The 54,590-nt window shown below is 67.9% G+C and carries 57 protein-coding genes, 2 tRNA genes and 1 other RNA gene (2 of these 60 running past the window's edge); 40 read left to right on the top strand and 20 right to left on the bottom strand.

Annotation, left to right across the window (positions count from 1 at the left end; all coding sequences use genetic code 11):
* On the bottom strand, positions 1–291 hold the start of the coding sequence (locus G4G00_RS02885; RefSeq protein WP_108752326.1) for a glycosyltransferase family 9 protein. The gene continues 756 nt to the left of window position 1, outside the view; 291 of the gene's 1,047 nt are visible here — the first part of the coding sequence; it begins with the start codon at positions 289–291; the stop codon falls past the left edge of the window.
* A gap of 20 nt (positions 292–311) precedes the next feature.
* On the opposite strand from G4G00_RS02885, the gene G4G00_RS02890 reads away from it, so the two are divergent.
* The 3 genes from G4G00_RS02890 to G4G00_RS02900 are packed head-to-tail and all read left to right on the top strand — an operon-like array spanning position 312 to position 2,214.
* Positions 312–1,061 (top strand): 3-deoxy-D-manno-octulosonic acid kinase, encoded by a 750-nt coding sequence (locus tag G4G00_RS02890; RefSeq protein WP_108748728.1) that lies wholly within the window; start codon positions 312–314, stop codon positions 1,059–1,061.
* Entirely contained in the window at positions 1,061–1,828 is a 768-nt protein-coding gene (locus G4G00_RS02895) for an MBL fold metallo-hydrolase (RefSeq protein ID WP_164271062.1), read from the top strand. The genes G4G00_RS02890 and G4G00_RS02895 overlap by 1 nt, the downstream gene beginning before the upstream one ends.
* A complete protein-coding gene (locus G4G00_RS02900; protein ID WP_108752328.1) occupies positions 1,825–2,214 on the top strand; it encodes a nuclear transport factor 2 family protein in 390 nt (129 codons plus the stop codon). The genes G4G00_RS02895 and G4G00_RS02900 overlap by 4 nt, the downstream gene beginning before the upstream one ends.
* Before the next feature lie 113 nt (positions 2,215–2,327).
* Here the strand turns inward: G4G00_RS02900 and ffs are convergent.
* Positions 2,328–2,424, bottom strand: an RNA gene (gene ffs / locus G4G00_RS02905) — signal recognition particle sRNA small type.
* A gap of 300 nt (positions 2,425–2,724) precedes the next feature.
* Between ffs and G4G00_RS02910 the strand changes: the two genes are divergently transcribed.
* Both G4G00_RS02910 and G4G00_RS02915 read left to right on the top strand, forming a co-directional pair.
* A complete protein-coding gene (locus G4G00_RS02910; RefSeq protein WP_164271065.1) occupies positions 2,725–3,042 on the top strand; it encodes a multidrug efflux SMR transporter in 318 nt (105 codons plus the stop codon).
* Between the two features lie 67 nt (positions 3,043–3,109).
* Positions 3,110–3,520: a DUF3592 domain-containing protein gene (locus G4G00_RS02915; RefSeq protein ID WP_108755537.1), complete on the top strand. Its 411-nt coding sequence runs from the start codon at positions 3,110–3,112 to the stop codon at positions 3,518–3,520.
* Between the two features lie 26 nt (positions 3,521–3,546).
* Here G4G00_RS02915 and G4G00_RS02920 read toward each other — a convergent pair whose 3' ends face one another.
* Positions 3,547–3,993 carry a hypothetical protein gene (locus G4G00_RS02920; RefSeq protein WP_164271067.1) on the bottom strand — a complete coding sequence of 149 codons (447 nt, stop codon included), beginning with the start codon at positions 3,991–3,993 and terminating at the stop codon, positions 3,547–3,549.
* 144 nt (positions 3,994–4,137) lie between these two features.
* Here G4G00_RS02920 and G4G00_RS02925 point away from each other — a divergent pair, with 144 nt between their 5' ends.
* A complete protein-coding gene (locus G4G00_RS02925; RefSeq protein ID WP_164271070.1) occupies positions 4,138–4,950 on the top strand; it encodes an isocitrate lyase/phosphoenolpyruvate mutase family protein in 813 nt (270 codons plus the stop codon).
* 49 nt (positions 4,951–4,999) lie between these two features.
* Here the strand turns inward: G4G00_RS02925 and G4G00_RS02930 are convergent, their stop codons facing one another.
* Together G4G00_RS02930 and G4G00_RS02935 are read right to left on the bottom strand one after the other, a co-directional pair.
* Positions 5,000–5,332: a hypothetical protein gene (locus G4G00_RS02930; protein WP_240336070.1), complete on the bottom strand. Its 333-nt coding sequence runs from the start codon at positions 5,330–5,332 to the stop codon at positions 5,000–5,002.
* A 618-nt stretch (positions 5,333–5,950) separates the two neighbouring features.
* Positions 5,951–6,043, bottom strand: a tRNA-Ser gene (locus tag G4G00_RS02935).
* 141 nt (positions 6,044–6,184) lie between these two features.
* Between G4G00_RS02935 and dnaX the strand changes: the two genes are divergently transcribed.
* The 4 genes from dnaX to G4G00_RS02955 all read left to right on the top strand — a co-directional run bounded on the left by dnaX (position 6,185) and on the right by G4G00_RS02955 (position 9,707).
* Entirely contained in the window at positions 6,185–8,215 is a 2,031-nt protein-coding gene (gene dnaX, locus G4G00_RS02940) for a DNA polymerase III subunit gamma/tau (protein ID WP_205515518.1), read from the top strand.
* Between the two features lie 6 nt (positions 8,216–8,221).
* Positions 8,222–8,542, top strand: a complete 321-nt coding sequence (locus tag G4G00_RS02945; RefSeq protein ID WP_019659509.1) for a YbaB/EbfC family nucleoid-associated protein — start codon at positions 8,222–8,224, stop codon at positions 8,540–8,542.
* A 139-nt stretch (positions 8,543–8,681) separates the two neighbouring features.
* Positions 8,682–9,281, top strand: a complete 600-nt coding sequence (gene recR / locus G4G00_RS02950) for a recombination mediator RecR (RefSeq protein ID WP_108752335.1) — start codon at positions 8,682–8,684, stop codon at positions 9,279–9,281.
* A gap of 66 nt (positions 9,282–9,347) precedes the next feature.
* Positions 9,348–9,707 (top strand): histidine triad nucleotide-binding protein, encoded by a 360-nt coding sequence (locus tag G4G00_RS02955; protein ID WP_108748739.1) that lies wholly within the window; start codon positions 9,348–9,350, stop codon positions 9,705–9,707.
* Positions 9,708–9,780: 73 nt separating this feature from the next.
* Here the strand turns inward: G4G00_RS02955 and G4G00_RS02960 are convergent, their stop codons facing one another.
* The 4 genes from G4G00_RS02960 to G4G00_RS02975 are packed head-to-tail and all read right to left on the bottom strand — an operon-like array spanning position 9,781 to position 14,144.
* Positions 9,781–10,305 carry a Slp family lipoprotein gene (locus G4G00_RS02960; protein ID WP_108748740.1) on the bottom strand — a complete coding sequence of 175 codons (525 nt, stop codon included), beginning with the start codon at positions 10,303–10,305 and terminating at the stop codon, positions 9,781–9,783.
* On the bottom strand, positions 10,302–12,251 hold the full coding sequence (locus tag G4G00_RS02965) for a DUF3488 and transglutaminase-like domain-containing protein (RefSeq protein ID WP_164271072.1): 1,950 nt from the start codon (positions 12,249–12,251) through the stop codon (positions 10,302–10,304). The genes G4G00_RS02960 and G4G00_RS02965 overlap by 4 nt, the downstream gene beginning before the upstream one ends.
* Positions 12,244–13,194 (bottom strand): DUF58 domain-containing protein, encoded by a 951-nt coding sequence (locus tag G4G00_RS02970; RefSeq protein WP_205515517.1) that lies wholly within the window; start codon positions 13,192–13,194, stop codon positions 12,244–12,246. Before G4G00_RS02970 ends, G4G00_RS02965 begins: the two co-directional genes overlap by 8 nt.
* Positions 13,191–14,144 carry a MoxR family ATPase gene (locus G4G00_RS02975; protein WP_164271075.1) on the bottom strand — a complete coding sequence of 318 codons (954 nt, stop codon included), beginning with the start codon at positions 14,142–14,144 and terminating at the stop codon, positions 13,191–13,193. Before G4G00_RS02975 ends, G4G00_RS02970 begins: the two co-directional genes overlap by 4 nt.
* Positions 14,145–14,188: 44 nt before the next feature.
* On the opposite strand from G4G00_RS02975, the gene G4G00_RS02980 reads away from it, so the two are divergent.
* Positions 14,189–16,027, top strand: a complete 1,839-nt coding sequence (locus tag G4G00_RS02980) for a glycosyltransferase family 39 protein (protein ID WP_164271078.1) — start codon at positions 14,189–14,191, stop codon at positions 16,025–16,027.
* A gap of 160 nt (positions 16,028–16,187) precedes the next feature.
* On the opposite strand, the gene G4G00_RS02985 is transcribed toward G4G00_RS02980, so the two are convergent.
* Complete coding sequence (locus G4G00_RS02985; RefSeq protein ID WP_108752338.1) at positions 16,188–16,760, bottom strand: Maf family nucleotide pyrophosphatase; 573 nt, start codon at positions 16,758–16,760, stop codon at positions 16,188–16,190.
* A gap of 114 nt (positions 16,761–16,874) precedes the next feature.
* Between G4G00_RS02985 and G4G00_RS02990 the strand changes: the two genes are divergently transcribed.
* The 15 genes from G4G00_RS02990 (at position 16,875) to G4G00_RS03060 (ending at position 28,915) form a co-directional block, all read left to right on the top strand.
* Complete coding sequence (locus tag G4G00_RS02990) at positions 16,875–17,384, top strand: YceD family protein (RefSeq protein ID WP_108748745.1); 510 nt, start codon at positions 16,875–16,877, stop codon at positions 17,382–17,384.
* 117 nt (positions 17,385–17,501) lie between these two features.
* A complete protein-coding gene (rpmF, locus tag G4G00_RS02995) occupies positions 17,502–17,696 on the top strand; it encodes a 50S ribosomal protein L32 (RefSeq protein ID WP_004154640.1) in 195 nt (64 codons plus the stop codon).
* A gap of 91 nt (positions 17,697–17,787) precedes the next feature.
* Positions 17,788–18,765 (top strand): beta-ketoacyl-ACP synthase III, encoded by a 978-nt coding sequence (locus tag G4G00_RS03000; protein ID WP_108748746.1) that lies wholly within the window; start codon positions 17,788–17,790, stop codon positions 18,763–18,765.
* 73 nt (positions 18,766–18,838) lie between these two features.
* The gene (locus tag G4G00_RS03005) at positions 18,839–19,621 is read left to right on the top strand and encodes a serine/threonine protein phosphatase (protein WP_108771220.1); all 783 of its coding nucleotides are present in this window, start codon (positions 18,839–18,841) and stop codon (positions 19,619–19,621) included.
* Between the two features lie 148 nt (positions 19,622–19,769).
* Positions 19,770–20,714: an ACP S-malonyltransferase gene (fabD, locus tag G4G00_RS03010; protein WP_164271080.1), complete on the top strand. Its 945-nt coding sequence runs from the start codon at positions 19,770–19,772 to the stop codon at positions 20,712–20,714.
* Between the two features lie 81 nt (positions 20,715–20,795).
* Positions 20,796–21,539, top strand: a complete 744-nt coding sequence (gene fabG / locus G4G00_RS03015; RefSeq protein WP_107230029.1) for a 3-oxoacyl-ACP reductase FabG — start codon at positions 20,796–20,798, stop codon at positions 21,537–21,539.
* 152 nt (positions 21,540–21,691) lie between these two features.
* Complete coding sequence (acpP, locus tag G4G00_RS03020) at positions 21,692–21,931, top strand: acyl carrier protein (RefSeq protein WP_108748749.1); 240 nt, start codon at positions 21,692–21,694, stop codon at positions 21,929–21,931.
* 143 nt (positions 21,932–22,074) lie between these two features.
* On the top strand, positions 22,075–23,337 hold the full coding sequence (gene fabF / locus G4G00_RS03025) for a beta-ketoacyl-ACP synthase II (protein WP_108755549.1): 1,263 nt from the start codon (positions 22,075–22,077) through the stop codon (positions 23,335–23,337).
* Between the two features lie 193 nt (positions 23,338–23,530).
* A complete protein-coding gene (locus G4G00_RS03030; RefSeq protein ID WP_164271083.1) occupies positions 23,531–24,895 on the top strand; it encodes an aminodeoxychorismate synthase component I in 1,365 nt (454 codons plus the stop codon).
* Positions 24,896–25,044: 149 nt separating this feature from the next.
* Positions 25,045–26,106 carry an endolytic transglycosylase MltG gene (gene mltG / locus G4G00_RS03035; RefSeq protein ID WP_164271086.1) on the top strand — a complete coding sequence of 354 codons (1,062 nt, stop codon included), beginning with the start codon at positions 25,045–25,047 and terminating at the stop codon, positions 26,104–26,106.
* Entirely contained in the window at positions 26,103–26,768 is a 666-nt protein-coding gene (gene tmk / locus G4G00_RS03040; protein WP_108752343.1) for a dTMP kinase, read from the top strand. Before mltG ends, tmk begins: the two co-directional genes overlap by 4 nt.
* Positions 26,765–27,721, top strand: a complete 957-nt coding sequence (locus G4G00_RS03045) for a DNA polymerase III subunit delta' (protein ID WP_164271089.1) — start codon at positions 26,765–26,767, stop codon at positions 27,719–27,721. Before tmk ends, G4G00_RS03045 begins: the two co-directional genes overlap by 4 nt.
* Complete coding sequence (locus G4G00_RS03050) at positions 27,718–28,071, top strand: PilZ domain-containing protein (protein WP_108748755.1); 354 nt, start codon at positions 27,718–27,720, stop codon at positions 28,069–28,071. Before G4G00_RS03045 ends, G4G00_RS03050 begins: the two co-directional genes overlap by 4 nt.
* 195 nt (positions 28,072–28,266) lie before the next feature.
* A tRNA-Val gene (locus G4G00_RS03055) sits at positions 28,267–28,341 on the top strand.
* A 280-nt stretch (positions 28,342–28,621) separates the two neighbouring features.
* Positions 28,622–28,915, top strand: coding sequence for a DUF6393 family protein (locus G4G00_RS03060; RefSeq protein ID WP_164271157.1), 294 nt, complete (start codon positions 28,622–28,624; stop codon positions 28,913–28,915).
* Between the two features lie 153 nt (positions 28,916–29,068).
* Here the strand turns inward: G4G00_RS03060 and G4G00_RS03065 are convergent, their stop codons facing one another.
* Complete coding sequence (locus tag G4G00_RS03065) at positions 29,069–29,968, bottom strand: DUF6216 family protein (protein ID WP_164271092.1); 900 nt, start codon at positions 29,966–29,968, stop codon at positions 29,069–29,071.
* Positions 29,969–30,048: 80 nt separating this feature from the next.
* On the bottom strand, positions 30,049–30,474 hold the full coding sequence (locus G4G00_RS03070) for a hypothetical protein (protein ID WP_164271095.1): 426 nt from the start codon (positions 30,472–30,474) through the stop codon (positions 30,049–30,051).
* Between the two features lie 549 nt (positions 30,475–31,023).
* Between G4G00_RS03070 and G4G00_RS03075 the strand changes: the two genes are divergently transcribed.
* The 7 genes from G4G00_RS03075 (at position 31,024) to G4G00_RS03105 (ending at position 39,931) form a co-directional block, all read left to right on the top strand.
* Complete coding sequence (locus G4G00_RS03075; protein ID WP_108755555.1) at positions 31,024–31,755, top strand: class I SAM-dependent methyltransferase; 732 nt, start codon at positions 31,024–31,026, stop codon at positions 31,753–31,755.
* Between the two features lie 121 nt (positions 31,756–31,876).
* Entirely contained in the window at positions 31,877–32,317 is a 441-nt protein-coding gene (locus tag G4G00_RS03080; protein ID WP_164271098.1) for a hypothetical protein, read from the top strand.
* Positions 32,318–32,450: 133 nt separating this feature from the next.
* The gene (locus G4G00_RS03085) at positions 32,451–33,788 is read left to right on the top strand and encodes an SWIM zinc finger family protein (RefSeq protein WP_164271101.1); all 1,338 of its coding nucleotides are present in this window, start codon (positions 32,451–32,453) and stop codon (positions 33,786–33,788) included.
* The gene (locus G4G00_RS03090; RefSeq protein ID WP_164271104.1) at positions 33,785–35,311 is read left to right on the top strand and encodes a DUF5691 domain-containing protein; all 1,527 of its coding nucleotides are present in this window, start codon (positions 33,785–33,787) and stop codon (positions 35,309–35,311) included. Before G4G00_RS03085 ends, G4G00_RS03090 begins: the two co-directional genes overlap by 4 nt.
* A 35-nt stretch (positions 35,312–35,346) precedes the next feature.
* A complete protein-coding gene (locus G4G00_RS03095; protein WP_108752350.1) occupies positions 35,347–36,429 on the top strand; it encodes an AAA family ATPase in 1,083 nt (360 codons plus the stop codon).
* A 14-nt stretch (positions 36,430–36,443) separates the two neighbouring features.
* Positions 36,444–38,744: a DUF5682 family protein gene (locus tag G4G00_RS03100; RefSeq protein WP_164271107.1), complete on the top strand. Its 2,301-nt coding sequence runs from the start codon at positions 36,444–36,446 to the stop codon at positions 38,742–38,744.
* Positions 38,741–39,931: a VWA domain-containing protein gene (locus G4G00_RS03105; protein WP_108755560.1), complete on the top strand. Its 1,191-nt coding sequence runs from the start codon at positions 38,741–38,743 to the stop codon at positions 39,929–39,931. Before G4G00_RS03100 ends, G4G00_RS03105 begins: the two co-directional genes overlap by 4 nt.
* A gap of 3 nt (positions 39,932–39,934) precedes the next feature.
* Here the strand turns inward: G4G00_RS03105 and G4G00_RS03110 are convergent, their stop codons facing one another.
* Both G4G00_RS03110 and G4G00_RS03115 read right to left on the bottom strand, forming a co-directional pair.
* Positions 39,935–41,065 carry an MFS transporter gene (locus G4G00_RS03110; RefSeq protein ID WP_164271110.1) on the bottom strand — a complete coding sequence of 377 codons (1,131 nt, stop codon included), beginning with the start codon at positions 41,063–41,065 and terminating at the stop codon, positions 39,935–39,937.
* Positions 41,066–41,085: 20 nt separating this feature from the next.
* Positions 41,086–41,859: a DeoR/GlpR family DNA-binding transcription regulator gene (locus G4G00_RS03115; RefSeq protein ID WP_164271113.1), complete on the bottom strand. Its 774-nt coding sequence runs from the start codon at positions 41,857–41,859 to the stop codon at positions 41,086–41,088.
* A 202-nt stretch (positions 41,860–42,061) separates the two neighbouring features.
* On the opposite strand from G4G00_RS03115, the gene G4G00_RS03120 reads away from it, so the two are divergent.
* Both G4G00_RS03120 and G4G00_RS03125 read left to right on the top strand, forming a co-directional pair.
* A complete protein-coding gene (locus G4G00_RS03120; RefSeq protein WP_240336071.1) occupies positions 42,062–42,898 on the top strand; it encodes an SDR family oxidoreductase in 837 nt (278 codons plus the stop codon).
* 38 nt (positions 42,899–42,936) lie between these two features.
* A complete protein-coding gene (locus G4G00_RS03125) occupies positions 42,937–43,824 on the top strand; it encodes a LysR family transcriptional regulator (RefSeq protein WP_164271118.1) in 888 nt (295 codons plus the stop codon).
* Positions 43,825–44,305: 481 nt separating this feature from the next.
* On the opposite strand, the gene G4G00_RS03130 is transcribed toward G4G00_RS03125, so the two are convergent.
* Together G4G00_RS03130 and G4G00_RS03135 are read right to left on the bottom strand one after the other, a co-directional pair.
* Complete coding sequence (locus tag G4G00_RS03130) at positions 44,306–45,100, bottom strand: hypothetical protein (protein WP_164271121.1); 795 nt, start codon at positions 45,098–45,100, stop codon at positions 44,306–44,308.
* Between the two features lie 311 nt (positions 45,101–45,411).
* Complete coding sequence (locus G4G00_RS03135; RefSeq protein WP_164271124.1) at positions 45,412–45,831, bottom strand: GFA family protein; 420 nt, start codon at positions 45,829–45,831, stop codon at positions 45,412–45,414.
* Positions 45,832–45,983: 152 nt separating this feature from the next.
* Here G4G00_RS03135 and G4G00_RS03140 point away from each other — a divergent pair, with 152 nt between their 5' ends.
* Together G4G00_RS03140 and G4G00_RS03145 are read left to right on the top strand one after the other, a co-directional pair.
* On the top strand, positions 45,984–46,961 hold the full coding sequence (locus G4G00_RS03140) for a DUF4105 domain-containing protein (protein ID WP_164271127.1): 978 nt from the start codon (positions 45,984–45,986) through the stop codon (positions 46,959–46,961).
* Positions 46,958–48,976, top strand: a complete 2,019-nt coding sequence (locus tag G4G00_RS03145; RefSeq protein ID WP_164271130.1) for an alpha/beta hydrolase — start codon at positions 46,958–46,960, stop codon at positions 48,974–48,976. The genes G4G00_RS03140 and G4G00_RS03145 overlap by 4 nt, the downstream gene beginning before the upstream one ends.
* 93 nt (positions 48,977–49,069) lie before the next feature.
* Here G4G00_RS03145 and G4G00_RS03150 read toward each other — a convergent pair whose 3' ends face one another.
* Positions 49,070–50,440, bottom strand: a complete 1,371-nt coding sequence (locus G4G00_RS03150) for an MFS transporter (RefSeq protein WP_164271133.1) — start codon at positions 50,438–50,440, stop codon at positions 49,070–49,072.
* 82 nt (positions 50,441–50,522) lie between these two features.
* Here G4G00_RS03150 and soxR point away from each other — a divergent pair, with 82 nt between their 5' ends.
* Entirely contained in the window at positions 50,523–50,957 is a 435-nt protein-coding gene (gene soxR, locus G4G00_RS03155) for a redox-sensitive transcriptional activator SoxR (protein ID WP_108748775.1), read from the top strand.
* 17 nt (positions 50,958–50,974) lie between these two features.
* Here the strand turns inward: soxR and G4G00_RS03160 are convergent, their stop codons facing one another.
* On the bottom strand, positions 50,975–51,577 hold the full coding sequence (locus tag G4G00_RS03160; RefSeq protein WP_108752362.1) for a short chain dehydrogenase: 603 nt from the start codon (positions 51,575–51,577) through the stop codon (positions 50,975–50,977).
* Between the two features lie 100 nt (positions 51,578–51,677).
* Between G4G00_RS03160 and G4G00_RS03165 the strand changes: the two genes are divergently transcribed.
* Complete coding sequence (locus tag G4G00_RS03165) at positions 51,678–52,550, top strand: LysR family transcriptional regulator (RefSeq protein WP_164271136.1); 873 nt, start codon at positions 51,678–51,680, stop codon at positions 52,548–52,550.
* A 95-nt stretch (positions 52,551–52,645) separates the two neighbouring features.
* Here G4G00_RS03165 and proC read toward each other — a convergent pair whose 3' ends face one another.
* Together proC and G4G00_RS03175 are read right to left on the bottom strand one after the other, a co-directional pair.
* Complete coding sequence (gene proC, locus G4G00_RS03170) at positions 52,646–53,467, bottom strand: pyrroline-5-carboxylate reductase (protein WP_164271139.1); 822 nt, start codon at positions 53,465–53,467, stop codon at positions 52,646–52,648.
* 20 nt (positions 53,468–53,487) lie between these two features.
* Positions 53,488–54,165 carry a YggS family pyridoxal phosphate-dependent enzyme gene (locus tag G4G00_RS03175; protein WP_108752365.1) on the bottom strand — a complete coding sequence of 226 codons (678 nt, stop codon included), beginning with the start codon at positions 54,163–54,165 and terminating at the stop codon, positions 53,488–53,490.
* 87 nt (positions 54,166–54,252) lie between these two features.
* On the opposite strand from G4G00_RS03175, the gene G4G00_RS03180 reads away from it, so the two are divergent.
* Positions 54,253–54,590, top strand: the 5' portion of a protein-coding gene (locus tag G4G00_RS03180) for a type IV pilus twitching motility protein PilT (protein ID WP_108748780.1). The gene runs 700 nt beyond the window's last position; the window shows 338 of its 1,038 coding nt (coding positions 1–338); its start codon is at positions 54,253–54,255; its stop codon lies off the right edge, out of view.

The raw sequence follows: 54,590 nt of genomic DNA on the forward strand, positions 1-54,590 counted from the left end.
CAGCAGGTTCGCGCGGAAGGCCACCTGCATCTGCAGCAGCGCCTCGAAGCGCCCGGGCGGCAACTGATGGCGCAGTGCCTTCACCCCGGCCATGCCGGTCTTCTTGTCATAGGCATGGAAGACCACGCCGGGCAGGCCGTCCAGCAGCTTGTGGCCGACCTTGTCGATGATCCAGTGGATCGGCGTATCCGGGCGCGCGGCCTGCAGGGTACGCACCAGCGGCACGACATGGGTGACATCGCCCAGGGCAGACAGGCGAAGGAGGCACAAGGATGAGGACGCTGATGCCATGTGTTGTTAGACTCAAAGGAATGGTCGCATTTGACGCCAATGAAGCGCTGACGCCATGCCGCGAGGGTCGCGGCATCGGGGCCATTCTGTTCGACCGCGAGCGGCTGCGGCAAGCCGAGGCGGGTCTGTTCTCGCCCCAGTACTGGGGAAACAAGGCCCGGCCGGTGGGCGAGGGCGGCCGCGGCAGCGCCTGGTTCGTCGATGCTTCCTTCGGCCCCGGGGTGCTGCGCCACTACCTGCGCGGCGGCCTGGCAGCCAAGCTCAGCCACGACCAGTACATCTGGCGCGGCTCGGACCGGACCCGCAGCTTTGCCGAATTCCGGCTGATGCGCGCGCTGCGTGCGCAGAAGCTGCCGGTGCCCCGGCCGATCGCCGCGTTCTACATGCGCGAGGGCCTGCGCTACCGCGCGGCCATCCTGATGGAGCGCATCGAGGGCGTGCGCTCGCTGGCCGACCGTGCACTGGTGGCCGGCCGCGGTGCCCCCTGGGAAGAGGCCGGCCGTCTGATCGCGCGCTTCCACCGCGCCGGGCTGGACCATGCCGACCTCAACGCACACAACATCCTGTTCGATGGCAACGGCCATGGCTGGCTGATCGATTTCGACCGTGGGGTCATCCGTATTCCTGCCACTGCCTGGCGCGAGCGCAACCTGAAGCGCCTGCTGCGTTCGCTGCTGAAGCTGCGCGGCGAGCGCAGCGTGGAAGACGTGCAGAAGGATTACGCGCGGCTGCGCCGTGCCTACGACATGGCCTGGAACCGGGGCACCTGATGGACTGGTCGTTGCGTTTCCTCGGCGTCGGCAATGCGTCGGCGGTCGAGCTGGGTTCGCCCATGTCGGTGATCGAATGCGATGGCCGTCCGTGGCTGACCATCGATTGTGGCGGCGAAGGGCTGACCGCGTTCAAGGCGCACTACGGGCACCTGCCGCAGGCGCTGTTCGTCACCCATGTACACCTGGACCACGTGGCCGGCTTCGAGCGGCTGTTCGTGGATACCTTCTTCAGTGCGCAGCGGCGCGGCAAGGTGCGCCTGTATGTGCCGGCCACGGTGGTGCCGCTGCTGCACAAGCGCATCGGTGACTACCCGAACGTGCTGGCCGAAGGCGGCGCCAACTTCTGGGATGCCTTCCAGCTGATCGTGGTGGGCGATGCGTTCTGGCATGAAGGCGTGCGCCTGGAAGTCTTCCCGGTACGCCACCACTGGCCGGAAACCGCCTATGGCCTGCGTCTGCAGGGGGCGCTGGTGTGGAGTGGCGATACCCGGCCGATTCCGGAAATGCTGGCGCGCTTTGCCAACGACAACGAGCTGATCGCCCACGACTGCGGCCTGCACGGCAATCCGTCGCACACCGGCGTGGACGATCTGGAGCGTGAGTACAGCGCCGAACTGCAGGCGCGGATGATGCTCTATCACTACGCCAGCGCGGCCGATGGCCAGGCCCTGGCGGCGCGCGGGCATCGCGTGGCCCAGCCCGGGCAGTGCGTGGCACTGGCAGTGCCCACCGCGCCGAACGTGCTGGCGCAGGACCCACCGTGAATATCTGCGGCCAGCCTGCTGGCGCGGCGCTGGCGGCCGAACTGGAACATCTGGAACGCGCGCTGCACACCCCGCACGTGCGCGGAGACCGTGCGCGGCTGGCGGAACTGCTGGATGAGGATTTCAGCGAGATCGGCAGTTCAGGCCAGAGCTACGGCCGTGCGGCAGCGCTGGCCGAGATTCCGCTGGAACGGGCGCAGGTGCAGATCGAATCGGAGCAGTACGCGGTTGCGCTGCTGACGCCCGAGCTGGCCCAGGTGCGTTACCGCAGCCGCTACCACGTGGATGGCCAGCCGCAGCGCTGGGTGCTGCGCAGTTCGCTGTGGCGCCGGCATGCGCAGGGATGGCGGGTGGTGTTCCATCAGGGCACGCCGGAGGCGGGGTAGCGCCGGGCCATGCCCGGCGAAGGGCGCCAACCAAGGTTGGCAGCTACCAGGGCGAGGGGCGCCAGCCATGCTTGGTATCTACGGGGAACGAGGCGCGGCCTGAAAAGGCGGTGGCCCCGCCGGCTGACCTCGGCGCCCGCGTCGATCGATACCGTTGCTGCCTTCCGGCCCTGGCGGGATTTTCGACCTAGCGTCGCGAGGGGCCGACGGGGCCACCATAGAGACGTTGGCCGCCCAAGGACGGCCGGTTCACGGAACAGGGGAAGTGGCGCGCAGCGCGCCGAAGACCACAGCCGGACTGCACATCGACTGGGCCGATGGCAGGCGCGCATTCTAGCGCAGGCGCGGCCGCTTGTGCCAGCGCCGCGCACTGAATCGGCTGTAACCCGGCGCCACCTGCAGCGGCCCCGGCGCAGCGGCGTTGCTAGAATGCGCGGCAGGAGGAACGGCCTCCCCCACATCGGGAATGAATGACCAGGACGGCCTGGCCCTGCCAAAAGGAGGGCCGTCATGGCCTGGATCCAATTGTTGTTCGCTGGCCTGCTGGAAATCGTCTGGGCCGTTGCGATGAAGCAATCCGAGGGCTTCAGCAAGCCCGTTCCGTCCATCATCACCGTGGTCGGCATGATCGCCAGCTTCTGGCTGCTGGCCCTGGCCATGCGCAACCTGCCGCTGGGCACCGCTTACACCTTCTGGACCGGCATCGGCGCGGTGGGTGCGTTCGTGGTGGGCATCGTGTTCCTGGGCGAGCAGCTCAGTGCGATGCGCATCGGCGCGGCGGTGCTGATCGTCAGCGGGCTGGTGCTGATGAAGCTGTCCAGCAGCTGACAGGTCGCTACACTTTGCGGCCCAACCGTGCCTGTGCCGCGGGCCGACGCAAGGATGCAACGCCGCAATGACCTCTGCAAGCACACCCCGCGCTGACCGCGTGGCCAAAGGGCTGTTGTTTACCCTGATGGGCATGGCAATGCTGGCCATTGCCGGCTGGACCCTGGCCGATCGCCTGCAGTTCCTGGACCGGGCACAGCCGGTCCAGGGCTGGGTGGACCATCTCAATGCCGGCGGCTCGCACCCGCAGGTGGTGTTCCAGACGCCGGCAGGGCAGCGCGTGTCGTACGCCCAGAACGGGCTGATCTTCGGCTATGCGCCGGGACAGCCGGTGCGCGTGCTGTACCTGCCCGAGGCGCCGGCGCGTGATCCGGTGGTGGACACGCCCGCGGCGTTGTGGGGCGTGACCGTGCTGATTGGCCTGATCGGTGCGGTGTTCGTGTTCGCCGGGTTGGGGCGGGTGCTGCCGCGTCGTTAGAGCGGGTTGTGCGTGCAGCGCGCAGCTCAGGTGTCATACACGCCGCTGTCCCACGGTTCGAAGAACGCCATGTAGTTGCCGGGCTGCATTTCCACTGCCCACAGATCCTCCTCATCTTCCGGTGCGCGTGCGATCAGGCCGAAGGTCGTGCCGAACTGTTCCACCGCAAACGGAGCGACCTGCACGCGTCGATGCTCGATGGCCCCCAGATCGTGCAGGCGTGCCTGGCGGATCGCGCGGTGCTGTTGTGCATCCACCTGGTCGCGCGGGCCCAGCGAATCGATCTGCGCATCCAGCAGGGCGCCGTCGGCGTCGAACAGGTACAGCGCGATGTATTCGCAGCCTGGCTGGCGGCGCGTGGCCGGTTCGAACGGTGTGGTCAGGATGAACTGCCGTCCATCTTCCGTGCGGCCGATGCAGTCGGCGTAATGGTCATCCGGGTCGATGGCGATCCGTTCGGGGCATTGGCTCATGGTGGCGTCCTTGCAGGGGAGCGGCATTGAACCGCGTCTGCCCGGGGCGACTCAAGTGATCGCCGCAGGTATTGGTGTCTGAAGATGGCGAGCAGCCGGCCGCGCGTGCCCGCAGACTGCGCGCCTCGCAGACACGGAGTTCCCATGATCGATCGCCATCATCGTTTTGAAAGCCTGCACCGCAGCGCTGACCTGGTGGTGCTGCCCACCGTGTGGGACGCAGGCAGCGCGCGCCTGGCTGAGGATTGCGGTGCGCAGGCACTGGGCACTTCCAGCGCGGCCATGGCCTGGTCCTGCGGCCATGCCGATGCGTGCGTGTTGCCGGAGGACGCGCTGCTGGAGCGCGTGCGGCAGATCCTGCGGGTGACGACGCTGCCGCTCACCGTGGATATCGAGAACGGCTACAGCGACGATCCGCAGCAGGTGGCCGCGCGCGTGCTGCGCCTGGTTGAGCTGGGCGTGGTGGGCATCAACATCGAGGATGGCGAGGGCAGCGTCGAGCTGTTGGCGGCGAAGATCGCGGCAGTGCGCTGCGCGCTGGCGGGGCGTCCGTTGTTCATCAACGCGCGGACCGATGTGTATCTGCGCGGCTTGGCCGAGGGTGCGCAGGCCGTGGCACTGAGCGTGCAGCGCCTGCAGGCCTATGCGCAGGCCGGTGCGGATGGGGGATTTGTTCCTGGATTGCAGGCGCTGGCCGAGGTGGCGGCCGTCGCTGCACAGGTGGCGCTGCCACTGAACCTGATGGCGTTGCCCGGCATGGCGCCGGCCGACCATTTGCGGCAGGCCGGCGTACGCCGCTTGAGTGCCGGGCCGGCGCTGTTCCTGCAGGCCTGGGCGGCTACGGCAGCGGCAACGCGCACGCTGCTGGAGAGTGGGGTGCTGGTGGGTGCGGCTGCTGCGTCTTACCCGGATGTTGACCGACGCTTTGCGATCACTGACGGGCGCCAAGCTCAATAGAGATCGGTGTGGCGATGTCATGCCATGACGAACAGCGGCTGCATCGATCCTAGTTCCAGATCACGATGGTTCCATCCGGGCAGTTCAACTGCATTGCTTCCGGGCCAGAGTAGCCGCTGTCACTCACGTCTACGGTGAGTGATACCCCGCCAGAAAACTGCGCCACCATTGTCGTTTGATCGAGCAGATAGTTCGTTAGAAGCAGCCCCTGTGGGGCTTGCGCAGGCTGCTTCGCAGTGCCATCGCAATGAAGGCGGACAGTGTTGTAGATGTGCAGCTCCCAGCCATCATGGGTCCTGATCGTCGTGATGCCGTCGCCCGTTTCCAGCGTCACCGCTTTCCCGATCAGATTCCGAAGTCCCGCCATCTGATGTTCCATCATGTTTTGGCCCGTACGACTGGAGAAGGGAGTGGCAGCCAGGATGTCGCTGCGTCGCTGCAGTATGGGGCGGCGACGCAGCGGGAGAGAGTGGGGGGGGCGGGGAAGGGGCCGGTGAAGCCAACCCCGGAGGGCTTCTCAGCACCCGTCCCATCCGGCGGCCATTGAGATGTTCAGCGCAATGCGGCCGGAGACCCAGGAGGTGCGAGCGGCGTCTGCTCCACGCATGGCGTGGATCTACGGATCTGTCCGGACGAGCAAGCCCCTCTGTTGAGGGGCTGCCCCGACAGGGGCGGGGAGAGGCAGGCAAAGGGAGGGGCCCATTCGTTGCGTAGCAACGCATGGGGCGAAGCGCGCGCAGCGCACTTCGCTTCCCGCGCCAGATAAATGAAAAAGGCTGCCCAGAGGGCAGCCTTTTTCATTTATCTGGCGGAGAGAGGGGGATTGTCGGGTGCATCCCTGCACCCGATCCCGATGCGCGTTGCACATCGGGACCAGCCTGCGGCTGTCCGGTTCTGCTCCTGCAGAACCGTCGAACCCCATCGGGGCTTCTCACCCGCCATCCCGTCCGCCGCACAAACGCAGAAGGGCCACCCTGTGGGCGGCCCTTCTGCGTTTGTCTGGCGGAGAGAGGGGGATTCGAACCCCCGAAGCGCGGTTTAGACGCTTACACACTTTCCAGGCGTGCTCCTTCAACCACTCGGACACCTCTCCGGATTCCCTGCCATCGGCAAACGCCTCAGCAGGGGCGCAGATTCTAGCGGGCGCCGCGCCCGGACACAAGCACCGTGTTTCAGGGGGAGGGGGCTGGACAGGCATGGCACAATGGAACATCCGATGGAAGACGGTGGCCTGATGTCCTATCTCGTGCTTGCCCGCAAGTGGCGTCCGAAGCGTTTTGCCGAGCTGGTGGGCCAGGAACACGTGGTCCGTGCGCTCAGCAATGCGCTGGACAGTGGCCGGGTCCACCATGCGTTCCTGTTCACCGGTACCCGCGGCGTGGGCAAGACCACCATCGCGCGTATCTTCGCCAAGTCGCTGAACTGCGAACAGGGCACCAGTGCCGACCCCTGTGGCCAGTGCGCAGCCTGCCTGGACATCGACGCCGGCCGCTACATCGACCTGCTGGAAATCGACGCCGCGTCCAATACCGGCGTGGATGACGTGCGCGAAGTGATCGAGAACGCCCAGTACATGCCCTCGCGCGGCAAGTACAAGGTCTACCTGATCGACGAAGTGCACATGCTGTCCAAGGCGGCGTTCAACGCGCTGCTGAAGACGCTGGAAGAGCCGCCGGAGCATGTGAAGTTCCTGCTGGCCACCACCGACCCGCAGAAGCTGCCGGTTACCGTGCTCAGCCGCTGCCTGCAGTTCAACCTGAAGCGGCTGGACGAGGACCAGATCCAGGGCCAGATGACCCGCATCCTGGCCGCCGAGGAGATCGAGTCCGATCCCAGCGCCATCGTGCAGCTGTCCAAGGCCGCCGATGGCAGCCTGCGTGATGGCCTGTCCTTGCTCGACCAGGCGATTGCCTATGCCGGTGGCGCCCTGCGCGACGACGTGGTGCGCACCATGCTGGGCACCGTGGACCGCACCCAGGTGGCGGCCATGCTGGATGCCCTGGCCGACGGCGAGGGCGCGCGCCTGCTGCAGGTAGTGGCGGCGCTGGCCGAGTTCTCGCCCGACTGGAGCGGCGTGCTGGAAGCGCTGGCCGAGGGGCTGCACCGTATCCAGGTGCAGCAGCTGGTACCGGGTGCGGCTGCCGCCGCCGAAGGTCTGGACGTGGCCGCCTTCGCTGCCCGCCTGCGCCCGGAAGTGGTGCAGCTGTGGTACCAGATGGCGCTCAATGGCCGCCGCGACCTGCCGCTGGCGCCGAGCCCGCGCGCAGGCTTCGAAATGGCCGTGCTGCGCATGCTGGCCTTCCGCCCGGCGGCCGCAGTGCCGCCGGTCCCGCGTGCGGTCGACCCGGCCGCAGGCGCTGCCCCGGCCGGCAATGCACCCAGTGGCGGTGGTGCCGGTGGCAGCCAGGAGGCCGCTCCGGCCGCCGCTGCCTCGGCCCAGGCCCCGGCGGCGCCAGAGCAGGTGAGCGCCGCAGCGCATACCCCGTCGCCGCAGCCCGAGCCGCCGCCGCGCGAACCGGAGCCTGAACCGGAACCGGAACCCACCCCGGAACCTGAACCGGTGCCGGTGGAAGAACCCGAAACCCCCACGCCGGTGAAGGCCGAGATTGCCGCGCCGCCGGCCGGAGCGAGCGAGGATCTGCCGCCGTGGGCGACCGAGGAGGCCGAGGCCGCCCACGCCCGTGATGCGTCGCTGGCCGCCGCGCATGCCACCCCGGAGGCGGCCATGGTCGCCCCCTGGCACGAACCGCCGGCGCCGGCACAGCCCGCCGAGGTTGCCGAAGAGCGCGCGTTCCAGCCGGAAGGCATTGCCATTGCGCCCGCACCGGCGGCCGCCGACCGTGGCCCGCAGGAAGCGGTGGGCGAACTGGCCAGTGCCGAGGACTGGCTGGACCTAGTGGCCGGCAGCGGCCTGAACGGCCCGTCGCGCCAGTTGGCCGCCAACGCCGCCTTCATCAGTTGCCAGCAGGGCACCTTGAAACTGGGGCTTTCGCCCGGATTTGAATACCTGCGCTCCGAGCGCGCGCTGGCGGCGCTGGGCGAGGTGCTGGAAAAGGCCCTGGGTCAGGCGCTGCGGATCGTGGTCGAGACCGTGGAAACCGAACACGTACCGGCCGAGACCCTGCACCAGCGTGCCGACCGCCAGCGCGGCGAGCGCCAGCAGGCCGCCGAGGCCACCTTCATGGACGATCCGGAAGTCCAGCTGCTGATCCAGCAGCACGGCGCCCGGGTCGTTTCCGATTCCATCCGTACTTTTGACGAGTAAGACGACATGCGCGGGAACATCGCCCAACTGATGCAGCAGGCCCAGAAGATGCAGGAAAACCTGCAGAAGGCCCAGGAAGAAATCGCCAGGATCGAAGTGACCGGCAGCGCCGGTGGCGGCATGGTCAGCGTCACCCTTACCGGTGCGAAGGAATGCCGCAAGGTGCGCATCGACCCGTCGCTGACCAGCGATCCGGAAATGCTGGAAGACCTGATCGCGGCTGCCTTCAACGACGCGTCCAACAAGATCGACGCCGAATCGAAGTCGAAGATGGGCTCGGCCACGGCCGGCATGCAGCTGCCGCCGGGCATGAAGCTGCCGTTCTGATACCCGTAGCGTCGAGCGTGCTCGACTGGTCCTTCCGTAGCGTCGAGCTTGCTCGACGGCATGCGTGAATCAGTCGAGCATGGCTCGACTCTACAACACCCTTCAGTCGAGCAAGCTCGACTCTACAAAGCCTGCCGCCGTGTCCGCACCTCTGCTTGAACAATTGATCGATGCGCTGCGGGTGCTGCCGGGCGTGGGCCAGAAGACGGCCCAGCGCATGGCCTACCACCTGCTGGAACGCGAGCGCGAGGGCGGCCAGCGCCTGGCCGAAACCCTGGCGTTGGCGGTGGAGCGCATCGGCCACTGCGCGCAGTGCCGTGATTTCAGCGAGAGCGAGGTGTGCCCCACCTGCGCCAACGGCAGCCGCGAGCGCAGCCAGCTGTGCGTGGTGGAATCGCCGGCCGACCGCCTGGCCATTGAAAACGCCACCGGCTTCCGCGGCGTCTACTTCGTGCTGCAGGGGCGCTTGTCACCGCTCGATGGCGTGGGCCCGCGCGAGCTGGGCCTGGAACAGCTGGAGCAGCGCCTGGCCCAGGGCGAGGTGCAGGAACTGATCATCGCCACCAGTGCCACCGTGGAAGGCGAAGCGACCGCGCACTACCTGGCGCAGTTGGCGCGCGTCCGCCAGGTGCGGCCCAGCCGCCTGGCCCAGGGCCTGCCGCTGGGGGGCGAACTGGAATACGTCGATCGCGGCACCCTGTCGCACGCCTTCGGCACCCGCAGCGAATTCCGCGACTGATACGCGGCCGGGCAACGCCTGCTATCGCCGGCCTACAATGCGGGGCATATCCCGCCGAGGCCGACCATGAGCAGCGAAACCCTCTTCAGCAAGATCATCCGCCGCGAGATCCCGGCCACCATCGTCTACGAAGACGACGAGGTGCTGGGCTTCAAGGACATCGCACCGCAGGCGCCGGTGCACGTGCTGTTCATTCCGAAGAACGAGATCATTCCCACGCTGGATGACCTGCAGCCGTCGCAGGCGCACCTGATCGGCAAGCTGGCGCTGGCCGCCGCGGCCTACGCGCGCAGCGAGGGTTTGGCCGAAGACGGCTACCGCATCGTGATGAACTGCCGCGAGCATGCCGGACAGACCGTGTTCCATATCCACATGCACCTGCTGGCCGGCGCGCCGCTGGGCCATTTCGGTACGCCAGGGCGTTGAGGCAACCGCATCCACGCGTGGCCAGGGCGATGGCACGCGTAAAAAAGGCCGCCCTGGGGCGGCCTTTCCGTACTTACCACCAGCCCCAGCGGCCGTAGCCCCAGTACGGGCCCGGGCCCCACGGGCCATATGGACCGTACGGGTAGGGCACCACATCCACCTGGCGCTGTTCCGGCCACAGGTAGATCACATCGGCGGCCAGCTTCGGCAGGCGGTAGTCGTAATCACCGATGCGCGTATTGGAATAGCCGTCGATCTTGCCGATGAAGGTCACATCGCGGCCGGCTTCGAACACGGCCGGGTCGTAGAAGCCGGCGCGGCAGGCAATGAAGCGGCCGTCGCTGGCGTCCGACGAGGTGGTGTTTGGACGGCCACTGCCATTGAGCGGGCGCGAGATCATCTGGAAGCAGGTCTCGCCCTGGCCGGGCAGGGTTTCAATGATGCGACCGCCCCAACGGACCGGCGTGCCGACCTGCTGGGTGGCGACCGAATCGCGCGGGGACACCAGGCTGAACTGTCCCTGCAGCGGCTTGGGTGCCGTTGCGCAGGCCGACAGGGCCAGCGTGGCCACGGCAGTAAGAAGGAACTTGGTTTTCATTGGGAAGCTCCGGAAGACGGGCGATGCCTGCGCAGGTCCCGCAATAATGCGGCGAGGTCGGTGCGAGTGCCAGCGTAACGCGCGTCAGCGAAACGCTGGCTGAGTGCCAGCAGGGCAGGATCAGGGTGCTGGGCATGCACGCGGCCGGCCCAGACCATGGGGGGCTCGTGCGGTTCGCGGCCCAGGCCGCGCCGCGCGTAGCGCCGGCCCAGGCGGTGCCAGGCGCGCAGCAGGGGATCGCGCTCGCGCTCGCCACGTGCCAGCAGCCAGGCCATCCAGGCCAGTGCCAGCAACGCGGCCGTCACGAACCCAGCCAGCAGCTGTCCTGGCCCCAGATCGTCCAGCCCCAGCGGCTGCAGCATCTGCTGCTGGCGGCGTGCGTCGAAGGACAGCACCAGATCGTTCCAGCCGCGGCGCAGCCAATCGCCCACCTGGCCGATCTGCAGCCAGCGCTGTTGCAGGTCGGTGTCGGCGCCGGCCTGCAGGCGGTCATCCAGCGTGTCCAGGATCCGTTCCGGTGCCACCGCGGCGGTCGGGTCCACCCGCACCCAGCCCTGCTGCGGCAGCCACACTTCGGCCCAGGCGTGGGCGTCCATGCGGCGCACCACCCAGTAATTGCCGATGCGGTTGCGGGTACCGCCAGCGAAGCCGGTCACCACCCGCGCGGGAATGCCGGCGTTGCGCATCAGCACCACGAAGGACGAACTGAAGTGCTGGCAGAAGCCGGCCTTGTAGTCGAACAGGAAGGCATCGACCGGATCGCGCCCGGCCACCGCGGTTTCCAGCGTGTAGGAGAAGTCAGTGGTGATCCAGGCCAGCGCCCGGCGTACCACGGCGGCATCGTCATTGCCGGCCTCTTGTCGCCACTGCCGGGCCAGGGTAGCGGTGCGCGGGTTGAAGCCTGCGGGCAACTGCAATGCTGCGCGGCGCTGTTCGGCCGACAGCGTGGCATCGAAGCGGCGTGCTGGTGCCGATTGCAGGCGCCAGCGGGTCAGTGCGCTCAGGCGGCGGTCGCTGGACAGGCTCATGTCCGCATCCAGGCGGGCACCGGCCGGTGCGCTGCGCGGCAGGTCCAGCGCCACCAGCTGGCGGCGGTCGGTGGGCTCGTAATCGATCTGGTAATCCCAGCCGGAACCTGTCTGTTCCACGACCGCCGGCGTGCGGAACTGCGCGGCGGGATCGCGCCGCCACACGTGGCCATCGAAGCGGGTCATCACCGGGCCGCGCCAGTAGCGCTGTTCCGCCGCTGGCGCTGCACCGAAGAACTGCACGCGCAGGGCGGGCGTATCGTCGGCCATCAGGTCCAGCCACTGGTCCGGCTCCATCGTGTCGGACAGCCCGGGCGTGCCGACGGCGCGATCGGGAATGCCCCACAACGGCGTGGCCAGGCGCGGGAACAGCCAGAAGCAGGCCAGCGCCAGCGGCAGGCCGATCAGCAGCAGTCGGCCAACGCCGTGCAGCTGCCCGCGCAGCGGCACCGGCGCGCTATGGCCTTCGCCCTGGGCCAGGCGCTGCAGCGCCAGCAGGCCGGTGATGCCGGCCAGTGCCGCCAGCGCGGTGGTCAGCGGCCCCTGGTCGAGCAGGAAGGCGGCAAACGGTGCGAACAGGGCGAAGCCGATCAGGCTGCGCGCATCACGCAGGCTGCGCAGCTCGCTGGACTTGATCGCCAGCATCGCCGCCAGCAGCGCGCAGCCGGTGTCGCGGCCGGGGCGCATGGCGCCCATCTGCCAGACGATGGCGCCCAGCATGGCCAGCACCAGCAGCACGCGCACCGGCATCGGCAGCACCCGACGCTGCGACAGCAGGGCGGTCAACACCGCGGCGCCGGCAAACAGCGCGGCCAACAGCGTGGGCAACTGCAGCAGCAGCGGCAGCAGGGCCAGCGCTGCACTGGCCAGCGTCCAATAGCGCGCGTTGCGATCGATCAGGGGCGCGGTGTCAGTCATGCGGCAACAGGGCCAGTGCGCGCAGGCACAGATGGTGGTGGCTGGCGCCCTGGCCGGGGCCGAGCGCGGGCTGGCCGGGCAGCAGCAGGGTATAGCGGCGGCCTTCGCGTTCGGCCAGGTCGACCCAGCGTGCCAGCCGCGCAATGCGCGCTTCGCCGGCCATCGGCGCCAGGGCGCGCCAGTCCAGCATCACCTCGATGCCGACCGGCTTTTCGTATTCGCGTACCAGCAGGCTGTCGCGCCGCGCCGAATGTTTCCAGGCAATGCTGCGCGGTGGGTCACCGGCGCGGTACGGGCGCAGCTGGTGAAGTTCCTCGCCGCTGGCATGGGCACGGGTGTGCAGCGGGTCGCTGCCGCGCTCGGGCAGGGCCGGGCCCTGTGCTTCGGCGTGGGGGTAGACCAGCAGCGGTTGTTCGGGCCAGACCCACGACCAGGCCCGCACCAGGCCCAGCGGCTGGGTGCTGGACAGGCGCACGCGTGGCAGGTCCAGCCAGCCGCGCCGCTGCGTGGGTACATCCAGTTCCACTTCGCCGCGGCCCTGCGCCGGCAGGTCGGTCCAGGCCTGGCTGTCGCCCAGTTGCAGGTGCAGCCCGTGGCGCGCACGCGGGTCGCGCACGGAAAGATCGATGCGTAGCCGCAGCGGTTGCCCGGCTGCGACCGGCTCGGCGGCGATCGCATCGACCTGCACGCCGGACAGCTGCAGGTGCGCGGCAATCGCGCTGGCCACCGCGGCCGCTGCCAGCAGCAGGGCCAGCAGCAGCGCCGGGTTGTTGTTGTAGTTCAGTGCGCCCAGCAGCATGGCCGCCAGCAGGGTGGCCACGAACAGGCCGAAGCGCGTGGGCAGCACGTAGATGCGGCGGCGGTCCAGCCGCTGCGGCAATACCTCCGGCGTGCGTGGGCGCGCCAGCAACTGCAGCCGTGCCCAGCGCGAGGAGACGTTCAATCGACCGCCACCGTCTGCAGGATCGCCCGTGCCAGGGCCGGGCCGGCGCTGGATTCGGCTTCGCCCATCAGGCGGTGGCCGGCGACCGCGACGAACAGGGTCTGCACGTCTTCGGGCACCACATGGCCGCGGCCCAGCAGCAAGGCATGCGCCTTGGCCGCGCGCAGCAGGGCCAGGCCGGCGCGCGGTGACAGGCCCACGCGCACGCCTGCATGCTGGCGGCTGCGGGTCAGCAGCGCCTGCACGTAGTCCACCAGGGCATCGCTCACATGGATCTGGCCGACCGCTTCGCGCAATTGCCGCACCTGGTTGTCATCCAGCTGCGGCACCGCACGTGCAATCAGGTCGCGGCGGTCGGTGCCGCGCAGCAGCTCGCGCTCGGCCTGCGGGCTGGGATACCCCATGGCCAGGCGCAGCAGGAAGCGGTCCAGCTGCGAATCGGGCAGCGGGAACGTGCCCGACAGATCCACCGGGTTCTGTGTGGCGATCACGAAGAACGGGTCCGGCAGGGTATGCGTCTGCCCGTCCAGCGTGACCTGCTGTTCGGCCATGGCTTCCAGCAGGGCGCTCTGCGTGCGCGGCGGCGCGCGGTTGATCTCATCGGCCAGCAGCACATGGGTGAACACCGGGCCGGGATGGAACTGGAACTGGCGGCTACCGGCGTCGTACACCGACACGCCCAGCACATCGGCGGGCAGCAGGTCGGAGGTGAACTGCACGCGCTGGAAGCCCAGCCCCAGGCTGCTGGCCAATGCGTGCGCCAGCGTGGTCTTGCCCAGGCCGGGCAGATCCTCGATCAGCAGATGGCCGCCGGAAAGCAGGGCAACGAAGGCCAGGCGCACCTCCTGCACCTTGCCCAGCACCAGCGCGTTGACCTGGTCCTGCGCATTGCGCAGGGACTGTCGCAGTTGATCGGTTAGCATGCTGGGCATGGGGGACGAAGCTGTCATGATCGTCTCACGTTCGGGAACCCATCGATTCTATCCATAGAGCAATGCAGGGCGAACAGCGCGCACGCACGATATTTGTCTGGTTATGGACGCTCGTCACAGCGGCCAAGCTGGTCGTGGCCGCACGGCTGCCCCTGTTCGTCGATGAGGCGTTCTATTGGCAGGAGGGCCAGCACCTTGCGGCCGCCTATTCCGATCTGCCCGGCCTGACCGCGTGGCTGGCACGGCTGGGCGTGGAAATCGGTGGCCATCATGTGCTGGCGCTGCGCCTGCCGTTCCTGGCCATCGGTGCGTTGCTGCCGTTGCTGGTTTCGCGCGTGGCCACGCGCTGGTTCGGCGCGGTGGCCGGTTGGCAGGCCGGCAGCCTGACCTTGTTGATGCCGTTGTCGGCCACGCTGGGCCTGCTGGCCGTGCCCGATGTGCCGATGGCGCTGGCGGCAGTGCTGTGCCTGGACGCCGGTGCGCGCCTGCTGCGCAACGTCGATGCCTCTTCGGCGGTGAAGCTGGGCCTGGGCCTGCTGATCGGCGCACTCAGCCACTACCGTTTCATTGGTGTCATCGGCGTGGGCTTCATTGCCCTGCTGGCGCTGCCGCAAGGGCGGCGGATGCTGGCCGACCCGCGTGTGTGGGTGGCGCTGGCTGTGGGCGTGCTGGCCTGGCTGCCGCTGCTGGCCTGGAATGCCGACAACCACGATGCTGGGCTGAAGTTCCAGGTGGTGGAGCGCCATCCCTGGGCATTCGAGTGGCGCGGGCTATGGTTCCTGGTGATCCAGCCGATGCTGGTCACGCCCATCCTGTGCATTGCCATGTGGAAGGTGGCGCTGGCCGGTACCCGCAGCGGTGGCGGTGCGCGCGTGCAGTGGCGCTACTTCGGCCTGGTGGGCGGCGTATCCACGCTGGCCATCTTCGTGCTGGGCTTCTTCACCGATGTGGAGCGCATCAGTTTCCACTGGCCGTTGCCGGGCTACCTGGCCCTGCTGGTGGCGGTGCCGGTGGTACTCAACGGCTGGCCGCGCGGCCTGCGCCGCACCGGCTGGTGGCTGGCGGGCGCAGGCATGGTGCTGGCGTTCTCCTATTACCTGATGGCGTCCTCGCCGGGCCTGCGCGAACAGCTGGCGGGTAACAAGTACTACCCGCGCAATTTCGCAGGCTGGCAGCCGCTGGCAGCGGCGGTGCGCGAAGAGCTGGCACAGATGCCGGAAGGCACCAGGGTGCTGGCCGGCAACTTCAAGGTGGGCGCCGAGCTGGGCTTCCAGCTTGGCGATGGGGATATCGCGGTGCTGCCGCACCCGCTCAACGACAAGCATGGGCGCAGCGCGCAGCTGGCGCAATGGCAGTTGCTGCACGATGGCACGCGGCAGCAGCCGATGCTGCTGGTGCTGTCGCCCAGCGACCAGCGCTACCGCGACCTGCTGCAGCGTTACCACGCGGTGTGCGAACAGGTGGGGCCGTTGCCGCCGCCACGCGTGGTCAGCAGCGATCACGGCTTCCAGCGCTTCCTGTTGTTCCGCCTGCCGGCGCAGCGCGTGGACGCGCCGTGCGTGGCCCCGGCGATGGCGTGGCTGGATGCGCCGTCCAATGGTGATGTCGTTTCCGGCACGCTTGCGGTGAAGGGCTGGGCCTTCAAGGACGGTGTCGGGCTGTCGCGGGTGGAGGTGCTGCTGGACGGCCAATCGCTGGGCGATGCCCGCTATGGCCGCGAATTCGACATCCGCGCCGCCTGGCCGGGCACCACCGATCCCAGCCACCCGCACGTAGGCTTCGATGCCAGCGTGGATACGCGCGCGCTGGCGCCCGGCCGGCATTGGCTGGGCCTGCGTCTGCATGGCCGCGACGGCAGCGTGGAGCAGTGGCAGGAACAACCGTTCGAGGTTGCCCCGTAACGCGCAATGTCGAGCGTGCTCGACCGCCGGGTGCGTAGGGTCGAGCTTGCTCGACTGCTTTGCCTGTAGAGTCGAGCCATGCTCGACTGATCGGTACATTCAGTCGAGCATGGCTCGACTCTACATTCAGTCGAGCAAGCTCGACGCTACCAATGTGGGGTCACGGCACGGCGAAGCCGGCCTTCCGCAGCAGCCCGCACAGGGCGATCAGGGGTAGGCCGACCAGCGCGGTGGGGTCGCGGTTGTCGATCGCCTCGAACAGGCTGATGCCCAGTCCTTCGCACTTGAAGCTACCGGCGCAGTCCAGTGGCTGCTCGGCCGCGACGTAGCGGGCGATCTCGTCCTGATTGAGAACGCGGAAGCGGACCTCGGTCACATCCACGGCTGCCAGCTCGTCTCCATCACGCGTGAGACTGATGGCGGTATGGAAGCGCACGGTTTTCCCGGACATGGCGGCCAACTGCGCGCAGGCGGCGTCCACCGTGCCCGGCTTGCCCAGCGGCAGGCCGTCCAGGTCGGCCACCTGGTCCGAGCCGATCACCCAGGCGCCGGGGTGGCGCGCGGCCACCTCGGCAGCCTTGGCGGCGGCCAGGCGTACCGCCAGCGCGGCCGGTGCCTCGCCGGCGCCCGGGGTCTCGTCCACGTCCGGGCGTGCGCAGTCGAAGGGCAGGCCCAGCCGTTGTAGCAGCTCGCGGCGGTAGCGGGAGGTGGAGGCCAGCAGCAGGGCGGACATGCGATAATTCCGGGGCAGGGCGGGGCAGTCTGGCCCGGCGTGAAGGCCCACAGCAAGCCCCGCCCGGCGGGGTATTTGACAGCGGGCGGGCTGATCCTTAGTATTCAGCGGCTTATGTCCGCGAACGTGCCCGAAACGCTGGATGCTTGGCGGATGGTTGTAGCGCGCAGGCGCTTCGACGGCCAGGTCTCTTTGGCTGAATTGACCCGCCTGCAGGGCTTGGTCGCCGATACCGACGGTGAGTGCAGTTACTCGCTTGAATTCGGTCGCGACGAGGTCTTGCGGGTATCCTATGTGGAACTGACCATCGATACCGCGTTGCCGCTGACCTGTCAGCGCAGCATGCAGCGATTCCTGTTGCCGGTGAAGATGACCCAGAGGCTTGGCCTGATCCGCGACGAGGACGAGGAATCGTCCCTGCCGGAAGAGTACGAAGCGTTGCTGGTGCCGGAAGATGGCCAGCTGCGTCCGCTGGACCTGGTCGAAGACGAGTTGGTGCTGGCGGTGCCGGTGGTGCCGTTGTCACCCGACGGTGAAGCCGTCGACCGGGACTGGGCACCAAGCGAAGAAGAAACGAAGAAAGCCAACCCGTTTGCGGCGTTGGCGGCCCTGAAGAAAGAATAGAAGCATTAGCAGCCGGATTGTCGTCGGCGGCTGCGGCGAAAGCGAAAGTGTGCTGGGCGCTGGCGTCCTGCGCGACGATACGACGAAGCAAAAACGAACCGAGTTTGGAGCAATCCCATGGCTGTCCAGAAATCCCGTGTCACCCCGTCCCGCCGCGGTATGCGCCGTGCGCATGACGCCCTGAGCGCCAAGCAGCTGTCGACCGACCCGACCACCGGCGAAGTGCACCTGCGTCACCACATCACTGCTGACGGTTTCTACCGCGGCAAGAAGGTCATCCAGACCAAGACCTCGGCCGTCGAAGAAGATTGATGTGCCGGGAAGGCCGCTGCCTGCGGGCAGCGGCCTTCGCCTTTCTTCCCGGGTGTGCCGGTGATCGGCGGCCCGCGCAACAGGAAACATGATGAGCAAGCGGATCTACTCGAGGATCGCGGGCACCGGCAGCTATTTGCCGGAAAAAGTCCTGACCAACGCCGACCTGGAAAAAATGGTCGAAACCTCGGACGAGTGGATCCAGACGCGCACCGGTATCCGCGAACGGCACATTGCTGCCGAAGGCGAAACCACCAGCGATCTCGGCTACCAGGCCGCGCTGCGTGCGCTCGAAGCGGCCGGCATCGATGCCAGCCAGCTCGACATGATCGTGGTGGGTACCACCACCCCAGACCTTATTTTCCCGTCCACCGCGTGCCTGATCCAGGCCAAGCTCGGTGCATCGGGTTGCCCCGCTTTCGACGTGAACGCCGCCTGCTCGGGCTTCGTGTTCGCGCTCAGCGTGGCCGACAAATTCATCCGTTCCGGTGATGCCCGCCACGTGCTGGTGATCGGTACGGAAACCCTGACCCGCATCGTTGACTGGGAAGACCGCACCACCTGCGTGCTGTTCGGCGATGGTGCCGGCGCGGTCGTGCTCAAGGCCGACGAAGAGACCGGCATCCTCAGCACCCACCTGCATTCGGACGGCAGCAAGAAAGAGCTGCTGTGGAACCCGGTGGGCGTGTCGGTCGGTTTCAAGGGCGGCGCCAACGGTGGCGGCACCATCAACATGAAGGGCAACGACGTGTTCAAGTACGCCGTGAAGGCGCTGGACTCGGTCGTGGACGAAACCCTGGAGGCCAACGGCCTGGACAAGTCCGACCTGGATTGGCTGATTCCGCACCAGGCCAACCTGCGCATCATCGAAGCCACGGCCAAGCGCCTGGACATGTCGATGGACCAGGTGGTGGTCACCGTCGATCGCCACGGCAACACCTCCTCGGCCTCGGTGCCGCTGGCGCTGGACGCCGCCGTGCGTTCGGGCAAGGTCGAGCGCGGCCAGCTGCTGCTGCTGGAAGCCTTCGGTGGCGGCTTCACGTGGGGTTCGGCTCTGCTGCGCTATTGATAGCGTCAGTTACGACAACGTGAATCTGTCGTTACGGCCCCTCTGGGGCCGTAACGCGTTTAGGAGAACCGTCATGGTTGAGCCCATCGTGATTGAAGGGCAGCGTGCCTGGCTGAAGCAGTACGGCAAGGGAAGCCGCGCACTGGCCCTGGGCCTGCTGAACTTCGTCGCCCATCGTTTCCAGCTGGACGCGCTGCGTCCGCCGCCGCACCGTGGTGGTGATGCCGCCCGCGAAACCGAAGCGCGCCGCCTGGGTGAACTGCATGCGCAGGGCATCAACGTGCCCGAAGTGATCGGCAGCGGCCACGCCGCGCTGGTGATCGGCGACAACGGCAGCTCCTTCAATACCTGCCTGCGCGAGGCCGACGCGGCCGGTCGCGACCGCCTGGTGGCTGCCGCCATGCAGGCACTGGCCGAGGCACATGCGCGCGGGGCCTATTTCGGCCAGCCGCTGCCGCGCAACCTCACCTGGGACGGGCAGAAGGTGGGCTTCATCGATTTCGAGGAAGACCCGCTGGAAGTGATGGACCTGGCCGAGGCGCAGGCCCGCGACTGGCTGATGTTCGGCTACGGCGTGGCCAAGTACTACGGCGACCGCCCCGAACGCCTGCAGGCGATGATGGCCGAGGCCATGAACAGCGTGCAGGGGCCGGTGCGCGCCCACGTGCATTCGGTCAGCGGGCGCCTGCAGGGCCTGGCCCGGGTCTGCATGAAGATGGGGCGCTCGGCGCGCGCGTTGGCGCATTCGATCTTCATCACCCATGGTGCCACCACGCTGGGCCTGATCATGGTGGTGGGGCTGTGCATGGACTTCTTCGCCGACGGCGAGCTGGACATCCTGCAGCTGTTCTGCTGAAGGCGGGCAGGGGTCAGGGCCCTTTTCCGGAGGAAAAGGGATCCGGCCCCGCCATTGCTCCATACGCCGTGCATACGCGCACGTACAGACGGCACGGGGAATTCACCCTTATCATGGCCCGCTTCGATTGCAACAAGCGGATGACCGCGTGACCGTATCCACCCTCGCTTTTGTCTTCCCCGGTCAGGGCTCGCAGTCCGTGGGCATGCTGGCCGAACTGGCCGAGCTGCACCCGCAGGTGCGTGAAGCCTTCACCGAAGCATCCGATGGTGCCGGTGTCGACCTGTGGGCGCTGTCCCAGGGCGGCCCGGAGGAAATGCTCAACCGTACCGAATACACCCAGCCGGCGCTGCTGGCCGCGAGCATCGGCGCGTGGCGCGCCTGGCATGCCGTGGGCGGTCCGCGTCCGTCGGTGCTGGCCGGCCACAGCCTGGGCGAGTACACCGCACTGGTCGCTGCCGGCGCGCTGAGCCTGCACGATGGCGCCCACCTGGTGCGCCTGCGTGGCCAGCTGATGCAGGAAGCCGCGCCGGCCGGCGTGGGTGCCATGGCCGCCGTGCTGGGCGCCGAAGACCAGCTGGTGCTGGACGTCTGCGCCGAAGCCGCGGGCAGCCAGGTAGTGGTGCCGGCCAACTTCAATTCGCCGGGCCAGATCGTGATCGGTGGCGACGCCGATGCGGTGGACCGCGCGCTGGCGCTGCTGGCCGAAAAGGGCGTGCGCAAGGCGGTCAAGCTGGCCGTCAGCGTGCCCTCGCACACCCCGCTGATGCGCGAAGCCGCCAACCGCCTGGCCGAAGTGATGGCCGGGCTGTCCTGGCAGGCGCCGCAGCTGCCGGTGGTGCAGAACGTCGATGCCAAGGTGCACGACGGCGTCGATGCCATCCGTACCGCGCTGGTGCAGCAGCTGTACCAGCCAGTGCAGTGGACCGGCTGCGTGCAGGCCCTGGCCGCCCGTGGCATCACCCAGATCGCCGAGTGCGGCCCGGGCAAGGTGCTGACCGGCCTGGTCAAGCGCATCGACAAGACCCTCGATGGTCGCTCGATGGCCACCCCGGGCGATTTCGAAACCGCCCGCGAGACGTGGTCGGCCTGATCCCCCTGTTCCTGCCGACCGTGCCGGTGGCCGCTGCAAGCGGCACGGGTGCGGCGGCCGCCCCAGCCTGAGGAAAACATCATGAGCAAGCCCCTGCAGGGTGAAATCGCACTGGTCACCGGCGCCAGCCGTGGCATTGGTGCCGCCATCGCCGATCTGCTGGCCGCCCAGGGCGCCACCGTCATCGGCACCGCCACCACCGAATCCGGCGCCGCCGCGATCGGTGAGCGCCTGGCCGCCCACGGTGGCCACGGCCGCGCCCTGAACGTGACCGATGCGGCCGCGCTGGACAGCGTGCTGGACGGCATCGCCAAGGAATTCGGCGCGATCTCGATCCTGGTCAACAACGCCGGCATCACCCGCGACAACCTGCTGATGCGCATGAAGGACGAGGACTGGGCGTCGATCATCGACACCAACCTCACCAGCGTGTTCCGCACCAGCAAGGCCGTCATGCGCGGCATGATGAAGGCGCGCAAGGGCCGCATCATCAACATCGCCTCGGTGGTGGGCGTGACCGGCAATGCCGGCCAGGCCAACTATGCCGCCGCCAAGGCCGGCATCATCGGTTTCAGCAAGTCGCTGGCCAAGGAAATCGGCTCGCGCGGCGTCACCGTGAACGTGGTCGCGCCGGGCTTCATCGACACCGACATGACCAAGGCGCTGCCGGAAGAAGCACGCACCGCCCTGATCAACGACATCGCCCTCGAACGCCTGGGTTCGCCGGAAGACATCGCCCATGCGGTGGCCTTCCTGGCCAGTCCGGCGGCCGGCTACATCACCGGCGAAACCCTCCATGTGAACGGCGGCATGTACATGCCGTAAGCAAGGGGCGCAGGGATTGCGCCGCAAGTGGTTGATCTGCGAGGATTTTTGCTGCAATGCAAGGTCGCGCCGGTTTCCACTACACTATCCCACGGCCATCGCCTTTGATGGCGACCATTTTTGAACCACAACTCCATCTGGAGCGAGATCCCATGAGCACCATCGAAGAACGCGTCAAGAAAATCGTCATCGAACAGCTTGGCGTCAAGGAAGAAGAAGTCACCAACAGCGCATCGTTCGTCGATGACCTGGGCGCTGACTCGCTGGACACCGTCGAGCTGGTGATGGCCCTGGAAGAAGAGTTCGAGTGCGAAATCCCGGACGAAGAAGCCGAGAAGATCAGCACCGTGCAGGCTGCCATCGACTACATCAAGGCCCACGTCAAGGCCTGATGTCAGACGGCCGTGCGCGTGCGGGCTCCGGCTCGCCGCGCACCGCACCCCATGGGGCCGCAGTTGCGGCCCCGTGTGTTTGAGCATCACATCGAAGCAAACCGTGTTACCCGTCGAAAACGTGCGGGTCAGGAGAATCAGCAATGAAGCGTCGCGTCGTCGTAACCGGCCTGGGTATCGTCTCGCCGTTGGGCAATGATCTGGCCAGCAGCTGGGAAGGCATCACCCACGGTCGTTCGGGCATCGGTCCGCTGACCAACGTTTCTGATGCCTACCTGGAACGGTTCACCACCAAGATTGCAGGTGAGGTCAAGGGCTTTGACATCACCGCCGACAACCCGTTGTTCGGCAAGTACCGGGTCAGTGGCAAGGATGCCAAGAAGATGGACCCGTTCATTCATTACGGCCTGGGCGCTTCGTTCATGGCCCTGCACGATTCGGGCCTGGAAATCACCGAAGCCAACGCCGAGCGCGTGGGCGCCATCGTCGGCGCCGGCATCGGCGGCCTGCTGGGCATCGAAGAGCAGACCATCGAATTCCACGAGGGCAAGAAGATCTCGCCCTTCTACGTGCCCAAGACCATCATCAACATGCTGCCGGGCCAGCTGAGCATCATCGCCGGGCTGAAGGGCCCGTCGTTCTCGGCCGTGTCCGCCTGCGCGACCTCCAATCATTCGATCGGTACCGCGATGCGCATGATCCAGTACGGCGATGCCGACGTGATGGTGGTCGGTGGCGCCGAGCGTGGCTCCTCGCCGACCGCGCTGGGCGGCTTCTGCGCCATGAAGGCCATGAGCACCCGCAACGATGCCCCGCAGCAGGCCTCGCGCCCGTGGGACAAGGACCGCGACGGCTTCGTGCTGGGCGACGGTGCCGGCATCCTGATCCTGGAAGAGTACGAGCACGCCAAGGCGCGTGGCGCGAAGATCTACTGTGAGCTTGCCGGCTTCGGCGCCAGCTCCGACGCGTACCACATGACCGCCCCGGCCGAGAACGGCGAAGGCGCGGCGCGCTGCATGACCATGGCACTGAAGGACGCCGGCGTGACCCCGGACCAGGTCGGTTACCTCAACGCCCACGGCACCTCCACGCCGCTGGGCGACCTGGGCGAAACCATGGCCATGAAGACCGCCTTCGGCGACCACGCCTACAAGATGATGGTCAGCTCCACCAAGTCGATGACCGGCCACCTGCTGGGTGCCGCCGGCGGCGTGGAAGCGATCTTCTCGGTGATGGCGCTGCAGGACAACATCATTCCGCCGACCATCAACCTGGAACAGCCGGGCGAAGGCTGCGACCTGGACTACGTGCCCAACGAAGCACGCCAGGCCAAGGTGGACGTGGTGATGTCCAACGGCTTCGGCTTCGGCGGCACCAACGGCACGCTGATCTTCAAGCGCGTCTGACCGGCGCGCGGTAGAGTCGACCGTTGGTCGACTTCGCCGTTGTGTAGAGTCGAGCCATGCTCGACTTCGCCGTTGTGTAGAGTCGACCGTTGGTCGACTGAACGTGCAATCCAGTCGAGCATGGCTCGACTCTACATGCGAAGAAGCCGCCGCAAGGCGGCTTCCGTGCATCTGAACCCCTGAACTGGCCGCCATGACCCACGCACCGCTGATCCACCCGCTGCCGCACCCGATCGACCTGCTGGCCGTGCAGCAGCACGCCCCCGCGCACTTCCCGCTGCTGATGGAGTCCACCGCCTCGGGTACCGCGCAGGGGCGCTGGAGCCTGCTGCTGGCCGCGCAGGGCGACCAGCTGCGGATGGATGCCGATGGCCAGGTGCGTGACCAGCACGATGCGGTGCAGCCGGGCACCTTCCTGCAGGTGCTCGACCGCGCCTGGCAGGCCGAGCGCTTGCCGCACGACGGCAGCCATAGCCTGCCGTTCCGCGGTGGTTGGGCACTGATGCTGGACTACGAAGTGGCCAGCCAGATCGAACCGGTGCTGCCGGCGCGCGCGCGCGACGATGGCCGGCCCACCGCGCTGGCACTGCGTTGTCCGGCTGCGCTGCTGCACGACCACGAAGCGAACGCCAGTTTCGTCATTGCCGAGGCTGATCAGCAGGCCCTGCTGGACGCGCTGGTGGCACAGGCCGCGGCTGCGCTGCCCGAAGCCGGGCAGGGCTGGCAGCCGCCGCAGTCGGTCGGCGAAGACCCGCCGCAGCGCTTCACTGATGGCGTGCGCCGGGTGATCGATTACCTGCGCGCCGGCGATGTGTTCCAGGTGAACCTGTCGCGCCGCTGGAGCGCGCAGTTCGCCGCGCCGGTCAGCCCGCAGGCGCTATATGCGCAACTGCGTCGTGCCAACCCGGCACCGTTTGCCGGGCTGTTCAGTGCGCACGGCCGCCATGTGGTCAGCTCATCGCCGGAGCGCCTGGTATCGGTGCACGCCGGCCATGCGCAGACCCGGCCGATTGCCGGCACCCGCCCGCGCTTCGAAGGTGACGACGATGCCGCGCGCATCCAGGAACTGGTCGGCCACCCCAAGGAGCGCGCCGAGCACGTGATGCTGATCGACCTGGAGCGCAACGACCTGGGCCGCATCTGCCTGCCCGGCACGGTGGTGGTCGATGAACTGATGACGGTGGAGAGCTACGCCCATGTGCACCACATCGTCAGCAACGTCAGCGGCCATCTGCGCCCTGACGTCACCCCGGGCGAAGTGATCGCCGCCACCTTCCCCGGCGGCACCATCACCGGCTGCCCGAAGGTGCGCTGCATGCAGATCATCAGCGAGCTGGAACAGGTGCCGCGCGGTGCCTACACCGGCGCCTTCGGCTGGCTGAACCGCGACGGCGACCTGGACCTGAACATCCTGATCCGCACCGCCGAAGTGGACGGCAGCGAGGTCAGCTTCCGTACCGGCGCCGGCATCGTGGTCGATTCGGACCCGGACAAGGAACTGGACGAGACCCGCGCCAAGGCCCGCGGCCTGCTGCGCGCGTTGGGCCAGCAGGGCTGACCGGCCGGGGTCAGATCCCTCGCGCGGCGCGCGAGGGCTCTGACCCCCGGCGACGCCGCCGCCGGGCGGCACTGGCACACACCCCCATCATGACCCCGCGCCACCGGGCACGGTATCCTGCACGGCGGAATCGCATTCAGAGGTAGTCCATGGCGGGAGCCAAGCGCGGGTGTCTGTTCGTGGTAACGCTGCTGCTGGTGCTGGCCGCCGTGCTGGTCGGTGCGGGCGCGTGGTTCTTCCACCAGCAGAGCCAGTTCGCCGACCAGCCGATCAGCCCGTCTACCGACAGCGTGGTCATCGCCAGCGGCGATGGCCTGAACAGCGTGCTGCGCAAGCTGCGCGACGCCGGCGTGGACGAAGGCCAGGACACCCAGTGGCAGCTGCTGGCGCGCCAGCTCGATGCCGCCGGCAAGCTGAAGGTGGGCGAGTACGCACTGGACAACAAGCTGACCCCGCGCGAACTGCTGCTGCGCATGCGTGCCGGCAAGGTGCTGCAGCACCGCGTCACGATCGTCGAAGGCTGGAACATCCGCCAGGTGCGTGCAGCGCTCAAGCGCGCCGATCCGCTGCTGCACACCACCGATACCCTGGATGACGCTGCCCTGATGCAGCGCCTGGGCTTCGGTGGCCAGCACCCGGAGGGCCGCTTCCTGCCGGAAACCTACGTCTACCAGCGTGGTGACAGCGACCTGGACGTGCTCAAGCGCGCGCACGCGGCGATGGAAAAAGCCCTGGACGAAGCCTGGGAAAGCCGCGCGCCGGATCTGCCGATCAACACGCCCTACGAGCTGCTGACCCTGGCCTCGATCATCGAAAAAGAAACCGCGCTTGCCAGCGAGCGGCCGCAGATTGCCGGGGTGTTCATGCGCCGCCTGAAGATCGGCATGCGCCTGCAGACCGACCCGACGGTGATCTACGGCATCGGCACGGCCTACGACGGCAACATCCGCCGCCGCGACCTGACCACCGACACGCCCTACAACACCTACACGCGTGCCGGGCTGACGCCCACCCCGATCGCCATGCCCAGCCGCGATGCGCTGATGGCCGCCGCGCAGCCCGCACCGGGCGATGCGCTGTACTTCGTCGCCGTGGGCGATGGCAGCGGCGCGCACGTGTTTTCGCCCAGCCTGGACCAGCACAACGCCGCCGTAGCTCGCTACCTGCAGCAGCTGCGCCAGCAACGTTCCAAGGAGACCCCGGCGCAATGAGTTCCGCGCTGCTTCGCCACCCGCGTTTCGTCAGCCTGGAAGGCGGCGAGGGCGCGGGCAAGACCACCGCAATCAACGCCATCCGCGATTGCCTGCGCAGCCATGGCCACGAGGTGGTGCTGACCCGCGAACCGGGCGGCACGCCGCTGGCCGAGCGCATCCGCGGCCTGGTGCTGAAGCCCGATGCCGAGATCGCCGCCGAACCGCTCAGTGCCGAGGCCGAACTGCTGCTGGTGTTCGCCGCGCGTGCGCAGCACGTGCGCCAGGTCATCCAGCCGGCACTGCAGCGCGGTGCCTACGTGCTCAGTGATCGCTTCACCGATTCCAGCTACGCCTACCAGGGCGGTGGCCGCGGCCTGGACCCGCAGTGGATTGCCGATCTGGAGCGCCGCGCGGTGGGCCTGCTGCCGGGCCTGACCCTGCTGCTGGATGTGGACGTGGCCGTGGGCCGCGCCCGCGCCAACGGCCGCGATCTGTGGCCGGACCGCATCGAAAGCGAGCAGGACGATTTCTTCCAGCGCGTGCGCGAAGTGTTCCGCAGCCGTGCCCAGCAGGACCCGCAGCGCTTCGCCCTGGTCGATGCCGGGCAGGTGCAGGAACGCGTCGCCGCCGATGTGGTGGCGCGCGTAGAGCAGTGGCTGCAGGCGGGGCAGGGCGCATGAGCACCTTCTCGCCCTGGCAGCAGCGCGCCTTCGACCAGACCGTGGCCGCGCTCGATGCCGACCGCCTGGGCCATGGCCTGTTGATCTGCGGCCCGGCCGGGCTGGGCAAGCGCGAAGTGGCGCTGGCCCTGGCCGACCATGTGCTGGCCCGCGGCGATGCGTCCCACGCCGCACGCACGCGCCAGTTGATTGCCGCCGGCACGCACCCGGACCTGCAGCTGGTCAGCTTCATTCCGAACAAGAGCGGCGACAAGCTGCGCACCGAGATCGTGATCGAGCAGGTGCGCGAGATCACCAACAAGCTGGCGCTGACCCCGCAGTATGGCGTGGCCCAGGTGGTGATCGTCGATCCGGCCGATGCGATCAACCGTTCGGCCGCCAACGCGCTGCTGAAGACGTTGGAAGAGCCGCAGCCCGGTCGTTACCTGTGGCTGATCAGCAGCGACCCGGCGCGCCTGCCGCAGACCGTGCGCAGCCGTTGCCAGCGTCTGGAATTCAAGCTGCCGCCGCATGACGAAGCCTTGGCCTGGTTGCTGCAGCAGGGCCACAGTGAATCGGCCGCACGCGAAGCGCTGGAGGCGGCGCGTGGCCATCCCGGCCAGGCCGACAACTGGCTGCGCGAAGACGGCCTGAGCCTGCGCCGCGAAGTGGGGCGCGAGCTGGAACAGCTGGCCGCCGGCAGGACCGGTGCGGTGGAGCTCGCGCAGAAATGGTGTGGCGATGACAACGCGGCCCTGCGCCTGCGCTTCGCCGCCGATCTGGCGCTGGCCCAGGCCAGCACCGATGCCTTGACCACGCCGGAGCGATTGCACAAGCTTGCAGCCTGGTTCGATGCGGCCAATCGCACCCGCGACCTGCTGCGCACCACGGTGCGTGCAGATCTGGCGGTGGTCGAGCTGCTGCTGGCCTGGAACAAAGTCAACGAGCGGCCTGCCGCAAGGGGTAACCGATGAGTGCCAGCAACGCCCGCCAGGGCATCCTGTCCCTGGCCGTGAAGGACAAGGCCGCGCTGTACAGCGCGTACATGCCATTCGTGAAGAACGGCGGCATCTTCGTGCCCACGCCCAAGCGCTACTTCCTGGGCGACGAAGTCTTCCTGCTGCTGACCCTGCCCGATTCCAGCGAACGCCTGCCGGTGGCCGGCAAGGTGATCTGGGTCACCCCGGCCGGCGCACAGGGCAACCGCACCGCCGGCATCGGCGTGCAGCTGGCCGACGGCCAGGAAGGCGAGACCGTGCGCCACAAGATCGAAACCCTGCTGGCCGGCCTGACCAGCTCGGACAAGCCCACCCACACCATGTAAGGCGCCGAACCTCGAAACACCCGAGATCCCGCCTTTTCGTAGAGTCGAGCTTGCTCGACTGCTCCTCCTCTGTAGCGTCGAGCCATGCTCGACGACAGCTCGACGACAGGCCTCAAAAAGCCCTGTGAACACAAATGTGAAAAAGTGTTGACGGCCTCAAAAAAGCCCCTATAATGAGCGGCTCAGCAACACACCGGGCGGTTAGCTCAGCGGTAGAGCATTGCCTTCACACGGCAAGGGTCACAGGTTCGATCCCTGTACCGCCCACCATGTTGCAGAACGAAAGAAGCCTCCAGGAATGGAGGCTTTTTTGTTGGCTGTAATCCGGATCAGCGGCCGATGGGCCGTGTGCGCTTGCCCCTCGACGAATGAGTGGCTTAGATTCAGTAGCGCAACCCTATGCCTTCATCAGGAACGTCCCGGATTCTTCGCATGTACGCGGTCCTTTGTCATGGCCGCAACGGTGGTGATGGCTATTGTGGGCTGCACATCATTATCTGACTTGGGTTCGCGCACTGTAGAAGCGGGCAGGAACCGGGGCGTGAGTGCGATGCTGGAGGAAATCCATGCGTCCCGGAAGCCGGTTGGATTCGAACAGTTGGATGTAAGTGCCATCGTTAGCCGCTATTTGCCGGCGGGGATGCCGCGCGCTGATGTGCTGGCTGCGATGCGGCAACATTCCGGAGCCCGGATCATCGAGGAGTCGCCCGTGACCTTGATTGTTCGCGATGACCAGGGCAAGGCGATGCTGGATCCAGACGCGCGCTCGGTGGTCATGACGTTCACCTTCGATGGCGCAGGCAAGCTTGCGCAAGTGCAGGCGGTGCACCTGAAGCATCAGTAGCGGAGCTTTCGTCACCTGCGTCATCGCTGGAGATGACCGTCCGATGTTCGAGTCTGTCCGCGATTCGGGCGGTGATGTGGAAGTTGGAGGCCCCTCACTTCTCAGTGCATATGAAAAAACCGGCGCGGAGCCGGCTTTTCCATTTTCGAGTGATCAATGGTCCGAACTTCGGCCATGTCCAAAGATCGACAAATGGATGCAGAGCTTCCGGGGCCTGGGCGCGATGGCTTGCTCAGAGATCGCAGCTGTCCCTGACAGGCGTCGAGCCAGATTCTGCGCGGAGAGGATCTGGATCAAGGCAAAGAACACGGACGCGCTCAGTCCGCCAAGCAGTACAGCACAGTAGATCCAGACAAGGCGCTGGGCTTTGACTTCCTCGTCGATCAAGCTGGAAAGCTCAGGGTCATTGAATACCTCGCACAGAATCTCCTGGTCTCGGCTGCTGGGCCAACTGGACGTCCCGTCGTTGCCTGGCCGCGTGGCATCCTTGCAGAGAGCATCCTTGTAGATGGTGGGATTTCCTTTGCGGATGCCTTCGCGTGGGGTGACATGATCGGCAGACAGCCAGATCTCGGTTCCCGTCTCCTTGAGTGATGTCATGAATTCCTTGTCGGTAGACATGCCGACGAAGAAGACTGCGGGCGTGAACAAGGCAAAGGCGAGCGCAAAAAACACGGGGGCGTGCCACGGGCGCGGCAGGGACTTCTCTCGCATCTTGAGCTCGGCGATGTTGAAGGCTTTGCCGGCTCGGCTGATCAGTGACAACGGGACATCGTGGGCGAGGCCAAACGCGATGATCCGCTCGGCCTCTGCGGCTGTTTGCGCCTTGATGCCAGTGCTGAATCGGAACGCGAACAGTGAGGATTCATCCAGGATGTGCTGGTTGATTGCATCGTGGGTCAGGTCCCGTCTTGAGACAAATAGCCGGATCAATCGCAGCCTTATGTGATGGAGCGACTCCGCGCGGTAGCAGAGATACATGAGGCCTAGAAGAATCAGCGCAGGCCCTAACGTTCCGGCTGCGATACTGAACTTGGGTATCTCAAACAGCATGCTTCACTGATCCATGTTGAAGGGTGTTCAACGGGATCGGCTGAGGTGGGTCAAACTTTACTTGTGCGATGTGAGACTGCTCAGCTACGCGGCTGATCATGACACCTCGCATCATGCAGCTCCACCCGAACACGCTGCGCGAGCTGCCGCGCAGCAAACAACAACCCATCGCGATGGCCATCGCCCAGATGTTCGTGCGGCTGCCCCTGCACACGCGCACGCTCGTCGGCATGCAGCAACTCCAGTGCAGTGGCCAGCGCGGCCAATGAGCGGCTGATCGAGGCCACGCAAGGCGCACTGAGCATCTGCGCAGCGCAAGCCTGGCCGTCCTCCGCATCACCGATGCGGATCGCCTGCAGCTGGGCAAGGAACAGGGATTGATCCGTGGCGGGCGAGGCGTCGCGCAACGCGCACTCGATTTCTCGGGCAATGTCGTCGGGCACGTCGCTGGCGATATCGCCGATCAGCGCGTGCAGGCGGGGATGGAGGCTGGATCGATTGGTCATGGCGAAACCCTCACTGGCGTATGGCCACCTTCTGGAAGAAAGGTGGCGGACGGTGCGGGTTGGCGTACCAAGGCAAACAAGCTTCAGGGGAGAAGAAGGCCTGGCGGATCTACTGATCCCCACGCACCGGCCGCCATTGGAGGCAGTCGGTGCATTCTCGCTGCTGCGATCAATTCCGCAGCCCCTAAATCTTGTTTGTTTATTCGAGACGCCAATCCCGACCAAGGCAACGTGCCCCGGCAGGCCGAGCATCGGCGCGTTCCAGCACGAACGTCACTGAGGAAAGTTGCCATTCCGCAGAGGATTTCACTTCTGTGAGCAGCACCACACACCACCTGCGCACGCGATCACCAATGGCACCAGCTCTCGTTCAACACACCACACACGCAACGCACCAGTACCCAGCGTCACCCGGTCGTTCGCGTCACTCCCCCAAAAGCCAATCTTTACAACCGTTTTAAGACGGATATGTCGCAATTGCCCCTTCGGCACGACATCCCACGCGGATAGCGTTGTCACCAGACGTTTTCAACACGCGAGGGAGTGCCGATGTCTGCCCACTACGACAGCATGGTCGATCAGTACGTAGCCTATGCGGGGGCTTCGCCCACGCGCCCCATCGAAGTGCGCACCCTGCTGCAGTTGGCCGGCCCGCTGCAGGGGCGCGACGTGCTGGACCTGGCCTGTGGCTCGGGTTACTACGGCCGCGTGCTGCTGCGCCATGGCGCGCGCAGTGCGGTGGGCGTGGACCAGTCGCAAGGCATGATCGACTTCGCCCGTGCGCTGTCGCGGCACAGCAACGACGACATGCAGTTCCACACCCGTGACGTGCTGGACATGGCCGACATCGGTACGTTCGACATCGTGGTGGCGGCCTGGCTGTTCAACTACGCCGACTGCCCGGCCACCCTGCAGGCGATGTTCGCCGCGGTGGAGCGCCACCTGAAGCCCGGCGGGCGGCTGGTGGTGCAGACCTTCAATCCCGATTACCGGCTGGCGCTGGGCGACTACGCGCAGTACGGGGTGAAAGTGCTGGAAGAACAGCCCTGGCAGGACGGTGCGCGGCTGCGCCTGCAGTTTCCCGGCACGCCGCCGGCGCAGGTCACCAATTACCGCTGGCCGCGCACGCACTACGAAGAGGCCGCGGTGCTGGCCGGTTTCGCGCGACCGCAGTGGCACGAGCCGCAGCTGGATGCCGAAGATGTGGCGCGCCACCACCTTGGCTACTGGGACGACTACGTGCACAACTGCATGTCGGTGAACCTGCTCTGCCAGCGCTGAGCGGCACCGCTCAGGACGGACGGGGGCGGGGCGCGCCGCAGGGGGTGGTTGCGACCTGCCTCCCTCCGTCCCCTTGCGTGTGCTTGGGTATGCTGGGGCGCCCTTTCTGCGTGTGCCTGCCATGAACGAACGACGTACCGCGCTCATTTCCGCCCTGCGCAGCGCCGGCTGCAGCGACCCGGCCAGCTGGGCCGACAGCGAACTGCGCGAAGACATTCCGCAGTTCGCCCGCTTCCTGGTGCTGCGCGACGTGCATCGCTTGGCCGACGATGTGGACTCGGCGCTGGCCGAAACACTGTTCGATCGCGACGATCTGGCCGACACCCTGCAGGCCCTGCGCAGTGCTGTGCCGGCCGTCGCGCTGGAGGCGTTCCTGCGCGCCTATGGCCAGGCGCTGGGCAACAGCTTCGTGATGGCGGTGGACGAAGGCCCGTCGATGCGCGAAGACGGCATGCCCGGGTGGGTACTGATGGAAACTGACGCAGATGACACGCCCAGCGGCCGCTTGATCCAGAGCCTGCACGAAGACTATCTGGACATCGCAACGTCCGTCGCGCCGTAGTCTGCGGCGCCCGGCTTCCGTTCGCGCGCTACCGGCCGTCTCGCCGGGTGATACCCGGAACGGCCATGATGGCCCCCCGTGAATGTCATCTGCGCTCGGCTATGATGGACGTCGAACTGAAGTGAGTACGCATATGGAAGTACGACTCACGCGCGAGCAGGTGCTCGCGCTGGCGCCGGATGCGGCGTCGGCCAAGGCCGGTGCTGCGCTGGCCATCGATGGCAAGTGGGGCCTGCTGGGCGCCGATGCCGAAGCCCTGTGGGGCGAATGCCAGGGCAGCGGTTCCAAGCCATACCAGACCCAGGTGGACCTGGCCGCGCTGGTCAGCCGGTGCTCGTGCCCCAGCCGCAAATTTCCGTGCAAGCACGGCCTGGCGTTGCTGCTGCTGTACGCATCGGGCAACCCGCGCTGCGTACCGCAGGCGCGCCCGGCGTGGGTGGATGAATGGCTGCAGGGTCGCCGCGATCGCTCCGCGCGCAAGGAAGCCGCCGCCGAAGCCGCGGCCAGCGCGCCGCCGCCCGACCCGCAGGCCGTGGCCGCTGCCGCCGGCAAGCGCGAGCAGGGCCGCTGGGCGCGCATCGAGGCCGGTGCCGCTGAGCTTGAACGGTGGATCGCCGACCAGTTCCGCCAGGGGCTGGCCAATCTCCCCGCCGATTTCGATGCCGATGCGCAGCGCATGGTCGCGCGCATGGTCGATGCGCAGGCGCCGGGTCTGGCCAGCCAGCTCGATGCTGCACTGGGCACCGGTACGCGCGGGCTGGCGCAGCTGGGTGAACTGGCCCTGCGACTGGGGCTGCTGCAACTGCTCACCCAGGCCGTGCCGCGCCGCGACAGCCTGACCGCTGCTCGCGTGGCCGACCTGCGCGCCGCGCTGGGCTGGCCGCTGGAACGCGAGAGCGTGCAGCGCGACGGCGAAGCCGTTGCCGACCGCTGGCACGTGCAGGGGCAACGACTGATCGAACAGGCCGGCAATCTAACCGAACGCCGGGTCTGGCTGCAGGGCCTGGACAGCGGGCGCACTGCGCTGCTGCAGGAGTTCAGCCACGGCGGCCGCGGCTGGGACGCGCAATGGCTGACCGGCTGCGTGCACGCGGCAACGCTGCACTTCCATCCCGGTACGGTGCCGCTGCGCGCGCTCGCCAGCGATGTGCAGGCCGCCATGCCGGGGCCGGCCAGCGCACGGCCCGATACGCTGGAATCGGCAACGCAGCCGTATGCCGACAATCCCTGGTTGCCGCAGGTCGCCCTGCGCATCAGCGACGTACACATGGCCCATGACGGTACGCGCGGCTGGCTGCAGCATGCCGAAGGCGCGTTGCCGCTGCAGTTGCCCGGCCTGCAGGCCTGGTCGTTGCTCGCCTTCGGCGGTGGCCAGGCGCTGTGCGTGATGGGCGAATGGGATGGGCAGACGTTGTGGCCGCTGTCGGCGTGGAATGCGCAGGGCGAGCGTTGGGAAAGGAGTGCCGCATGAACGAAGCCTGGTTGAAACCGGCATTGCTGGGCGTGGATCGACCGCAGGCCATCTGCACCGGTGGCGCGATGGACGACGTGCTGCGGGCCATCGCAGGCGCCGACGACCCGGCGCTGGCGTACAGCCGGCAGATGGGCGTGCTGGCCGCCTGCCGCCGCGCGGCCGCGCCGTTGGCAGCGGCGGTGGCGGTGCCCACACCGGCCCCGCACGATCCGGCGGCCTTGCCAGCCGACCATGGATGGGCGTCGCTGCTGGCCACCTTGTTCAACGCCGGCCATGCCGCGCCGTGGCTGAAGCGCCTGCGCCAGCAGGCCTGTGTGCGCCTGGCTGCGCAGGGTCGGCACCTGCCGGTGGCGGTGCTGCCGGCTGCGCTCGACACGGGCGCCCGCTTCGCCACACTGCGCGATGTGCTGCGGCCGGTATTGGGCGAACGCGGGCGCTGGCTGGCGGCGTGCAACGACGAGTGGCGCTATGCGCTGGGCGGCGTCGCCCCGGCGGCAACGGCGCAGGACCTGGAACAGGTCTGGAACGAAGGAAGCAGCGAAGCCCGCCTGCAGGCGTTCCAGCAGCAGCGTGCGGTCGACCCGGGCGCGGCGCGTGCGCGCCTGCAGCAGAACCTGAAGGAATTGCCGGCGCGCGATCGCGCGCTGTTCGTGGCGGCGCTGGGCAACGGCCTGCACGCCGACGATGAAACCTTGTTGCAGTCTCTGCTGAAGGACCGCAGCCGCGAAGTACGCGCGCTGGTGGGCCCGCTGCTGGCGCGCTTGCCCGACAGCGCGCACGCGCGCTTCCTGCAGGCGCAGATGCAGGGCCTGCTGCAGGTCCAGCGCAGTGGACTGCTGCGGCGTAGCAGCTGGCAGTTGCAGGCGCCGGCGGCGGCCGAAGCGGGCTGGGCCGAGGCTGGCATCGACAGCAAGCGGCCCAATGGCGAATCGTTGGGTGAGCGTGCCTGGTGGCTGTATCAGTTGGCCCGCCAGTGGCCGCTGCAATGGTGGTGCCAGACCCTGGAAAAGACCCCCGAGGAGGTACTGGCCTGGGCGCAGAAGACCGATTGGTTTGCCGCGCTGCTGCGCGCCTGGATCGAACAGGTGGATGCCGGTGAACCGGCCTGGGTGGAAGCGTTGATCGCGCACAGGGCCAGCTACCACCACAAGACCGCATTGCTGGCGCTGTTGCCGGTGCAGCAGCGTGAGCGCCACTGGCCGGCCACGCTGGCCGAACTGCAGGCGCAGGGCCTGCTGCACACCGTGCTGGACAGCACCGAAGCGGCACAGGTGCTGGGCCCGGCCTATTCGCAGGCGTTGGCCCCGCAGGTGGGCGCGTTGCTGGGCGATGAGCGCCTGCGCTACGACTACCTGCTGCGCGACCAGTTGCTGGAACTGCTGGCCGTGCTGCACCCGTCGGTACTGGCGCAGGTGCAGGTGGCCGAACCGCCGGCCAACGCCACCGAGGCGATGCTGGCCTGCACGCAGCAGGCCCGCGCGGTGCTGCTCACCCGCCGCGCGCTGTACGCACCGATCTGACTGTTTCCCCTTTTCGAATTGCCACTGGAGCCACCATGAGCACGACCGTCCTGCGCCAGCACGCCGAACACCAATACGCCCACGAACTGGAGGAGCTGCGCCGGCAGGACAACCGCCAGCGCCCGGCCAACTGGATGCTGTCGCCGTGGGCGGTGGTGACCTATCTGGTCGGCGGCACGCTGGACAATGGTTTCGTGGTCAGCCCCAAGTACATCGGCGACCGTCGCCTGATGGAAATCGCAGTGGCCACCATCGCCACCGATCGCGCGCTGCTGCTGTTCGGCGTGCCGGGCACCGCCAAGTCGTGGGTGTCCGAACACATGACCGCGGCCATCAGCGGCGATTCCACCCTGCTGGTGCAGGGCACGGCCGGTACCAGCGAAGAGCAGATCCGCTACGGCTGGAACTACGCGCAGCTGCTGGCCAACGGCCCCAGCGAAAAGGCACTGGTGCCCAGCCCGCTGATGAATGCCATGCGTCTGGGCAAGATCGCGCGCATCGAAGAACTCACCCGCATTCCCGCCGATGTGCAGGACGCACTGATCACCGTGCTTTCGGAAAAGACCCTGCCGGTGCCCGAACTGGGCAGCGAGGTGCAGGCCGTGCGCGGTTTCAGCGTGATCGCTACCGCCAACAACCGCGACAAGGGTGTGAACGAGCTGTCCAGCGCGCTGAAGCGCCGCTTCAACACCGTCATCCTGCCGGTGCCGTCCAGCGAGCAGGACGAAGTGGCGATCGTGCTCAAGCGCGTGGCAGAGATGGGCAGCGCGCTGGACCTGCCGGCCGAGCCGCCGGCGCTGCAGGAAGTGGCGCGCGTGGTGCGCATCTTCCGCGAGCTGCGCAACGGCATCACAGAAGACGGCAAGGCCAAGCTGAAGAGCCCCACCGCCACCCTGTCCACCGCCGAAGCAATCTCGGTCATCAACAACGGCATGGCGCTGGCCGGGCACTTCGGTGATGGCGTGCTGCGCCCGGCCGACATGGCCGCCGGCATGATCGGCGCCATCGTGAAGGATCCGGTGCAGGACGCCCTGGTGTGGAAGGAGTACCTGGAAACGGTGGTGAAGGAACGCGACGACTGGAAGGATCTGTACCGCGCCTTCCGCGAACACGCCTGAGCAGGCCCACGCCGATGAGTGAAGGGATTTCCCTGTTCGGCATCCGCCACCACGGCCCGGGCTGCGCACGCAGCCTGCTGGCCGCGCTGCAGGCATTGCAGCCGGAGTGCGTGCTGATTGAAGGCCCTGCCGGCTGCGAAGACCTGCTGCCGCACGTGCTGGACGCCGACATGCAGCCGCCAGTGGCGCTGCTGTCCTACAGCGTGGACGATCCGCAACTGGCGGTGTTCCACCCCTACGCGCTGTACTCGCCCGAATGGCAGGCCCTGCAGTGGGCGCTGCGCAACGGCGTGGCCGTGCGCTTCATGGACGTGCCGGCGGCGCTGTCGCTGGAATGGCGCGCGCAGCCAGCGGCCGAAACGTTGCTGGAAGAGCCCGACGACCTGGACGATGCCGGCACGACCGCACCGGACCCCGCCCACGCCGCCACACCGCTGCAGCGCCCGGCCGATCCGCTGGACTGGTTGGCGCAGGCGGCCGGTCACGCCGACGGCGAGGCCTGGTGGAACTACATGGTGGAAGAGCGCGGTGACGGGCAGGGCCTGTTTGAAGCCATTGCCGAGGCGATGACCGCCGTGCGCGAACATACGCCGGCCTATCCTGGCCAGCGTGCCGAACAGGAGGCCGTGCGCGAGGCGCACATGCGCAGCGCGCTGCGCAGTGCCAGCAAGGAGTTCCAGCGCGTTGCCGTGGTCTGCGGTGCCTGGCACGTGCCAGCCCTGCAGCCGCAGGCGCTGCGCGCGAACACCGCCGCGGCCGACAACCGGCTGTTGAAGGGCCTGCCGCGACGCCGCACGCAGAGCACCTGGGTGCCCTGGACCTACCGCCACCTGAGCACGGGCAGCGGTTACGGCGCCGGCGTGGACGCGCCGGGTTGGTACGACCATCTGTGGCGCAACGGCGGCGTGCATGGCCAGCGTGCGGTGGGCTGGTATGCGCGCGTTGGCCGCCTGCTGCGCGAGCACGGGCTGGACTGTTCCTCTGCACACCTGATCGAAGCGACCCGCCTGGCCGATACCCTGGCCGCGCTTCGCGGTCGCCCGGCGCCCGGGCTTGAAGACATTGCCGATGCCAGCCGCAGCGTCATCTGCAACGGCGATGATGCGCCGATGCGCCTGATCGCCGAGCACCTGCTGGTGGGCGACGTGCTGGGCCAGGTGCCCGCCAGCGTGCCGGTGGTGCCGCTGCAGCGCGATCTGGAAGCGCAGCAGAAGCGCCTGCGGCTGAAGCCGGAGGCGCTGGAAAAGACCCTCGATCTGGACCTGCGCAAGGACAACGATCTGGCCCGCAGCCATCTGCTGCACCGGCTGGGCCTGCTGGGCATCGAGTGGGGGCGGCTGGCGCGTACCGGCCATTCGGCGCGCGGCACCTTCCATGAAATCTGGCAGCTGGCGTGGCAGCCGCACTTCGCGGTGGCGGTGGTGGAAGCCAGCCGCCATGGACAGACCCTGATGGATGCGGCGGGTAACCACGCCATCGGCCAGGCGCGCCGCGCCGATGGCCTGGCCGAGGTATCCGCGCTGGTGGACCGCGTGCTGCTGGCCGATCTGCCGCACGCGGTGCAGGTAATTGCTGCGGAACTGGAGGCGCGCGCGGCCACGGCGGCCGATCCGCTGGCACTGCTGGCCGCCCTGCCGCCGCTGGCCAACATCCATCGCTACGGCAACGTGCGTCAGACCGAAGGCGTGCAGGTGGCACACCTGTTCGACAGCATGCTGGAACGCGCCGGCGTGGGTCTGCTGGTAGCGGTCAGCGCGCTGGACGAAGCGCACGCCGAGCACGCCCGCGAGGTGCTGCTGGCGGCCGATCGTGCCGTGGCGCTGCGCAAAGATGCCGAGCGCAGCGGGCACTGGCGGCAGGCGCTGCAGCGGGTGGCCCTGTCACCGGCCAGCAGCGCGCTGCTGCGCGGCGTCAGCCTGCGCCTGTTGTTCGACAGCGGCACCCTGGATGCGGGCGCCGTGCACGCGCAGCTGCAGCTGCAGCTTTCGGCAGGCGCCACGCCGCTGGAGGCCGCGCAATGGCTCGATGGTTTCCTCAACCGCAACGCCACCGTGCTGCTGCACGATGAGGCGGTGTGGCAGATGATCGATGCCTGGGTGGTGGCGCTGGACGAAGACGCGCTGGTGCGCGTGTTGCCGCTGGTGCGGCGCACGTTCTCGGCGTTCGAAGCAGCCGATCGTCGCGACCTTGGGACGCGTGTGAAGCAGGCGCCGGGCGCGCCGGTGGCGACCACCGCTGCGGCACCGGACTGGAACCGGGCACGCGCCGAACGCGCGCTGCCGATGCTGCGTGAACTGCTGGGAGTGCCCGCATGAGCCTTGAACGAGACGAAACGCTGCCGGCTACCACTTCGCGCGAACAGCGCTGGCGGTTGATCCTGGGCGAGCAGGCCGACGCCAGCTGCGGCGAACTGCCCAAGGCATTGCAGGGCATCGACCAGGCACTGGCCGCGCTGTACGAACCGGATGGCCAGGGTGGCCTGTCCCGGCGCGGTGGCCGCGGTGGTTCGGCGCCCAATGTCGCGCGCTGGCTGGGCGATATCCGCCGCTACTTCCCGTCGTCGGTGGTGCAGGTGATGCAGCGCGACGCGCTGCAGCGGCTGAACCTGACCCAGATGCTGCTGGAAAAGGAGATGCTGGAACAGGTGCAGCCGGACGTGCACATGGTCGCCAACCTGATTGGCCTGAGCCGGGTCATTCCGGCGCAGACCAAGGAAACGGCGCGCATGGTGGTGCGCGCCGTGGTGGATGATCTGCTGGCGCGGCTGGAAGAGCCGATGCGCACGGCGGTCAGCGGGGCGCTGGACCGTGCACGCCGCAACCGGCGCCCGCGCCTGGCCGAGATCGACTGGCACCGCACCATCCGCAGCAACCTGCGGCATTGGCAGCCGGAACTGCGCACGGTGGTGCCGCAGGAACTGGTGGGCTATGGCCGCAAGGCGCGCAAGCCGCAGCGCGAAGTGCTGCTGTGCATCGACCAGAGCGGCTCGATGGCCGCCTCGGTGGTGTACTCCAGCATCTTCGGTGCGGTCATGGCATCGCTGCCGTCGGTATCCACCCGGCTGGTGGTGTTCGACACTGAAGTGGTGGACATGAGCGAGCAGCTGGATGATCCGGTGGACATCCTGTTCGGCGTGCAGTTGGGCGGGGGTACCGACATTCACCGCGCAGTGAGCTACTGCCAGGGCCTGATCCGCGAACCGCACAGCGCCATCCTGGTGCTGATTTCCGATCTGTACGAAGGCGGGGTGGAGGAAAAACTGCTGGCCCGCGCACGTGAGCTGGTCGAATCGGGCGTGCAGTTCATCGTGCTGCTGGCACTGAGCGATGAAGGCCGCCCGTCCTACGACCAGCAACTGGCGGCCAAGCTGGCGGCGCTGGGCGTGCCGTCGTTCGCCTGCACGCCCGATGCGTTCCCCGGGTTGATGGCCGCGGCGATCCGCCGCGACGACATCAACCAATGGGCCGGAGCCAACGGCCTGCTGGCCACCCGCGCCGAATGAGGGTCAGGCCTTCAGCCAGCGTGGCGACACCGCCACGCCCAGGAAGGCCACCGCCACGCCGATGAAGGCGCCCACCAGCCCCACATGGTGGGCGGCGAAGCCGATCAGCACCGGCCCGGCCAGCACACCGGCATAGCCCAGCGTGGTGACCGCGGTGATTGCCACGCCCTCGGGCATGCGGGTCTGGTTGCCGGCCAGCGAGAACAGCGCCGGCACCACGTTGGCGCAGCCCAGGCCCAGCATCACGTAGCCGACCAGCGAGGCCTGCCACGGCGTGACCAGGGTCAGCACCAGCACGCCCGCCGCACCCAGCAACCCGCCCAGTACGATGGCGCGGTGCCGCCCCAGGTGGTCCACCACGCGGTCACCGAACAGGCGCGCCACGGTCATGCTCAGGGCGAAGGCGGCATAGCCCAGGCCAGCCAGCGTCGGTACCACGCCGCGCACATCGGTCAGCAGCAGCGCGCTCCAGTCCAGCATGGTGCCTTCGGCCAGGAACGCCACGAACGCCAGCACGCTGATGAACAGCACGATGCCGCGCGGCCAGGCCAGGAAGGGGCCCTCATGCGCGACCCGTTCGTTGCGCCAGTGGCGCAGGGCGGGCAGGGCGATCAGCACCATCACCGCGCAGCCCACCAGCACCGCCGGCAGCAGCGGCAGCCAGGCCCCCAGCAGCAGCGTGCTGGCCGCACCGACGAAGCCGCCGATGCTGTAGAAGGCGTGGAAGCCGGACATCATCGCGCGCCGCGATTCGCGTTCCACCACCACCGCCTGCACGTTCATGGTGCAGTCCATGGCACCCACGCCGGCACCAAACACGAACAGGATCGCGCCCAGCGCCCAGGGCGAGGACGCCACCGCCAGCCACGGCAGGGACAGGCAGATCAGCGCGCTGGTGGCGATCATCACCGTGCGGCAACCCAGCCGCGCCGCCAGCACGCCGGCCAGCGGCATGGCCAACAGCGAACCGGCGCCCAGGCCGAGCAGGATCAGTCCGAGGGTGGCGTCGTCCACCCCGCTGCGGGCCTTGGCGAAGGGCACCAGGGTGGCCCAGATGGCGGTGGCGAAACCAGGAATGAAGAACGCAGCACGGGTGGCGTGCTGCTGCGCGCGGGGCGAGGAAACAGGCGTCATGGAAGAACCGGGCAAGGGGGTCAGGAATGCGTGGGATGCACGGCAATGCCGGCGGCACGGAAGCGTTCGGCCAGCGCGGCCGGGGCGGAGGTGGTCAACACCAGATCGTCGATCTCATCCAGCGCAGCCACCTGCCACACGCCACGCGCGCCCAGCTTTTCGGTGGTCGCGGCCACGATCACCCGGCTGGCGCAGGCCAGCATCGCGCGCTTCAACGTGGCTTCCTCGCCATCCATCGCCCACACGCCGGTATCGGCATCGACCGCACAGGCGCCGGGCAGGTACACATCGGCGCGCAGCCGCTGCACCTGGGCCAGCGCCTCGGCGCCCACCGCACCGCCGCCCTCGGCCAGGCGGCCGCCGATCAGGTGCACGCGGGTGCCGGCCTGCCACGCCGCCGCCGTGGCGATCTGCGGCGCATTGGTGATGACCGTCAGCGCCAGCGCACCGGGCAGCTGCTGGGCGATGGCCTGGTTGGTCGAACCGGCATCGATCAGCAGCACCTGGCCGGGCTGCAGCAGGGCCACCACGCGCGCGGCCAGTTCGGCCTTGTCGCCGCGGTCCTGGGTCAGCCGTTCGCGCAGCGGCGCCGGCTTCGGTGCCGGCAGCACGGCGCCGCCGTACACACGCTGGCACAGTCCCTGGGCCGCCAGTTCGCGCAGGTCGCGGCGGATCGAATCTTCGGACACGGCATAGCGGCGCGCCAGGTCGGCGGCCACCACGCGGCCCTGCTGACGCAGTTCGTCCAGGATCAGCTGGGTGCGCTGGGCGGGGAGAGTGGGGTCGGCTGTCATGGGTGCGGAGTGTGCATGATCGTGCATCATCGTGCAATTGTGTGCATTCAGCCGCGCGACGGCTGGCACGAATGAGGCCGCGCGATACGCCACGCGTATCGTGCAGGGGTTTCAACGGTATTGGCGGCACCAGGGCCTGCACCGCGATGCTGGGCGGATGAAGCCGATTTCTCTTGTTTCCTTTACGGGCCAGGTTGGACTGGTGACCGGCGCGGCCGGTGGCCTGGGCCTGGCCTACAGCCGCCTGCTGGCCGAGCGCGGCGCCCACGTCGTGATGCACGACATCGGCGCGGGTCTGGATGGCACCGGCAGCGACCCCCAGCGCATCGGCCAGTGCGTGCAGGCGCTGCAGGCGCAAGGCCTGGCCGTGGAAGCGGCCAGTGGTGCGATCGACCAGCGTGAGAGCTGCCATGCGCTGGTGCGCGACATCCTGCAGCGCCATGGCCGCCTGGACTTCCTGATCCACAACGCCGGCTGGGTGGCCTACCAGGGCGTGGAAAGCATCGACGATGCCGCGCTGGAGCAGATGCTGTGCGTGGCCGCCAAGACACCGCTGTGGCTGGCACAGGCCGCATGGCCTGCCATGCGTGAGGCCGGTGGCGGCCGCATCGTGATCACCACCTCCGACCGCGCGCTGTACCCGCAGTACGCGCAGCGCGGGCTGTCGGCCTATGCCATGGCCAAGCTGGCCGCGCAGGGGCTGGTGAACGTGCTGGCGCTGGAGGGGGCCGAACACGGCATCGTGGTCAATGCGGTTTCGCCGGTGGCCAAGACGCGCATGTGGGGCATCGAAGGCGAACCCGACGAACTGCATCCTGCCGCCGTCGCCACCGGTGTCGCGTTCCTGGCGTCCACGCGCTGCCGGCAGGGCGGCTGGATCCTGCGCGCCAGCAATGGCCAGTTCCATGCGCTGCGGCTGCAGGAAGCCGAGCATGTCGCGTATCCGCGCGATCTGCGCGCGGTGCAGGCCGACAGCATCGAGTCGGTGGCCCTGCAGTGGCCGGCGATCGCAAGGCCCAGTGTCGACGCGCGCGGCTGAGCGCGTACCCTAGGCGGGTCTCTTGAACCGGCCCTGCCATGATCGACCTGCGTCTGCTCCGCCAGTTCGTGGCGGTGGCCGAGGAACTGCATTTCCACCGCGCCGCTGCCCGCCTGCACATGTCGCAGCCACCGCTGACGGCCGCCGTGCGACGCCTGGAGGAAGAGCTCGGCGCCGAGCTGATCGTGCGCGGCAATCGCACGCTGGGGCTGACCATGGCCGGCAGGACGCTGCTGGTTGAAGCGCGGGCGACCCTGCTGCAGGCCGACCAGGCGGTGCAACGCACGCGCGAAGCGGCGGCGGGGCAGATCGGCAGCCTGCGCGTGGGTTACGTAGGCAGCGCCCTGTATGGGCGCCTGCCCAGCTTGATCCGGCGCTTCCGCCAGGCCTTCCCGCAGGTGCGCTTGCACCTGCAGGAAGCGACCTCGCGGCAGCAGCAGCATGGGTTGCGCGAATGCAACGTCGATGTGGGCGTGCTGATTCCGCCGATCATCTCCGCCGAACTGCGCCTGCAGCCGTTCGACGTCGATTGCCTGGCCATTGCCTTGCCGCGCGGGCATCGCTTGGCCGCGCAGCCTGCACTGACCGTGGCCGCGTTGGCCGACGAACCGTTCGTGTCCTGGCCCTCGGCCGAAGGCGTCGGCTTCCACGCGCAGGTGCTGGGCCTGTGCACGGCCGCGGGCTTCACGCCGCGGGTGGTACAGGAGGCACATGGCATGCACGCGGTGCTGTCGCTGGTGGCGGTGGAAGCGGGCGTGGCCATCGTGCCGGCCAGCATGGCCGGCTTCCGTCCTGATGAAATCGTCTATCGCGTGATCGAAGGAAGCGCGGCACGTTTCGAACTGCAGTTGTGCACGCGCCCCGAACTGCCCGCACCGGTGTTGCAGCAGTTCCTGGACATGGCGGATGCGGAACATCTGGCGTGATCGACTCGATGCGCGTGGGGACGGTGTCGCGCGCGGCCCGAATCCGCGCGTGTGATTGCCTTCAGCCGCTGCGGCCGGCACGCGCGAAGCGCTGATTCTGCAGGGTCACGACATCGCCTGAGCAGCCGCTGGAAAAACCCCCGCTGTTGCAGCGGCACTTTCCTACAGACAGCCACCGTCGTGCAGGCAAGTCTGTGCGTGCCGGTTCCGTGGGATCGGTTGGGATTGGCGTCCCACAATCAACTCTGGCGCAGCACCGGCGCACGTCACGGACGGCGTGCCTGGCTGCTGCGAAGCACTGTCTGTGGTGGGCGATGTGTGGGGATCATGACGGTCCGCCGGTCAGTCCAGAGTTGTCCGGTACGCCAACCCGCATCGCCCGCCGCCCGTCCGCACCTCGTCGCGGACGTGTCGGTTGCGCCTGCTCGGGGGCAGTGCGCAGCGCGCCTGGGGAGTGGCGGCGGGCGGTGCATCTACGTCACTAGGGCAGCAGCTGGCGCGCCATGCGGAAGATGTCGCTGACGGCATACAGGCCATCGTGCCGTGCCAGGTGGGCGTTGTCCGGCCCGTGTTCAACGCCGCTGGCCAGCAGGCGGAACTGGTGGGCCGGGTCGGGTTGCTGCTGCAGACCGTACAGGGCGTGGCGGTCCACGTAGTCGCGGCCGTCGTTCAGGCGTTCACCGCGGGCGACGACACCCTGCAGCTGTTCCCATGCCAGCGGCGTGTCCTGCGCAATGTCGTAGAACTCCACGATGGGCGCATCGCCGTTGATCTTCAGCACATGGAAGGCATGGTGGCGTCCAGCCACCTGCATGCCCACGACATCGCCAGCGCGCCAGGCGGTATTCGCCTTCGGCACCGACGGGCGCCGTGCCGGCATCAACGGCGCGCTGCGCAGCAACGCTTCGATCTCAGCGCTGCGACGGTGGAAGGTGTCGTTCAAGGCCACCGCCGCATTCAGGGCCGCGATGGCCGTGATCGCATCGCCGGTCAGCCGCGCATCGGTGAAGCCCTGCCGGTGCAGGCACACGGCCAGTGCCAGTGAGGTCTTGTGCACATACAGCGGCGCAACCTCGGCAGGGCCGGCGTGCAGGATGCAGTTCCAGCGCAGCAGCACGGTGTCGATCACCTCCGCGCCGATCTGCGCTTGCGTGCGCTCAGCCGCCTGCGGCCCCAGCCGTGCCCAGTGCGCGCAGCGCTTCACGTCGCTGTCGATCGCTTCGACCAGGTTGGCCGCGGCAAGAAGCTTCAGTACGTCCGGGTGTTTGATCGCCATGCGCCTACGTGTGCTCACTACGGCCGCACAGTCTATCGAGCGCGGAACGGTTGGCGCTGTCATCGTCGCGTCGCCAGGAACTCACGCGGCCTATGCCGCGGTGGGTCTAGGGTTGATCGTCCCCGTCCCCCACGGAGACCTGCCATGTGGCTGCTTGATCATCTCTGGCCCAGCCGCCGACCGCTGCCGACGCCGATGGCGGTTGATCCGCCCTTGCCGCCCCGTCGGCCCTGGCTCAAGCGTCCCGCACGGGCAGGGCGCAGTGGCATGGCGCCATGGCAGAAGATCGGCCCGCCAGCGCGCCGAAGCCGTCACTGAGCGTCGGTGTCGGAGGTCCGGTCGGCCGGATGGTTCACGCCATCGTTTGTCGGAATCAACCCCAACGCGAAGGGATCGATGCCTTCCAGGCAGGCCACGTTGTAGCCGAACTGGTCCGGGTTGGAACGGCGCCGGTGGTGGGTGTAGATGCCACACACGCCACAGAAGTAGTGCTCGGCCACGTGGGTGTTGAACTGGTACAGCCGCAGGTGGGCGTGCCCGCGCAGCACCTGCAGGCCCTGCCGGGTCACGCTGGCCACGATGGCGCCGCGGCGCCGGCACATGGAGCAGTCGCAGCGGCGTGGATCGACGATGCCCTCGGGCAGCTCCAGCTGCAGCTCGACCGTGCCGCAATGGCAGGTGGCGCGGTGCTGCGCCTGCACCGGAACCCCGGCGACCGATGTGATGCCCATGAATGCTCCCTGCACTGTGGTCAGGCCGCCAGTATGCGCTTGCTGAACGCGTTGTAGATGCCAGGGTCAGGTCGCTTGTGGCTAACTAGGCCGCCCCCGCAAGCGACAGGATGCCCGTGAGAGCCGCAGGACGTTGGATGACAGGATGTGCCATGGCGCTGCTGGCGCTGTGGGTAGCCGGCCTGCTGGCCTACCAGTTGCCCGGGCCGGGCTGGCTGTCGGCGGCCGTGGCCGCGCTGTGGCTGGCGCTGGCCGGCTTCACTGCCTGGCGGGTGGCGCGTGGGCGCAGCCCGCGCCGCTGGACGGCCGCGGTGACCGCCTGCCTGGGGCTGGCCGGGCTGGGCTGGCTGCTGCTGACCCCGCGCCAGGACCGCGACTGGGCCGATGATGTGGCCCAGCGCCTGCACGTGGCCTCGTTCGATGGCCGCCATGTGGTGCTGGACAACGTGCGCGACTTCACCTGGCGCAGCGAAACCGACTACGACGCGCGCTGGGTGCAGCGCCGCTACGATCTGGACCAGCTGCGTTCGGCCGATCTGGTGCTGTCGTACTGGATGGGCCCGGCCATCGCCCACACGCTGGTCTCGTTCGGCTTCGACGATGGGCGCTACCTGGTGTTTTCGCTGGAAATCCGCAAGGAACGCGGCGAGGCATTTTCGGCCATCGGCGGTTTCTTCCGCCGCTTCGAAATGACCCTGGTGGCGTCGGAGGAAACCGACATCCTGCGCACCCGCACCAATGCGCGCGGCGAGGATGTGTACCTGTACCGGCTGCACGGCATGGACCGCGCACAGCTGAAAACCCTGTTTGCCGCCTATCTGGACGAGGCGCGCAAGCTGGATGAGAAGCCCGCCTTCTACAACACCCTGACCAGCAACTGCACCACCATCGTGTTCGACCTGGCGCGGCATATCGCACCGGGTCTGCCGCTGGACTACCGCCTGTTGTTGTCGGGCTACCTGGCCGAATACGCGCAGCAGGTAGGCGCGTTGACCCCGGGCGTGCCCTTCAACGAACTGCACGCGAAGGGGCGCATCACCCAGCGTGCGCTGCAGATGGCGCCGGGGCAGGACTTTTCCCGGGTGATCCGCCAGGGCGTGCCGGGTACCGGCCAGGACGAACAGCCATGAGCCTGCGCGCGATGATGGGCGTGGGCCGCCTGCTGCCGGCCGTGCTGGCCACGGTCCTGCTGCTGGGCAGCAGTGGCTGCGCGATGGTGACGGTGAAGCAGGTCGCGTCCAGCGACTCGCTGGTGAACAAGCGTTCGGATGTACTGAACACCGGCAAGCTGAGTCCAGCCTCGCGCGAAACGCTGAGTGCGGCCGGTCTGGACGAAGCGCAGTGCGAAAAGGATTTCCTGGTCTGCCGCAGCACCCTGCTGATGACCGACGACCTGAACGTCGAACAGCGGCTGTCCACCTTGTCCGAGCTGTGGGTGAAGGCGGCGCTGGCGCTGACCCCGAAGAAGCACGTGCAGGGCGAACCGCCGATGAGCGATGCCGCGCTGGATGCCTGGTTGGAAGCAGCGCGCTACGGCTATGCCTATCTGTTCCACAGCGGTCGCTCGCCGTCGGATCGTGCGTTCGAGGATCGCCAGACCCAGGTACGCGATTACTACAACTACGCCGCCGAGAAAGCGGCGGTGGTGCTGTTCACCCGTGCGCGTGCGGCGGCGCTGGCCGGCGAGGACTACACCCAGCCGCTGTCGGCCGGCAGTTGGACGCTGGCCTCGAACTACGGCCAGTTGCAGTTGAAGAGCATTCCCGCGCAGCTGGTACCGGCCGGCTCGGTCAGCTTCGTCGGCCTGCGCAGCACCTACCGCCGTGATGGCTTCGGTGCCGAACTGGTGATGGTGATGGACCCGCCGAAGCTGGTGGCGCCGGTGATCGCCGGCGACGGCCCGCAGGTGCAGGGCAGCGACAGCGGCGCTGGAGCATCGACGCCCCGCCGCGGGCGCGATACTGACGTGCCGGTGTTCAGCGAGATGTCGGCGATCAACGTGACCGCGCTGCTGCGCTTCCAGGGTGAAACGCTGGACGATGTGATGCGCACGCGGCGGGTGGAGCTGGATGCCTATTCGCCGGAAGCCACCGAACGCATCACCCTGCACGGCGAAAGCGTGCCGCTGGCCGGTAACTTCACCGCTGCCTATGGTCTGTGGCTGGCGCAGAGCGGCTTTGCCACGCAGTCGCTGCGTACCCTGTTCGGCCTGAGCGAAGGCATCGGCGAACCGCACATCTACCTGATGCAGCCGTGGGACCCGAACCGCCGCATCATCTTCATGCTGCACGGCCTGGCCAGCAGCCCGGAAGCCTGGGTGAACCTGGCCAACGAGATCATGGGCGACCCCGAGCTGCGCAGCCAGTTCCAGGTGTGGCAGGTCTACTACCCGACCAATGCACCGATTGCACTGAACCGCTACGAGATCGCCACCGCATTCAACCAGACGCTGAAGCATTTCGACCCGCAGGGCAGCGCGCCGGCGTCGAAGGACATGGTCTACATCGGCCACAGCATGGGCGGCGTGCTGGCGCGGCTGCTGGTCAGCGATTCCGGTGAAGTGCTGTGGGACGATCTGCTGGCCAGCTATGAGCTGAAGGGCGAACGCCTGAAGCGCGTGCAGGCCAAGCTGGGCCCGCTGCTGCACTTCAAGGCGCAGCCCCATGTCGAGCGCGCGATCTTCATTGCCGCTCCCCACCAGGGCACCGATATTGCCGGCAACAAGCTGGGCCGGCTGATCGGTCGGCTGGTGCGGTTGCCGCTGACCATCCTGGGCAAGTTCGAAGACGTGTTCCTGGCCCTGGCGCAGGCGGAGCAGCAGGTTGATGGCACCGCCAAGCCGAAGATTCCCAACAGCATCGACAACCTGAAGGCCAGCGACCCGTTCGTGAAAGCCGCCGCGCACCTGCCGATCGAGGCGGGGCTGAAATACCACTCGATCATTGCCCAGCGCAAACCGGAACTGCCGTTGCAGCAGTCCGATGATGGCCTGGTGCCGTACTGGAGCGCGCACCTGCCGGGCGCGCTGTCAGAGAAGGTGATCATTTCCGGCCACAGCGTGCAGGAAACACCGCAGGCGGTGCTGGAAGTGCGGCGCATCCTGCACCAGGACATCGACGAGGTGGGGGTTGTTGCCAAGCCGTGAGGCCTTGGGGTCGGAGCCGTTTTCTGCGAAAACGGATCCGACCCCGGGGTCAGATCCCTTTCCCGCGGAAAGGGCTCTGACCCCGCAGAACCATCACACCCGCCGCGCAACCACGGTAGCGAACACGGCCAGGCCGACGGTGATCGCCAGGCACAGCACATAGCCGGTGTGCGGCGCGGTTTCCACGAACAGGGCGAACAAGGCACCGGACACGGCCAGCGCCGTGGCCACGCACAGCGCTTCGCTCAACTGCAGCGCCGAACTGTTGCGGCCCTGTTCCTGCGGCGCTGACAGCGACAGGGTGAGCACCGACAGGCTGGCGTAGATCAGGCCCATGCCGAAACCGGTCAGGGCCCAGCCTGCCAGCGCCAGCAGCAGCGGCACCGCGTTGAACAGCACCGCCAGGGTGGCGGTGATGCCCACGCTCATCAGCACCGTGCCCACCCGCAGTAGGCGCTGGCGCGACCAGCCGCGCTGCTGGTGGCCCTGCAGCCACGAACCGGCGAACCAGCCCAGCGCACCCAGACTGAGCACCGCACCGGCCCAACTGGGCGAGAGCCCGCGCTCGCGTTGCAGCAGCAGCGGCAGGTACGCCTCGCAGGCGAAGAAGGCCGATGCGGCGACGCCGCGCAGCGCGATCACGCTGGGCAGGCCGCGGCGCAGTGCCAGGGTGCCGTTGGGCAACAGCCTGCGCGCACACCACAGCAATGCGATCAACGCCACGATCATGCAGGCCGCGGCCACGCCGCCGTGCTGCTGGCCGCCCACGTACAACAACAGGGCGGCCAACGCCGCGCCGCCCGCCCAGCGCACGCGGTCGTCGGGCTCGTCCGCGCCCGCAGGGGCTGAAACGCGCGCCGGACCGGCCAGGGCCGGCCGCAGCATCAGCGCCGCCGGCACCGCCAGCAATGGCACCAGCAGGAATACCCAGCGCCAGCCCAGGTGCTGCACGATCAAGCCACTGATCGCCGGTCCCACCAGTGACGGCACGACCCAGCCGGCGGAAAACGCGGCGAACACTTTCGGCCGCAGCGTTTCGGAATAGTGGCGGCCGACCATCACATACAGCGCCACCGAGATGGCGCCGCTGCCCAGCCCCTGCAGCAGTCGGCCAGCCACCAGCATGCCCATGCGCGTGGCCAGCCCGGCAAGCAGCAGGCCCAGCAGGAAGCTGGCCAGGCCCCACCACAGCGGGCGGGCGGGGCCGTCGCGGTCGGCCCAGCGTCCGGCCACGGTCATGCCGACCACGCTGGTGGCCAGTGTTCCGCCAAAGGCCAGCGCATACAGGCGCAGGCCGTCCAGCGCCTCGGCTACGGTGGGCATGGCCGCTGCCACCGCCAGCGCCTCGAAGGCCAGCAATGCAACCAGTACCACCATGCCCACGGTGGTGGCGCGGTGGGCAGGGGACAGAATGGAATCGGCCACGGGCGCTTGCGCCATGGCAACGGGGGAGTTGGTGTTCATCGGCAAACGATAGCAGTGCGGCGCTTGTGTTCACGCTGCGGAAGCGCCAGCATCGCACCTGAACCAAGGTTGAGGTCAAGCGATGGCGGAATCGGAACTGGCGGTGGGCGAGGTGGCGCGACGCAGCGGCGTGGCGGTGTCGGCGCTGCACTTCTACGAGCGCAAGGGGCTGATCAGCAGCCTGCGCACCGCGGGCAACCAGCGCCGCTACGCGCGTGATGTGCTGCGCCGGCTGGCGGTCATTCGCGTGGCGCAGCGGGTGGGCATGCCGTTGGAGGCAGTGGCGCGCGCGTTCGAGACCCTGCCGCAGGGGCGCGCGCCGACCAAGGCCGATTGGGCACGACTGTCGGCGCGCTGGCAGCAGGAGCTGGAAGAACGCATCCACATGCTGCAGCTGCTGCGCGATGAACTGACCGGCTGCATCGGCTGCGGTTGCCTGTCGTTGAAGCGCTGCCGGCTGGCCAACCCGGACGATGTGTTGGGCCAGCGCGGCGATGGCCCCATGCGCTGGGGCTGATCCGTTGCTGCCAGCGCCTACCAGACGGTGAGCGTCTCGCCGCTCTGGATGCCTTCCACCGCGCGCTGGAAGGCCAGCGCGGCGCGCTGCGCGGTCACCGCTTCAAAGCCCGGGAAGTACGGCCCGTAGGCCTCCATCGATTCCACCAGCACGTTCGGGCTGACCACGTTGATGCGCAGCCCGCGCGGCAGCAGTTCCAGCGCAGCAGCGCGAACGAAGCCTTCCAGCGCCTGGTTCACCGCGGTCGCGTTGGCGCCGTCGCGGATCGGCTGCGCGCTGACAATGCCGCTGGTCAGCGTGATCGAACCGCCTGCAGGCAGGTGATGCTGGGCGGCCAGTGCCAGACGCACCTGGCCCAGCAGCTTGTCCTGCAGGCCGCTGTTGAACTGGGCGGCGGTCATGCTCTGCAGCGGGCCGAAGTGCAGCTTGCCGGCGGTGGAAATCACCGCATCCAGCGGGCCGCTCTGCGCGAACAGCTCGGCCACGCTGCTGTCATCGGTCAGATCCACGCGCAGGCTGCCGCTGTTGCGGCCGGCGGTGATGATCTGGTGCTGCTGGCCCAGGTGGCGGGCGACGGCCTGGCCCAGCGTACCGCTGGCACCGACGAGCAGGATCTTCATGGCGACTCCAAGGCGAAGAGGTGAGGCGGCCAGTCTGCGCCGGGATCCATGGGTTTGGTAAGGTAGAAAAGGTTCGCTGATTGCTAATCAGAGGTTTGCAATGGATCTGTTGCGCTGCATGCAGGCGTTCGTGGCCGTGGCCGACCATGGCAGCTTTTCCGCCGCCGCCGAACACCTGCAGGTCTCGGCGGTGATGGTGGGCAAGTACATCCAGCAGCTGGAGGCGCACCTGGGCAGCGCGCTGCTGCAGCGGAATACCCGCCGCCAACGGCTGACCGACGCCGGGGTTACCTATCTGGCCGCTTGCCGCCAGGTGCAGGACCAGGTGCTGCAGGCCGAGGCCGACGTGGCGGGCCTGCAGCGGCAGCCGCGTGGCCTGCTGCGCATCAGCGCGCCCACCACCTGGGGCAGCTGCGTGCTGGCGCCCCTGCTGGCCGGGCTGCTGCGCGCACAGCCGGAACTGAACATCGAACTGGACCTGAGCAACCGCCGTGTGGACCTGATCGAAGACGGCTTCGATGCGGCGATCCGGGTTGGCCCGCTGCCGTCACAGGAACTGGTGGCGCGCCCGTTGCCGCCGTATGCGATGAGCCTGTGCGCGGCACCGGCCTATCTGCGACGTCGCGGCACACCGCGCACGCCCGCCGATCTGGCCGGGCATGACTGCCTGAGCCACCTGGCGTGGCGCGGTGGCCATGGCTGGCAGCTGGCCAATGGCGAACAGGTGGACTGGGAAGCGCGCTTGAGCAGTAATGATGGCCTGGCCTTGCGCGAGGCCGCAGTGGCCGGCGCGGGCCTGGTGCTGCAGCCGACGGCCCTGCTGGCTGCGGAGATCGCCGCGGGGCGGCTGAAGCCGGTGCTGCGCGACTATCTTCCCGAGCCACGGCCGATGCACCTGATCTATCTGCCCGATCGCAGGCCCAGGCCGCGATTGCAGTGCTTTGTGGAGTACGTGATGGAACAGCTGGGGTAGTTCAGGGTCAGGGGTCAGAGCCCTTTGCTGGCGCAAAGGGATCTGACCCCAGATGGATGATCGGTGGGTGCCGACCGTTGGTCGGCACATCGGGATCAATCGTTGGCGGCAGACAATTCCCGCCCACGTTGCTGCGCCGCGCGCAGCGCCTTGCCGACCAGCAGTTCAAACCCATCGGCCTGGAAGCTTTCGATCGCGGCCTGGGTGGTGCCGTTGGGCGAGGTGACCCGGCGGCGCAGTTCGGCCGGGCTCTCGCCGGCTTCATCCAGCATGCGCGAGGCGCCCAGCAGGGTCTGCACCACCAGCGTGCGCGCGGCGTCGGCTGGCAGGCCCTGGGCAATACCGGCCGTTTCCATCGCTTCTGCAAGCAGGAACACATAGGCCGGGCCGCTGCCGGAGACGGCGGTGACCGAATCCATCAGTGCTTCATCGTCGATCCACACCGTGCGCCCGGCGCTGGCCAGGACCTGTTCGGCCTGGGCGTGCTGCTGCACGTTGACCGCGGCGGTGGCATACAGGCCGGTCACGCCGGCGCCGAGCAGGGCCGGGGTGTTGGGCATTGCGCGCACCACCGGCAGGGCACCGCCCAGCCAGCGCTGCAGCTGCGCGCTGGTGATGCCGGCGGCGATCGATACGACCAACGGCGGGTGCTGCTGTGCCAGCCCCTGCAGGCTCTGGCAGACCCCGCGCAGTACCTGCGGCTTCACCGCCAGCAGCCACACGCTGCCCTGCGCGGCCGCATCGGCGGCGTTGTCATGGGTCTGCACGCCGAAATCATCGGCCAGCGCCTGCCGCAGTTCAGCGACCGGTTCGGCCACGTGAATGAGCGCAGGTGCCGTGCCCTGGCGGATCAGCCCGGCGATCAGGCTGCGCGCCATGTTGCCGCCGCCGATGAAGGTGATGGATGCCGCTGCCATGGAACAGTTCTCCTTGCGAATCAGGCCGGGCGCGGGCGCGCGCCGAACAGGGCGGTGCCGATGCGCACCAGGGTGGCGCCTTCGGCGATGGCTTCGGCGTAGTCGCCGCTCATGCCCATCGACAGGGTGTCCACGTGCGGGTGGCCGGCGGCCAGTGTCTCGAAAAGTGTGCGCATGCGCACGAAAGCTTCACGGCGCCGCGCGGCCTCGGGCCACGGCGCAGGAATGGCCATCAGCCCGCGCAGGCGCAGCGACGGTTCGGCGGCGATGGCCTGGGCCAGCGCATCCACCTGCTGCGGGCTGCAGCCGTGCTTGCTGCCTTCATCGTCGATGTTGACCTGGATGAGCACGTTCAGCGGCTCGCGCCCGGCCGGCCGATGGCGGGCCAGTGCGGTCACCAGCTTGGCCCGGTCCACGCTTTGTACCCAGTCGAAATGCGCCGCCACGGCCTCGGCCTTGTTCGACTGCAGGTGACCGATCAGGTGCCATTCCAGCCGCAGGTCCTGCAGCGCCTGCATCTTGGCCAGGGCTTCCTGCACGTAGTTCTCGCCGAAGGCCTGCTGGCCCTGCGCGGCCAGCGCGGCCACGGCCTGTGCCGGCTGGGTCTTGGAAACGGCCAGCAGGCGCGGGGGTGGCCGCCCGGCGGCCTCGGCGGCGTTGTGCAGGTTGCTCAGGATTTCGGGCAGGGGAGTGGGCACGTAACGCGTTCCGGTGTGACAGGAGGCTATACTGCCGCCCGGGGAAAGATCCTTCCAGTCGCAGCCGTTATTGGGGAGTAGCCGCTCATGGATATCGCCGAACTGTTGGCGTTTTCCGTAAAGAACAAAGCGTCCGACCTGCACCTGTCCGCAGGCCTGCCGCCGATGATCCGCGTGGACGGCGATGTTCGCCGGATCAACATTCCAGCCCTGGACCACAAGCAGGTCCACGCGCTGGTGTACGACATCATGTCCGACAAGCAGCGCCGCGATTACGAGGAATTCCTCGAAGTGGACTTCTCCTTCGAGATTCCGTCGCTGGCGCGCTTCCGTGTCAATGCCTTCAACCAGAACCGTGGTGCCGGTGCGGTGTTCCGTACCATTCCCTCGGAAGTGCTGACCCTGGAAGACCTGGCCTGCCCGCC

This window comes from Stenotrophomonas sp. B1-1 (assembly GCF_010894375.1).
Taxonomy (GTDB): domain Bacteria; phylum Pseudomonadota; class Gammaproteobacteria; order Xanthomonadales; family Xanthomonadaceae; genus Stenotrophomonas.

Coding starts and splice junctions, on each gene's coding strand:
- G4G00_RS03105 (WP_108755560.1), top strand. CDS start 38,741: ATGAGCCTTGAACGAGACGAAACGCTGCCGGCTACCACTTCGCGCGAA.
- G4G00_RS02945 (WP_019659509.1), top strand. CDS start 8,222: ATGCGCGGGAACATCGCCCAACTGATGCAGCAGGCCCAGAAGATGCAG.
- G4G00_RS03150 (WP_164271133.1), bottom strand. CDS start 50,440: ATGAACACCAACTCCCCCGTTGCCATGGCGCAAGCGCCCGTGGCCGAT.
- dnaX (WP_205515518.1), top strand. CDS start 6,185: ATGTCCTATCTCGTGCTTGCCCGCAAGTGGCGTCCGAAGCGTTTTGCC.
- G4G00_RS03065 (WP_164271092.1), bottom strand. CDS start 29,968: ATGCTGTTTGAGATACCCAAGTTCAGTATCGCAGCCGGAACGTTAGGG.
- fabG (WP_107230029.1), top strand. CDS start 20,796: ATGAGCAAGCCCCTGCAGGGTGAAATCGCACTGGTCACCGGCGCCAGC.
- G4G00_RS03070 (WP_164271095.1), bottom strand. CDS start 30,474: ATGACCAATCGATCCAGCCTCCATCCCCGCCTGCACGCGCTGATCGGC.
- G4G00_RS02975 (WP_164271075.1), bottom strand. CDS start 14,144: ATGACAGCTTCGTCCCCCATGCCCAGCATGCTAACCGATCAACTGCGA.
- G4G00_RS03045 (WP_164271089.1), top strand. CDS start 26,765: ATGAGCACCTTCTCGCCCTGGCAGCAGCGCGCCTTCGACCAGACCGTG.
- tmk (WP_108752343.1), top strand. CDS start 26,103: ATGAGTTCCGCGCTGCTTCGCCACCCGCGTTTCGTCAGCCTGGAAGGC.
- G4G00_RS03145 (WP_164271130.1), top strand. CDS start 46,958: ATGAGCCTGCGCGCGATGATGGGCGTGGGCCGCCTGCTGCCGGCCGTG.
- G4G00_RS03140 (WP_164271127.1), top strand. CDS start 45,984: ATGGCGCTGCTGGCGCTGTGGGTAGCCGGCCTGCTGGCCTACCAGTTG.
- G4G00_RS03110 (WP_164271110.1), bottom strand. CDS start 41,065: ATGACGCCTGTTTCCTCGCCCCGCGCGCAGCAGCACGCCACCCGTGCT.
- G4G00_RS03115 (WP_164271113.1), bottom strand. CDS start 41,859: ATGACAGCCGACCCCACTCTCCCCGCCCAGCGCACCCAGCTGATCCTG.
- G4G00_RS02990 (WP_108748745.1), top strand. CDS start 16,875: ATGTCCGCGAACGTGCCCGAAACGCTGGATGCTTGGCGGATGGTTGTA.
- G4G00_RS03095 (WP_108752350.1), top strand. CDS start 35,347: ATGAGCACGACCGTCCTGCGCCAGCACGCCGAACACCAATACGCCCAC.
- G4G00_RS03085 (WP_164271101.1), top strand. CDS start 32,451: ATGGAAGTACGACTCACGCGCGAGCAGGTGCTCGCGCTGGCGCCGGAT.
- G4G00_RS03125 (WP_164271118.1), top strand. CDS start 42,937: ATGATCGACCTGCGTCTGCTCCGCCAGTTCGTGGCGGTGGCCGAGGAA.
- G4G00_RS02895 (WP_164271062.1), top strand. CDS start 1,061: ATGGACTGGTCGTTGCGTTTCCTCGGCGTCGGCAATGCGTCGGCGGTC.
- G4G00_RS03060 (WP_164271157.1), top strand. CDS start 28,622: ATGCTGGAGGAAATCCATGCGTCCCGGAAGCCGGTTGGATTCGAACAG.
- G4G00_RS02960 (WP_108748740.1), bottom strand. CDS start 10,305: ATGAAAACCAAGTTCCTTCTTACTGCCGTGGCCACGCTGGCCCTGTCG.
- G4G00_RS03050 (WP_108748755.1), top strand. CDS start 27,718: ATGAGTGCCAGCAACGCCCGCCAGGGCATCCTGTCCCTGGCCGTGAAG.
- G4G00_RS03100 (WP_164271107.1), top strand. CDS start 36,444: ATGAGTGAAGGGATTTCCCTGTTCGGCATCCGCCACCACGGCCCGGGC.
- G4G00_RS02965 (WP_164271072.1), bottom strand. CDS start 12,251: ATGACTGACACCGCGCCCCTGATCGATCGCAACGCGCGCTATTGGACG.
- soxR (WP_108748775.1), top strand. CDS start 50,523: ATGGCGGAATCGGAACTGGCGGTGGGCGAGGTGGCGCGACGCAGCGGC.
- G4G00_RS03160 (WP_108752362.1), bottom strand. CDS start 51,577: ATGAAGATCCTGCTCGTCGGTGCCAGCGGTACGCTGGGCCAGGCCGTC.
- G4G00_RS03090 (WP_164271104.1), top strand. CDS start 33,785: ATGAACGAAGCCTGGTTGAAACCGGCATTGCTGGGCGTGGATCGACCG.
- G4G00_RS02920 (WP_164271067.1), bottom strand. CDS start 3,993: ATGAGCCAATGCCCCGAACGGATCGCCATCGACCCGGATGACCATTAC.
- G4G00_RS03135 (WP_164271124.1), bottom strand. CDS start 45,831: ATGGGCATCACATCGGTCGCCGGGGTTCCGGTGCAGGCGCAGCACCGC.
- G4G00_RS02955 (WP_108748739.1), top strand. CDS start 9,348: ATGAGCAGCGAAACCCTCTTCAGCAAGATCATCCGCCGCGAGATCCCG.
- G4G00_RS02985 (WP_108752338.1), bottom strand. CDS start 16,760: ATGTCCGCCCTGCTGCTGGCCTCCACCTCCCGCTACCGCCGCGAGCTG.
- rpmF (WP_004154640.1), top strand. CDS start 17,502: ATGGCTGTCCAGAAATCCCGTGTCACCCCGTCCCGCCGCGGTATGCGC.
- G4G00_RS03000 (WP_108748746.1), top strand. CDS start 17,788: ATGAGCAAGCGGATCTACTCGAGGATCGCGGGCACCGGCAGCTATTTG.
- G4G00_RS02915 (WP_108755537.1), top strand. CDS start 3,110: ATGACCTCTGCAAGCACACCCCGCGCTGACCGCGTGGCCAAAGGGCTG.
- G4G00_RS02930 (WP_240336070.1), bottom strand. CDS start 5,332: ATGATGGAACATCAGATGGCGGGACTTCGGAATCTGATCGGGAAAGCG.
- fabF (WP_108755549.1), top strand. CDS start 22,075: ATGAAGCGTCGCGTCGTCGTAACCGGCCTGGGTATCGTCTCGCCGTTG.
- G4G00_RS03130 (WP_164271121.1), bottom strand. CDS start 45,100: ATGGCGATCAAACACCCGGACGTACTGAAGCTTCTTGCCGCGGCCAAC.
- G4G00_RS03080 (WP_164271098.1), top strand. CDS start 31,877: ATGAACGAACGACGTACCGCGCTCATTTCCGCCCTGCGCAGCGCCGGC.
- G4G00_RS03075 (WP_108755555.1), top strand. CDS start 31,024: ATGTCTGCCCACTACGACAGCATGGTCGATCAGTACGTAGCCTATGCG.
- G4G00_RS02980 (WP_164271078.1), top strand. CDS start 14,189: ATGCAGGGCGAACAGCGCGCACGCACGATATTTGTCTGGTTATGGACG.
- acpP (WP_108748749.1), top strand. CDS start 21,692: ATGAGCACCATCGAAGAACGCGTCAAGAAAATCGTCATCGAACAGCTT.
- proC (WP_164271139.1), bottom strand. CDS start 53,467: ATGGCAGCGGCATCCATCACCTTCATCGGCGGCGGCAACATGGCGCGC.
- G4G00_RS02890 (WP_108748728.1), top strand. CDS start 312: ATGGTCGCATTTGACGCCAATGAAGCGCTGACGCCATGCCGCGAGGGT.
- mltG (WP_164271086.1), top strand. CDS start 25,045: ATGGCGGGAGCCAAGCGCGGGTGTCTGTTCGTGGTAACGCTGCTGCTG.
- G4G00_RS02925 (WP_164271070.1), top strand. CDS start 4,138: ATGATCGATCGCCATCATCGTTTTGAAAGCCTGCACCGCAGCGCTGAC.
- G4G00_RS03005 (WP_108771220.1), top strand. CDS start 18,839: ATGGTTGAGCCCATCGTGATTGAAGGGCAGCGTGCCTGGCTGAAGCAG.
- G4G00_RS02910 (WP_164271065.1), top strand. CDS start 2,725: ATGGCCTGGATCCAATTGTTGTTCGCTGGCCTGCTGGAAATCGTCTGG.
- G4G00_RS03030 (WP_164271083.1), top strand. CDS start 23,531: ATGACCCACGCACCGCTGATCCACCCGCTGCCGCACCCGATCGACCTG.
- G4G00_RS03165 (WP_164271136.1), top strand. CDS start 51,678: ATGGATCTGTTGCGCTGCATGCAGGCGTTCGTGGCCGTGGCCGACCAT.